A 57,671-nucleotide genomic window follows, 5' to 3' on the forward strand; every position below is an offset into this window, starting at 1 on the left:
TGCTCTTGGTTTAAAGTTACCTCCTTTATTAGTTGCATTTCATTACTGTAAAGAACAACCTTAGTTACATTTGGAGTCAATGCCCACTTTAGCTTTATACTATTAGTCGTTGGAAAATAATTAGTAAAAATCTGTTCTGGTGGCGTTTCAAAATAAATCTGATTATAACCTGATTCCATACCGGATGATTCATCTATACTTTTCATTCTAACTGAATATTTAGTTGTTCCATCTAGTCCAGTAAACATTTCCCGATATTCAACCTTAGTTAGATTATTGGAATCAGCAAAAGGAGTCAAATTAGCTGCCGAAAACTCTACCGTTTTTACAATTTCCTTAAATTCCAAACTGTCTTTACTGAATTCGAAGACATATTTAGTTGCCGAAATGGATTTGGTAAACTTAAGTTCAACTGAAGTAGACTGAAGTTTAGAGACCTCGAATATTAATGACTTGAAAAGCCTGTCGTGTCCCGGCTCAACCTCCCAATCATTATAATCTTTTTCACAACTCACCATAAAACAGGAGAGTATTGATACCACAAAAATTAATATACTGTTTTTCATTTAAATTTAGTTTAAAAGTTTAGTAGCCATAAGAATTTGTAAGGAAACCTTTTGACTCAAATACATCTTCATAATAGATAGCAAAATATTGTCTGTAATTACAGTTCTTATTCCCCATAGTATATTGGGCAAGATTAGCCTGAATCTCACCACCATTTGTCATAGAGCTAAGAAAACTAGAATAATCGTAAGCCTTATTAATTCCGGTAGCTGCCAATAATACTTTTGTAGGATTATCCAAATAAGTCCTACTGGTTCCACTGGTTGGTTTTACGATACTCTTTGTAAACCAGGAGGCCGACTGATACTCCGTTCCAGGACTGGCTCCCAGATTAGTATAAAAATTGATGGATTTTTGATCAATAAACTCAGCATCTTTGAACTTATAATAAATCGTTTGTGGGAAATCTGAAGGCTGATAAGTTTTGTCAAAAATGGTTACAGGCACTTTATTATCCAACATTAAGCAAAGTGTTTTCTTCATCGCTTCTATTTTTTCATATAACAATCCCCAACGACACAAATCACCTTTACGAATGGATTCGCAACCAAATTCCCAAGCGCGTTCATTAACAATGGCATTGAAAAAATTAGCATCATATTCTTTAATTTTTGGAGAACCAGCACCAAAAGCACGTTCTCTTACTTTTTCTAAGGCCTGACGAGGAGACATTCCTGCTGCAGTATTTACCGCATCCGGACTAGTCAACTGACTCTGAGCTTCGGCAAACATTAAATAAATATCTGAATAGCGCATCAAAATCCAGTTTACACCTGTAGCTATACGGGAATTGGCTGTTTTATGCAATGCCAAATAAGAAGGTGCCATCCAGTAAATACGCCATTTTGCGAAACTAACATTTAAAGCATCTGTTTTCATAGTTTCTTTATTGGCACTACCATAACTTGTCCATGTTAAAGTAACATCACGACGTAAATCATCACGATCGAAAGAATAAAAATAATAAGCCTGAGAAGCCACATAACTTCCTCCAAATCCTCTTGAACCATATTTTGTATTACCTGCTACTTCATAACCCATCAAAGAACCAATATCCCCATTATTTCCTAAACCAAAAGCAACTTCAAAAAGATTCTCGTTGTAGGTATTCTGTTGTAAACTACATACGGTTTTCCATATATTTTCATAACTAGGATCCAAGGCATGCGGATGTGCCGAGCTTCCTAAAATTTCAGCCGTTTGCTGAGCCGCTATTTGATAATAATCTCTCCAGTTTTTAACTCTCCCCACATAATAACCGTTTTCTTCCTGTATCGTTGGATGATGCTCAACATCGGCATCAGGAAATAAATTACCGTCACGCAAAGACCATCCTCCGGCATAAAGAGCAACCTTTGCCAAAAGCCCTTTTGCGAAAGCTTTAGAAATACGTTCTGAAGTCGAATACTCCGCATTAGATTTTAACCATGGCAAATAATCTACAGCCTCAGTCAAATCTTCTACTAAACCAGCATAGATGGTATCTCTATCGGTTTTTCCCATATAAACATTAGAAAGATCTGATTTAGATGCTTCTCTCTTAAATGGTACATCGCCCCAGTATTTCACTAATTCAAAATAAGCCATTGCTCTAAGAGTTAAAGCTTCTCCTAATAGCGGTTTCATCTCAGCAGCTCTGGTCTCAAATATTGGTGAATTCCTAATTCCATCCACAGCTGTAGAGGCTAATTCAGCAAACTCATACAGCGTTTGCCATTTGGTAGTCTGATTATAAGGATCATCATAAAAATTACCGGCACCAGAATCACTACTGGTAGAATTATAACCTGTGGTCGAGAAACCCGAATTAGTCTCAATATCCGAAACTCCCTGCCAGTTTACTGATAACTTTTGTCCATAAATATAGGTATCGGTCATCTTTCCGTAAACTCCCATAATGGCGGCTTTAGCCATTGATGGTGTTTTAAAAACGGTTTCAGAACTTAATTTAGAAGGCGAAGTTGTTTCCAAAAAATCATCACTACAGGAGAATAATCCCAAAGCAACAACAATGAAAGAATAGTATATTATTTTTTTCATAATCTTTTTAATTAAAATGTTACGTTAGCTCCAAATAAAACTGTTCTGGCTTTTGGATAAGCTGACCAATCTAATCCTGGTGTCAATGGAGAACTATTTGTACTTACTTCGGGATCTTGTCCTGAATATTTTGTCCAAACTTTTAAATTATTTCCAGATACATAGCAGCGGATTTTTTGAATGAATCTTCCTTTAGCAATACTTTCTGGAAGTGTGTAACCTAATGTTAAATTACCAAGTCTTAAAAAAGAACCATCTTCAATTGCCCAATCAGTTATTATTGTTGAATTAGATAATGGATGCCATATTTGGGCATTTTGATTAATCTCTTGTAACAACTGCGGATTAGCATCGGCACCAAACATGATATTGTTGCCTGTAACCGGATCAATAGTTGTAAAACGATTTTCTAAGCTCATAATAGAACTTGCATTGTTGTAACGCTTTGAACCACTGAAAGTAGTATTATCAATTTTATTGGCATTGTAAATATCATTGCCATAAGACCAGTTGAACATTGCCGACAAATCAAAACCTTTATACGAAGTATTGATTGAAAAACCTCCTGTATGTTTTGGCTGTGCTCTACCAATAACTTTACGATCTTCATCAGGATTGATAACTGTACCTGTACCGCTTAATTTTTTAAGTTTCATATGTCCCGGTCCAAAATAATTCCCTGAAGTTGTGATTACTTTAGAAGCATCTACTACTCCCGGATTCAAAATCCATTTCTTTTGAGTGTTATCATATGTAAAATCGTCAAAACTATAAAACCCATCCGAAACATAACCATACATTAACCCAACAGGTTGTCCTACTCTGGCTCTATAATCATCACGTCCTACATTAGGAGCCCAATTTGTAGCAGCAATCATTTCATTAGAACCGTCTAAACTTTTTACTATATTTTTATTAAATGCTATATTAAAATTAGCTGACAATTTAAATTGATCGGAGTCAACGATATCTCCTGACAAAGTGAACTCTAACCCTTTATTAGATGTGCTACCTATATTTTGGTATTGCGAAGTATATCCTGAGTTAGAAGGTAATGCCACTGCAAGAATTAAATCCTTAGTATCGATTTGATAAGCATCAATACTCAAATTTAATCTTTGATTAAAAAATCCTAAATCAAGACCTAAGTTAGTTGAAACCGTAGTTTCCCATGTCAAGTTTTCGTTTTTTAAAGTTGTCGAAGGTTTTAAAGTACTCTGAGCATTATTGCCTATATAAATCAATCTGTTAGCTGATGATTCAAAAGTATAATCTTGTCTCCAATAAGATCCCACACGGGCATTACCTACTTCACCATAACTTAAACGAAACTTAGCATTGGATAACCAGTCTTTGGTTTTTTCCATAAATTTCTCTTCCGATAATCGCCATGCAAAAGCAGCTCCCGGAAAGAAACCCCATCTGTTTTTTGGCGAAAAAACATTTTTACCATCTAGTCTTGAAGTAGCACTAAAAATATACTTATTGAATAATGTATAATTAATACGTCCAAAATAAGAAGCCGTTCTGCTAGGCTCGTTAATCGTAGTATAAGTTGGCAATGGAGTTCCATAATTCCACATGGCTAATACGTCTTTAGCATTGAAATCATCAGGGAAAAATTTTGACTGTATTAATGTTTCACTAGTGTGTGAATCACGGGCTTCCTGTCCCAATAAAACATTCAATCGATGATTCGAATTACTAAAACTTCCATCATAACTTATCGTATTTTGCATAGACCAGTCAACCCCTTTTACATCCTGACGTCTAGCAACTGGCTGACCTCCATTGGAACTGGCCTCACCTGTATTTTTCAACCAAATATTATCAGTAAAATTTCTATTTACTGCATAACTACCCTGAGAAACAATAGTAATTCCTTTAAAAGGCTTAAAAGTTAATCCTCCATTCATGGTAAGATTAAGATTATTTTGCTCTTTATATTCGTTTGAAATATTATAAATAGGATCATTAAGACTACTTAGAGCCTCAGCAGAAGTTATGTTGTCACTAGTACCCAGGAGAGCACCCGGATCCAGATAAGTTAAACTTCTAACTGGCGCATATTTAATTCCATCTCTTAATTTACTTCCACTAGAAACACTAGGTCCGGTAATGATTGTATTTGAAAATCTGGAGTTAATATCTAAACGAAATTTTGAACTAATCTCTTTATTTAATTTAAAACTCAGATAGTCTCTTTTGTAAGAAGAGTTTATCATTATAAAATCTTCAAAATCATGCGTATAATTAATCTTATATTGTAATTTCTGATCCCCTCCGGTCAAACCTAAATCAGTATGGGTTTGAAATCCGGTATTACCATATAATTTTTCCTGCCAGTCGAATCCTTTTTTTGATTTGTAAATATCACGATCACTCCACAAACCGTAAGCAGAATAAAAACTTGTACCAGAAACACTTGATCCCGGATCAATCTCTTTTTGAAAATATACATATTCATAAGGAGATAAAACATCCGTTAAATTATAAGTCTTTTTTAAACCTGTATAAGCATTTGCAGTAATCTCAACTTTTCCTTTTTTTCCTGACTTGGTTGTTATAAGCACTACCCCATTAGCTCCCTGAGAACCGTAGATAGCTGCTGATGACGCATCCTTAAGTACATCGATAGTTTCAATGTCGCCAGGAGGAATATCATTAATATTGTTCACCTGAAAGCCATCTACTATATACAAAGGGGAATTATCCTGAGTAATCGAACTTCCTCCTCTTACACGAACATTAATTCGGGCATCTGGAGCTCCTTCGGTAATCGTAACGTTTACTCCGGCTAATCTACCTGCTATAGCCTGTAAAGCATTGGTAGCCGGAATATCCTTTAAATCCTTCATGTTTACTGAAGCAACGGAACCTGTTAAATCTTTTCGTTTTGCTGTTCCGTATCCAATAACCACTACCTCTTCAAGTTTGCTAGAGATTTCCTGCATGAGTACATTAACTATTTTTTTTCCGGAAACAGGAACCTCCTGAGTTTCCATTCCGATATAGCTAAAAACTAAAACAGCATTTGAAGAAACATCAGGAAGTACAAAATTCCCATCCATATCTGTAATTGTGCTTTTTTTAGTTCCTTTAACAAGAATAGACACCCCCGGAATTCCAAGTCCTTTATCATCCACGACCTTTCCTGAAATTTTTGCTTGTTGGGGCTGAAGGACTAAAACGGTTTTCTTTTTTTTTAAACTTACCGAAATAGCATTATTCAATACGGTCTTCGTTTTTCCATAAACAATAGGTGAAAATGAAAAAGCTACCATAACTAATAAAGCTAAATGCCTTTTTTCTATCAAAGCATTACTTAAGCCAAAGTTTTTCCTTGACAACTTATTATTCATAATTTTTTGGTTTAGTTAGTTAATTAATTGCTTTTGTGTTTTTGAGGTAAGAATAATTTTTAATCATTCCGATGTTGCTTACCTCTCTAAATTTTTTTTTAAATGTTTTTACATAGTTAATTGGTTAGAAGTTTGACAAAAAAAATGCAGCATTCAATTTTAGATTGATTAAAATGTGTTTCTAATAAAAAATCTTGTTTTTAGCGCATAATATTAAGTCAAAAGTAAATTTTGTCATTTAGGAGAATAGGGAGAAAATACAAATTGAAGGGGGTCATATTACCATAAATCTATATTTTACGGTAGTTTGAACTTAATTTAGTTTTAAAAAAGTAAAGAAAACTAAATAGAATAAAGTGCTACTCTAATTTTAAAGCGCATTGATGCTTGAATATGTTGTTTTGTGAAAAAAAAAGTGGTTATCAAAAAATAAACCACCACAAAGCAGGAGTATTATAGAAAAAAAATAGCTTTTGAAATGAAACAGTATATTTAAAAGAATACTGATTATGTATTCAATATAATCCAATAATCCCAAAAATTAAAGAGAGCTACTTATATACTGTATTATACCGGGAAATTTTGTATTATACAACAACTATAATTGTTGTGAAGCTGAGCATTGCAAAATAATACTCATTAGATAATATAATTGATTTTAGCTAAAAAACTACTTCCCTAAAAATCCCATTTCCTTCATCCAGTCTTCACATAAATTTGTCCAAAGTTCCGTTGAACCGGGATTGTTTCTTAAAGCAATTGAATGTCCTCCCTGTGGAAAAATGTGCAAAGCCGATTTGACATTTGAATTCAAAAGCGATTGGTAATATTGAAGACTATTTAACGGATTAATTACAGCATCATTAGCAGCACAAGTTACAAAGGCAGGAGGAGTATCTGTGGAAACATTCAACTCTGCCGAAAAAAGAGTTTCTAAATCAGCCGAAGCATTTTTACCCAGCAGCGCATCATAACTTCCTTTATGTGCATTTTGCTTCATGCTCAGAGCTCCCGAAATCAGGATTTGAAAATTAGGATTAAAAGCTATTGCATCTAAAGCATCATTTATTTGCGAATAGTCTTTTTTGATAGTTGCTAAATTTGCCGCCAGACCACCGCCTGCAGAACATCCCATTACGCCAATTTTATTTTTATCTATTCCCCATTTTTCAGCATTATCACGAACAATTTTTATGGCTCGTTGTGCATCCATTAATGGTCCAAAAGTGGGGGCTTTCAAATCAGGCGAAGTAGGCAACCTATGCATCACTACAAAAGCATTCACTCCAAAGGTATTGAACCATTTTGCCAATTGGATTCCGGCAATATTATAAGTTAACTTTTGATAGCCTCCTGGCGGAAAAATTAAAACAGCAGCACCCGTATTTTCTTCTTTTGAAGTAAAAAAAGAATACATTCCCGGTGTACTCACCTGAGTTACCCTTTCGCGTTCTTCAATATGTTCTAACTTCATTCCCTTAGAATTAGGCATTTTCCCTTCGGGCCAAAGTGCTTTATAATCCTGTGCTAATACAGCAGTAGTTGTCAATACTAGCAACAAAATCAATATGATATACTTTTTATTCATAATCACATTTTCGCTATTTAATCTCTTTGATTGGTTCTTTTAATAAAGATAGAAAATTACTTCCTTGAATAACTTCACTATTTTTAGTCTCTAAAAAAACATCAGTATTTATTCTTTGAAAACAATTATTCAGCAAAGCATTTTTACATTCTGTTACTTTTATTACTGATTGATTTTCCAGAGGTTTCTTCGACCTTATATCATTAAAAAGTAAGCCATCACATTTATAAAACTCCAAAGATGCCCCTTTTTGTGTACTAATATCCACATTATTAAAGCTCAGATTTGTTGCAATTGCTGCACTAAAACCTTCCTTTGCCTCCATGTTGATATTCGTAAAAGACAGCTCATTTATTGGCATTTCTTCGATACCGTTTATTACCCCGGCCTTATTTATATTAATTCCCGAAACATCACTTATATGAATATTTCGAAATATAGGAGTGCGTTCAGAAACTGGTTCTGCTTTAGACGATCTGTCATAAAACAAATCGAAAGTAAATGCATTTCGACTAATATTTCGCATTACGATATTTGAAACTCTAATATTTTCCACAACTCCGCCTCTTCCTCTCGATGATTTCATACGAATACCAGCATCGGTTCCATCAAAAACACAATTAGAAATAACTACATTTTTTACCCCGCCGGACATCTCACTTCCTACAACCACACCACCATGACCGGCAAGCATTACACAATTAGTGATAGTTATATTTTCACATGGTTTACCATAGCTTCTGCCCTGAAAATCACGCCCGGATTTTATGGTAATACAATCATCTCCAACACTAATAAAACAATCCGAAATTCTAACATTACTACAAGATGATGGATTAATTCCGTCAGTATTTGGACCATGCGGATTAGTTGACGGATTAAAAATAGTCACACCATGAACAACAACATCATTACAGCCTACAGGATTGATTGTCCAAAAAGGAGAATTTTGGATACGAACACCTTCAATTTTAATTTTATTGCATTCTAAAAACTGGATAAATGGTGGACGGAAAAATTGATTTTTAAGCCCCGCTTCATAATAAGGTTCAACTTTCAAATCTTTATTCTCTTTAGTCCACAGTTTCTGAAGTTCAGTAGGATTTTCTATTTGTCCTTTTTCTTTGACTTCAGCTGATATCTTTTTTATCTCATTCCACCAGGCAAATCCATTACCATCCAAAGTACCTTCTCCTTTTATACTAATATTTTCTGCCTTATACGCATTGAGCAATGGAGCAAACGTATTCATAAAAATCCCTTCATAGCGCACATTTTGAAAAGGTACATAATCATTAAAATCAGACGAAAACTTTAAAGTCGCACCAGCTTCTAAATAAATAGTAATATTACTTTTTAAAGTAATTGCTCCAGTGAGATAGGTTCCCGAAGAGAAGTAGAGTATTCCTCCTCCCTCTTTAGCTGCCAAATCAATAGTTTGATTTATCAGTTTAGTACATTTTGTTTTACCTGTATTGTCTGCTCCTAATATTTTAATATCGTAATTTTTACTATATCCCAAAAAGGAAAAAAATATAAGAAATACAGTACAAACATTTTTGATAGATCTTTTTTTCATTATTTGCTTTTTTAATGCCTTTATATTTTTACAGATGAACTCCAGATTACTTTTTAGACAATTAAAGTTTGCTCGAATCTAGTTTCCATTCACTTTCCATTTTAAAAATTTTATCCAATTCAAATTCAGAAACTTGGCTTTTCTTTAGGTTATGCGACCATTTTACCCGTTTTGAAACATCGGCACCGGGTCCTGTATTTCCAAACTCAGCATAAAAGCAGTCTTTTCCTTTTCGGGTTTGTCCCAATTATGCCAGCCTTCCGGCAGAATATGTTTTCCCATAAAACATCTTATGAAAACTACATTGGCATATTCCCTCCATGGTCTTCCCAGAAAGACTTTCTTAACACCCGGTTCTGCCGTCAACACGCAATCCAAAAAAACAAATCCAAACTGATTCTCTTTGGGAGTATTGGCTGCCGTTATATACGAATCTGTATTACTATGAATTTCACATTGATCAAAAACTGCAGTAGCTGATCCAAAAATATAATCGGTAGTTCCTGCAATGAAACATTTTTTAAAATACTGACGTCTATTATTTCCCGCAGCATACAAAGTATCCTGATTAGCTAATAATCGACATCGGGAAGCTACAAAATAATCGCCCTCGACATGAAGCGCAACCGCCTGACCTACTCTTCCCGCTGAATTTTCGATAGTCAAATTTTCAATTTTGATATGATCTCCTAAAATCTTTAGCGTATAACTATTGAAAGTTCCTATATTCTCCTGACCCGCATAATTATTATAGCTTATAATTGTCTTGTCTTCACTCTCACCAATGAGACTTATATTAGCATGAAAAGAATCGATTAAAACTTTCTCATTATAAACTCCATTTTTAATAAATATCTTTTTTTCATCAGCAGAAAAAGCGCCACAGGCAGTAACCGCCTCTTGAATAGACTTAAAGTCTCCCGAACCATCCAAGGCAACAAGAAAATCTATTTTATTTGCAAAAACTGAATTTACAGGAAGAAGTACTATCCCTGCAATGAATATAAAAAAACAAACCAATCTCATTTTATCATTACATTAAAAAAAGAAAGAATAATAAATTTTATTATCCTTTCTTCTATTACAACCAAACTAAATTAAAAAAAACTATAATTACCAGTTATAGCCTTCAACTTTTTACTAACCATGCAAACATAGCTTCTTCTAAAAATAACAAGGTGTGTTTTTTACAATACTACAAGGGTATAATTACAATTATATGAGTTATTACTAATCTTTTACAAATAAACAAAAGCTTTATTTAAAGATCATTACAACTATTTAATAAAAGTAAAATTTTTATCAATATTTATCAGTTTAAAATTTTTCATTGGTTGGTTTTTAAATATAAATTCATAATTTATTTTTTTGTGGTTTCGGTTATTTTCCAACTCATTGGGATTGAATTGAATTTGTTTTTAATCATCCCATTTTGATATGCAATCAATAGGAATTACATATCACTTAATCTTTTTTTGTTTCCCCATAGGCTTTTAATTTGATTATAGAATTCAATTCTCTTTATTTATCTACAATCAAAAATACCTACATAAATTCTCCCTGAATACTAATTATCAACCATTCTGCATAAACTATCACTCATTTTTAAATTTATTTCATTAAAAACATAGTTAAATTTTACAATTTATTTTTCCACTGTAAAACACTCAATTAAAACCATTTACAACAGAAATAAATTCACCAATAATTATAAAAAACAAAGCCAAGATTGCGCTTAAGAAAAACGCAATCTTGGCATAAACCGTTGGTAAAATTGTTATTTGATGAATTATCAAATTGGACTTAAAGAAATTTATAAAGTCTTCGACAGACTCAAACTGATATATGAGTTTACAAACACAAAAGCCTGTAAAACTCTTATTTTAGAGAATTTTACAGGCTTAAAAATAATCTTAGAATTTATTCAATAAAAATAAACCCGAATTATTTAGAGTATAACAAAGTTCCAAAACCTAAATCATCATATCCTCCACTATTAGGATTCAAATCTCCGCTTCCACCTTCGGGATAGCCAACATCTTTAGCTGTTTTTATGTAACGAGCTTTAATCCCTTTTCCTATTGTGTAATGATTGTAAATTCTTTCCCAAACAGGTCTGATACCTCCTCTGCCTGCATCATCGGCAGCTGTTGTATGAGTAACATTTGCACAGTTAGTATAAGTTTTAAAAGGTACACTTAATCTCGCAGCATTATACTTAGCAACATATTCAGCACCTTTCAATATCATATTGTCATTATAGCCATAGATATCTAAACCTTGATTTTCTGCCATTTGAGCAATAGAACCGAGCAAACCTATTACCATCAAAGTATGCCCTTGATCACGACCACTTTCTTGAATTTGCCCCAAATCAATATCGTCATTAGCCGATTTTGGATGAATATGATTGATAGCTTTTAACAATTGTCCATTTCCTACCCCTTTCATCAAATAATTAATAACGTAAGTGTACATTGAGACATCATCATTCAATACTGCTATAGACATCATAGAAGCCAAATTACACAAATCCCAGTTAGCCCAATAATGCGTGCTGCAAGCGTTCCAATGCGTATCTAAAAAAGCTTTATTTACCGGATAAAATACATCCAACATCCACTTTTTAAATTTAGCCAAATCGGTAGCATTCCATCCTGAATAGTCACGCATGATTTCAGCTGCATTTGCAAACTGATATCCATAAATTCCGGCACCTAATGCTTTATTAGAATCTCCGCTGATAGAAGTACAAGTAGCAGCCCAAGCATTCAAAATTTGAATCGATTTATTGGCATAAGCTACATCTCCTGTAATTTTCCAACGAATTGCTGTTAAATAAGCGGCATGAGCATCTTCCATTGCTGTTGAATAATTATCTGCTAATGGTTCTTCTCTAGAACCTCCTCCTCTAATAAGAGTTACCACCGGTCCTTTCATCACATAAGTAGCTGAAGCATGGCTATTAGAAATCATTTTATTATACCCTGAAATCCATGGATCTACCTGATTATCAACCTTTGTTTTCATTCTGTCAAAATCGGCTTGAGAATGTAATAATCCCGGATGGGCAAAAACTTTATTTGAAGGCACTGTAATATCCTCAATTACAGAAACTTCCTCTACCTTCTTTTCTGGTAATCCGTATTCATAAGTGCAGGCAATAAAAGACAAAGAACTTATTATTGCGATTGCTATTTTTGTATTTATCATTTTTTATATTTTTAGAAGTGTTTTCATTTTCTAATAATAGACCAAGAATAGAGATACTCTTCTTGGCCTATAAATTACTTATCGTTACAAACCAAGGAATGTCTGAAGTTCTGCTTTATTTTTAAATGTACGTATCCAGTCTACTTCATAACCCGTTTCAGCACCTACTATATCAGCTATTTTAAACTGTCTTATTGTTAATTCGGTCTCTGTTAAATAATCCGCAGACAAATCATAATAAATAACATTTTGAGCAACAAAATCTGTTTTGTATTTATTGTTACCTACATTAATTCCTCCGGTAACGGCAGGATCAAGAATAATATTACCTACACCAGGTTTTACAGCTCCTGTTCCTGAAAAAGCAATTTTCATGGCAATGATAGGATAAGCAGGAGACTGAACCCATTTTGTTTTTGCAGTTCCTCCCGGAGAAGGGAAAATACCATTAATAATATAGTATAAATCGGCACGACGTTTACTAGCGGTAGTTCCTAATTGTGCAGGATCAAAAGTTACTTTTAGCTTTCCTTCTTCAATTTTAGATGTTGCATTTTGGGCTGGTAGCCATTGTACATCTGTTGGGTCGTCAAATTCAAAAATATACTTCCCTTTTGGAGGTGCTATTACTTTAAGTTCAGGACCGGTAATAATTTGATTTTCTAACCATACCCTTACTTTTCCTGTAACTGCACCTTTAGGAATTAATACTGCTATTTGTGTATTAGAAACAGAAACTACAGTTCCTGTAAAAGCATCTTTAACTATTCCGTCAGAGAATTTAACACTAACTTTTGATGCATCAGTACCAAAACCCTGTCCAGTAATCACCATTTGATCACCTACATTTACAGAAGTGGGTGAAACAGAAGCAATAGTAGCACCTACTAAATATTCGAAATCGGCAGTTGTGGCTGTATTTGTCCAAACTTTAACTGTAATAGGCCCTGTTCCTGCATTTTGAGGTACTCTAACAGTAACCGAAGTATCTGAATAAGTTAAAATTTCATCAGCAAGAACACCATTAAAATAGATTTTTGCAGCTTGAGAATATTCTCCAAAATTAGTACCTGTTAGAGTAACAATATTTCCAGAAGTTCCTACTGAAGGCGAAACAGAAGTTATTGTTACAGACGGATAAGTAACCAGAGGTTCTCCTGTAAAATCTTTTTCCTGATCACTACAAGAAGCCATTAGTACCATGCTAAATAATACTATTACAGCTTTTATTTTATTTTTTATAATATGATTCATATTAGTATAAGTTTAAAAGTTACTAATTAATAACCTGGATTTTGCAACAACTTAGTATTTAACTGTTGTTGTGTTGTTGACAAAGGAAATAAATAATGTTTTCGTTGAAAATTTCTATTTGCTGCCGGATCCAGTAACAAAGCGTTTAAATTTCCTTTTCCTGTAGCAACCGAAAGCTCTCCATAAGGATAAGAAGCAGGTTTATAAATAGCCGAGTTACCCTGATAGTCTGTTCCTTGAATAACCGATCCTAAAATTGGTTCATTTAATACTTGCTCTGCTATACCCCAACGTTTTAAATCATCATAACGACTATTTTCTCCAAACAATTCAATGGCTCTTTCTCTTCTAATTTCGTCTAACATATTTAAACCATTAGCAGCCACAAAAGCGTTAGTCAAAGCTGGAAGCCCCGCTCTTTGTCTAATTAAATTAATGGACTCATTTAATTGTGCATCTGTAATGCTTCCGTTTAACTCATATAAGGCTTCGGCATACATCAAATAAACTTCTGCTAATCTAATTTGAGGATAATCTGCTGATTCTGTATTAGCAGCTCTGTAAGTACCATATTTATAGGCTCTAAATTTTCTATTAGCATAACCAGAACCACTATCTCCACCCGGTCCGAATAATTTTATAGCTCCTGAAACCGGAATTGCATCGGTAGCTAAATCAACAAAATAAGATGTTAATCTGTAATCACGATTTTTATACTCATCCCCTACTTTTACATATCCTTGAAACAAAGGCGATTTATCAACTGGTAAACCGTCAGTACATAAAAACATATCCATAAACTTTCTGGAAGGAGCTAATCTTGAACCTACAGTATGACTTAAGTTTGTTCCTGCTTGTAATAACCCAAAATCGTATTTATTATAAAGAATAAACTCCTTGTTTGTTGATTTATCCAGACCTGCCGGATTAGAACCCGCATCTTCAAGATTAAATAAATAATACATACTAAAGTTATTTAGCTGTGAATTATAGTTCCATAATTGGTAGCCACCATTACTCATTACATCTTTAGTCAATGCAATTACTTCTTCTAAATAAGCAGTGGTGTTTGCTGCAGCTCCTTCACTACCTGCACCTGTTGTAATTCCATCTCCATCAGTAGTAGTACCTACATATTTTTCCCAAGTAGCCTCATATAATAGTACTCTGGCTTTAAAAGCCTCAGCTGCCCATTTGCTAAGATGTCCTTTATCTGCTCCAGAAATATTTTGTTCCAATGGTAAATCAGGAATCGCTTCTGATAAATCTTTTAAAATTTGGTTCATCACTTCATAACGACTGTTGCGTTTTCCGTATAACACCTCATCATTAATATCTACTACAGTAGTTACAATAGGTACTCCACCGTATCTTTTTAACAAAAAGAAATGATGCCATGCTCTAAAGAATTTTGCTGCTGCTACATACTGTGCAATAGCAGCTTTATCTCCTTGATATTTATCTGCAGCATTTAATAATATATTATTGGCTCTAATATATTTATATGGATTTCTCCAATAAATATCAGATACAGCTTCTACTGTGTTTCCTCTTCCTTCTTCCTGACTTAAAGAGGTCAAATCAGTACCAAAATCCATAAAATTGTATATATTACTACCATCAACAGATCTCCAACTTACCATTTTATTATAAAAATCATTGGAGGCAGCCTTAAAGTTTGCAGGTGTTTTAAAATAAGAAGCTTCCGTTTGTGCATCAAGAGGTTCTAAATCTAAGTAATCACTCTGACAGCTTGTAAATAATAATACTGAAGACAGTACTAATGTTGTTACTATATTTTTCATACTAGTCGTTTTAATAATTAAAAGGAAACATTTAATCCTAAAGAAAAGGTTCTTGTAAATGGATAGATATTATTTGAACTATCTCCAAATTCAGGATCGTATCCATCTTTAACTTTTGAAAATTCAAACAAATCATTTCCTGAAAAATAAACTCTAAACTTATCTAAACCAAAATTGCCAATTTTTAAATCATTTAAAGTATAACCTACTATTAACGATTTCAATCTGATATATTGATTGTCTTGCAAAGCAAAATCATTATTTTGCCAGTTCCAAGCTGCTCTTGTTGTATTAGCTGTCATTCTTGGATAAGCTGCATCAATATTGGTTGGTGTCCAGGTTTTTCCAATAAAAGCAGTTGTTTGACTACCATACAATGTATTGAATGGATAAGATAAGAAACCGGTTCTAAGCACATTTTGCTCTAAAACTCCCTGAAAAAAAGTTGAAATATCAAAATTACGATAGTTAGCACTCAGGTTAATACCATATACATAATGTGCTGCGGTGTCCCCCATAAATTTAACATCTTTAGCATCAATTATTCCGTCATTGTTCGAATCTACTCTCTTAGTATCTCCCGGACGTAAAACATTTAACCCTGACGGAAGTGCACCATTTTCATTAGTAGCTGCATAATAAGCATCTACTTCATCCTGTGTTTGGAAAAGTTGGCCTGTTTGATACAAGAAAATTGAATTCAAAGGATGACCTACCACACCGCTCCCATTAACTCCGGGATTAATAGCAGTTGCATTTTCTTTTTTAAGCAAAATATTTCTAGTATCTCCCATATTAGCCGAAACGCTGTATTTTAATTTACCTATTTCACCTCTATATCCTAAAGTAAACTCCCATCCCTTAGTTTCAAGCTCCCCAGCATTAGTTTTGGGCGCAGTACCTCCTAAAACATCAGGATAAATTATATCGGTCAACATACCTACATTCTTTTTAGTAAAAAAATCATAAGTACCAAATAACCTTCTATCAAAGAAACTAAAATCAGCACCATAGGTTTTCATTACAACGCGTTCCCATGAATTTTGATTAGACGTAATTCTATTAACCCAGCTTGCCGCCTGTTGCGCTGCTGTAGTTCCAAAAATAGCACTACCATTACTTATATTAGAAATATAATCATAAGTTGGAATTCCTACCTGTGATCCCATTTCTCCATAAGTATATCTTAATTTTAAATTACTTAATGGCTTGAATTTTTTTAGAAAACTTTCTTCACTAATAACCCATCCTGCTTGTATTCCTCCGAAATTATTCCACTTGTTCCCTGGTCCAAATTGTGAAGAACCATCTCGTCTTCCGCTTATCTCCAATAAATACTTATTTTTATACGAATAGTTAAATCTCGCTAAATAAGAATACAATCCTTTATGACCTCTACCTCCTGTTGCTTCAACCTTATTTTCAATAGATCCCATGTTAATATCATACACTCCATTATCAATGAAACCTAATCTATAACCATACAATCTGGTGTCTTCTGTTTTTTCAGCAGTCATTCCTAAAAGAGCTGAGAAATTATGATCATTGAATTCTTTTTCATAATTTAAAAATCCACCATAATTTTGATAAGTAATTTGTTTATTTTCCTGTCTTATTGAAGAAACTGAATTAACCGATTCAGGAGCTAAATCACCGTACCAGCTATATTGCGGAACTGTTATAACGTAATTAAGATTATTGAAAAAATCTTTATTATAAGCAACCTTAGTTTGAAAAGTTAAACCATCATATAGTTTAAAAGTAGCGGCTAAATTCATCATGATTTGATCTCTGGTCGTATTATCTCTACCACCATCAACTGTAGCAGCAACGTGATTTCTATTTCCTGCTATATTAAAGTTAGCATACCATTGTCCATAAGGATTTCTCGATGGGAAAAATGGTGGATCTTGTGATACCGAACCATCTAAGCCAGAAGAAGGTGAAGAAAGATCATATTTTAAATAAGACATATTGGTTTCTAATTTAAGCCAGCTGTTCACCGTATAATCATAATTCAATCGCACATTATACTGTTGCTTTCCATCATAAGCGGTTTGAAGTGCACCCAAATCTTCCGAGTATCCATAAGAAACTCTATAATTTGTTTTATCAGTACCACCTGAAATACTTCCGGTATGAAATGTTGAAACTGATTTACCAAACATCTCATCATATCTTGGAGAGTTAGAGATGTAAACATTACCCCAGAATTGTGTTGGATATATTCCTGCATAGCCCGTCTTCATTAACTCTAAATTTTCTTTAGACTGCCACCCCCAGTAATTAGCATTTACACCATCTTGTTCTGCAGCTTCAAGCCATACTGTTGCATATTGTTGCATAGTAGGAGTTTGTGGTCTAATCCCTAATGTATTTATTCTAGTAGTTGTTGAAACGTCTATTTTCATTTTTCCAGATTTCCCTTTCTTAGTAGTCACCATAATAACTCCATTGGATGCTCGTGATCCGTAAAGCGCAGCTGATGCATCTTTTAATACAGTAACCGATTGTATATCATCAGGATTCATATTATAAAAAGCTTCATTATTGATTGCTGGATTTCCATCAATCACAATAAGTGGAGAACCACCATTAATAGAAGTAGCTCCTCTTATTTGCAAATTAAGACCTTCCCTTCCTGGTCTGGATGAATTTCTTGTCACTACAAGTCCCGGAGTTTGTCCTTGTAAAGCCAAAGCCGGATTTGTAACAGCTCTATCCTGAAATGATTTAGCAGTAACAGTTTCAATAGAACCCGTGGAGGTCAGTTTCTTTTGAGTTCCATAAGCCACAACCACCACTTCTTCTAAAGATTTAGAATCTGAAATCATTACTACATTAAATACCGTTTTTCCAGCTACCGAAATTTCTTGATTTTGAAACCCCAGATAACTGAATACCAAAATGGATTTATCAGACGGAACACTAATAGAGAAATTTCCATCAATATCAGTCATAACTCCTTGTGTACTTCCTTTAACAACTACATTTACACCCGGAAGCCCCATATTATCTTCGGCAGAAGTTACTTTTCCTTTTATTGTTATTTGTTGTTCAGCTTCTTTTAGTACAGCTTTTTTTGAAGCGTTGAATACCCCATCATTTGCAGCAAACGATTGGGAAGAAACGCAAACAAGAAAAGACATCACCAAAGAAGGTCTAAGTCTGTTCCATAATTCGGTTTTATTCAAAACATTTATTCTCATAATGAATTTGTTTTTGTTGTTAATTAATTTAGTTAGTTAGTTTTTTTGTTTTCGTTATATTCTATGTTAAGTATAGATTGATAATAAAATTTGTGTTTTTTTAATTTCACATTTAATAGTTTTTTAGGTTAATAATTTAGATGGTCATAATTTTAAATTGGTTTTATTATTACATCACGAAATAATACTGATACAATATTAAATATTAAAGAACAACACGACTATAACACATCGTTCAAAGAGTATAATTTATAGACCATTTTAATATAATCCCCCGAAAACCTTAACAAACACAAAAATTAACACACTGAAAATCAAACAAAAAACACAAAAACACTTACTATCGTTTATACTTTTATTAAGTTTTTTTTATAGTTTACAATCTAGCTTATTTTCAGAACATAGAAGCTCCATAATTAGACAAAATCATGATAATTGAAATAAAAAAAGCCCAATTTTAATTAAAAAATTGAGCTCTCTTTTTATCATTTTATGTAAACACCCCTACTCTTCTGTCTTCTCTTTTTGATCCTGAATATACTGAGTAGGGGTAACTTTAAAAACTTCCTTAAAGGTTTTTGTAAAATAGGCTGTGGAATTAAAACCACAATTATATGCTATTTCTTTAATTGACAAATTATTGGTCAATAATAATTCGGAGGCATATTTTAATCGAATAGTCCGAATAAAATTACTTGGATTTTGTCCGGTCAGGGAACTGATTTTTCTGTAAAACTGAGATCTTCCCATTCCCATATTACCTATTAAATCATCCAACGTAAAATCGATATTGCTTACATTATCAATCACAATTTTTGTTGCCTTGTCTAAAAACTGTTCGTCCAATGAATTAATTGTAACATCTGATGAAGGAACAATTCCTCCAATGGCTGCAAAACGCTCTCTGGAACGTTTTCGGGCTTCTAATAAATTATTTACTCTGGCTCTCAAAACCGACATATTAAACGGTTTTGAAATATAACCATCAGCCCCCGTTTGATAGCCTTGTACTACATCTTCATCTAAATTTCTGGCTGTTAATAACAAAATTGGAATATGACTGATTTCGAAATCCGTTTTTACCTGATGACACAATTCAAAACCATCCATCTTTGGCATCATTACATCGCTTATAATAATATCGGGAAAATATTTTCTGATTTTTTCCAATCCTTCTACTCCATTAGCCGCTTCTTTTACCTGATACAAATCGCTTAATTCCGTTTTAAGATGATTGCGAAGTACCTTATTATCTTCAACTAAAAGAACTACCGGCTTACTGGCTTTTTCATTCTCTACGGTAGCCTTAACCGGATTCGTATTTTCATCGGCAATAGCAATTTCATATTCAGTCGATTGTAACGCATTCATTTCCTTGCCCTGTACATTCAATACTGCATTTTTTTGCTGTTTAATATCTATTTTTAAATCTGCCGGAATCACTATATTGAAAGTAGTTCCTTGTTTGTACTTGCTTTCAACCGTAATAGCTCCTTTATGCAATTCGACCAAACTTTTGGTATAATTTAACCCAATACCTGTTCCTGTTTTAGAAGAATCAGCATGAAAAAAACGTTGAAACACCTCTTTTAACTGTTTCTTTTTAAAACCAATACCCGTATCGGTAATTTTTATCTGAATCATTTTCTCGGTAATAATTGGACTAAAAAACAACCATTTATAACGCTTTCTATCAACAGTAACCTCCGACAACGAAAGCGTGACCACCCCCTCATTATCGGTAAATTTTATAGCATTAGACAATAGATTTGCCAGCATTTTTTCTATTTTATCCGGATCAAACTTTCCATAATATTCCTTTAGTTTAGAATCAAATACAAAGCTAATATTCTTACTTTTAGCCAAATCTTCAAACAAAAAGAACGTATCCTTACATAATTTAACAATATCTAAATTGGTAATTTCTAAATGAGATTTACCCAAATCCATTTTTCTTAAATCCAAAAGCTGATCTACCAAATATAATAATCGCTTACTGCTTTTTTGAATAATTACAGCCGATTTTTTTACTTCCTCAGCATCGTTAAAATGAGACAAAATTTTCTCGACAGGATTTAAAATTAAAGTAAGTGGAGTTCTGAATTCGTGAGAAACATTAATAAAGAAACGAAGTTTCATTTGGTCTAATTCATGTTCCTTCTCTTCGTTTATCTTATTGGTATAATAATCGAGTCCAAACCATATTAAAACGCCCAAAATAATAACATACAAAACATAAGCCCACCATGTTTTCCAAAAAGGAGGTAGCACCCGAACCAAAATACTTGTTTTCTCGGCATTTTTCCATTGTCCGTCTATTGAAGCCATGACTTCAAAAGTATAGTTACCCGGAGCCAGATTAGCATAATTAGCGACTCTGTTATTATCTACACTAATATATTCCTTATCCAAACCATCCATCTTATAAGCATACTTAACACGCTCCGGATTTTGATAATTTAAAGCCACAAAACCAAATGAAATATAACCTTCATTATGCTTTAACTCAATTTCTTTAAGATTTGACACTGACTCATCAAAAAGTATGCGGTCATTTAAAGCATCGCCTGCATTGATTCGCTTATTAAAAATTTTAAGTTCGGTGATAATTGGCTTCACTCTATCTGAATTCAACGAAATGTCATTTGGATAAAAAATATTGAATCCGTTAATTCCACCTACAATGATTCTCCCGTCATAGGTTTTTGCTATCGATTTACTCTGAAATTCTAATCCCTGTAATCCGTCATGAACATTAAAATTCTTGATATTCTGTGTTTTCGGATTCAATAATGACAAACCACTTTTGGTACTAATCCAAATATTCTTGTTGTTGTCTTCCTGTAGTCCAACCACTAAGTTATTAGGAAGTCCGTTTTTAGAAGAATAAGCCTGTTTGAGTTGTAGATTAATATCTAACTGATACAATCCCATATCACTCCCTATCCAGATATTTCCTTTGTAATCTTCGGTAATATGATTGATACGATTTCCTTGAATATTTTTAATCTTTATTTCCTCGAAATTGATGCTTTTTGGAATCTTCGAACTTAACGAATTTAATTTCACATAACAAAGTCCGAGCGATGTCCCCACCCACAATCGGTTTTTAGAATCTACAAAAAGAGAGAAAACAAAATTACTGATCAGGCTCTTTGGATTATTGACATTATTTTTAAACTGGTAAAACTTTTCGGTTTCAACATCAAATAAATTCAAGCCTGCTGTTGATGTTCCTAACCATAAGCGTTTTTGACTGTCTTTAGCAGCACACCAAACCGTATTTTGCCCAATAGAAAAAGGATTTCTCGGGTCGTTTTCATATCTTTTCGTTTGAGATGAATTAGTATTAAATCGATTCAATCCTCTATCCCAGGTACATACCCACAAATCACTATTATCTCCTTCTAACAGATACAAAATCTTATTAGAACTTAAAGAATTAGAATTTCCCGGAATTGCCTTGAAATGTTTAAAACTCCCATTTTTATCATCAAAAAGATTCAAACCTCCTCCATCAGTTCCTATCCAGATTCTTCTCTTACTGTCTTCAATTACTGACTGAGCTATTTTTGTACTTAAACTTTTTCCGCCATTAGCTCTGTAAAAGTGATGCCCGAATGAAGATTTAGATAACGCCAGTTTATTAATTCCTTTATTATAACTGGCAATCCAATAAATTCCATCCTTATCTTCCAATACTTTTGAAGGTTGGTTATTAGGTAAAGAAAAAGGATCGTCCTGGTTTTGTACAAGATGCTGTATCAATCCCTTATTTTTATCTAATAAATAGATTCCGCTTCCATCGGTCGCTGCCCATACCGTTCCTTTTTTATCCTGATACAAATGAAAAACAGGAATACTTTGATTAACAGGAGCGATTTTTTTAACTGTTTTTTTGTAAACATTAAACAGATAGAGATGTGCCAAATCATTTCCTATCCAAAAATTTCCTTCTTTATCCAACAAAATCTGTTTTGGCAAATGATTTAAATATTGATTAGCTTCAAAAACTATTTTAATTCGATTAAAACTATCGGTCTTGGAATTGTATTGATGCAAATTATTTCCTCCTGTTCCTATCCAAATCGTTCCTTTTTTATCCTGAATAAGATTAGTTACATTATTATTATCTATAGATTTTATATTCTTAGAATTAGTTATATAACGAGTATATTTTAAGGTACTGAAATCCGGAGCATTAACAGAAGCCAAATCCAGTTTCAATAATCCATTCTTTGTTCCCACCCATAGAATATTATTCTTTTTATCAAATAAAAGACTGTTTATTTCTTCCCTTAGATTTAATCCTTCGGTCTTTTTCTTGTATAGATTGATTCGGTAAAACTTTTGTGATTTTTTATCAAAAACATTCAATCCATTACTTGTCCCTACCCATAAATATCCCTTACTATCTTCGGTAATCGCATTAATACGATTATTACTAATGGAATGAACATCGTTTATAACAGGACGGTAAATCTCAAATTCGTAACCATTGTATTTATCCAGTCCATCAATAGTTCCAAACCACAAAAACCCCTCACTATCCTGAAATATTTCGACACTGGTGCTACTGGAAAGCCCTTTATTGGTGTCAAAATTTTCGAATTTTAAATTAGAATATTGTGCAAAACTTAAATGACTGGCCAAAAAAAACACCACCCAAATAATGATTGATTTTTTCATTAATCTGGTTTTAGATTTTATTTAAAGATAATTTATAGAAGAGCTCAAATTTATAAATTAAAAAGGAAATATTTTTCTACACTATAATTAATTTATATCTATAAGAATATTAAATCATATTACCAATCTTGATCCCCGACATTGAAGAGTATTAACATAATAAAAATATCTGCATTACAATGATTCCCTATGCAAGCCTGAATTTGGAATTCTTTTTTGGAAGTTTTAAAAAAACTCATAACCACCTGTTTTATTTCGTGCCTACAGTAATTTATTTTTTGGAAATTCAAGTTCAAAAAAATAAATTCGCTAAGAATAAAAAAAGGAAATCTCTAAACAATGAGATTTCCTTTAAGAACTAAATTCAAAAATATAACTTCTAATTTATTCCGCCACCTAAAGCTTTGTATAATAACACTTGTGATTCGGCATTTTTTAATTGAATATCAACAAAATCCAATTCGGCCTGTAATTTATTTTTTTGCGCATTGATGATTTCCAGATAATTAGCATAACCACTTAAATACAAATCGTTTGAGACATTTACAGCTATTTCAAGATGCTTAATTTCATTCGATTTGAATTTTAAAACATCTACAAAAGATTCCGTTCTATGCAGTAACGCACTCAATTCATTGTATGCTGTTGTAATCGTATTTTGATATTGCAACAACGAAATTTGCTGCTTTTTATTCGAAACAAAAAACTCTTGTTTGATTTGTCCTTTGTTAAAAACAGGAGCTGTTAATCCGCCGAGTAATTGCCAGGCAAAAGAACCGCTATCAAAAAAGGTTGAAAATGAAAACGAATTCAATCCGGCATAACCGCCCAGATTTAGAGTTGGGAAAAACGCAGCTCTTGCAGCTTTGGCATCAGCATTTGAAGCCAATAATTCGTGATAGGCTTCTGAAACATCCGGTCTTTTATGAATAATAGAATCCGCACTTACTTTTTGATTTAAAACTGCCAAATGACCTGATAAAAAGTCATTACTCCTGTCGATTTTTCCTCCATATTCACCTAAAAGATTCAACAAAGCTTTTTCGGTTTGATCAATGCTTAAATTAAGCTGTTCCGATTCTGCCAAAATATTATTGTTTTGGGCATTAAACTGCTGAACTGCTAATTCAGTAGCTTTACCAACCGATCTTTGCGAAGAAATAATATCCAATGCTTTTTTCTGCGTCTTTAAGTTTTTTTGGTAAATCACTGCTTGTTTGTCAAAAGCAATCAGTTTATAATACAAATCAGCAATATCGCTTAACAATCTCGTTTGCAACAATCGCATTCCTTCCTGTGAAGCAAAGAATCGCTGCAAAGCTGCCTTTTTGCGATTACTCAGTTTTCCCCAAATATCAGCTTCCCAAGAAACTTTTCCTCCTAAAAACACATTGGGCGTTACATCAGTATTAATTCTCTGTCTTTCTGAGATATTCTGAGAAAAATTGGTATCAAAATTCCCAACCCCATCCATGGTGTATTTTCCATAGCGGGTTCCGGAAACATCAGCCTGAATGTCTAAAGATGGTAAAAGCGCCAGCTTAGCTACTTTTAAATGTGAATTAGCAATTAAAATACGTTCCTGCATAATTAAATAATCCGGATTTTGAGCAATGGCTTTATCTAACAGTGCTTCTAATTTTGGATCTTTAAAATAGGTTTCCGTTTTTAATGGAATAAAATTTTGCAAACTATCGCTTGCTTTTTTTCTTTTCAAATCAAAATTTTCAGGCAGTTGTTTTGCTGTTAAATTTTGGTTGACTTTAGGAGCAGAACAGGCTGTAAACAGCACTATTCCTCCTAATATAATATATTTATTAATTGTGTTTTTCATTTTAAATTTATTTTTTCGTTGCTTTTTCTAATTTGGCAAACAGGATATAAAGACCCGGAATAATCACAAGTCCAAAAATGGTTCCTATAAGCATTCCTCCAGCCGCTGCAGTTCCAATGGAGCGGTTACCAACAGCTCCCGCACCAGAAGCAATACAAAGCGGTATTAATCCGGATATAAAAGCAAACGAAGTCATCAAAATAGGTCTAAAACGAAGTCGGGCACCTTCAATTGCCGCTTCGGTAATGTCTCTTCCTAATTTATTTTGAGCCATAGCAAATTCGACAATCAAAATGGCATTTTTGGCGAGCAGACCAATGAGCATGACTAGTGCCACCTGAGCGTAAATATTATTATCTAAACCAACTGCTAAAAGTGCCAAATAAGATCCAAAAACTCCAACAGGAAGACTTAATAATACCGGGAACGGAAGCAACAAACTTTCGTACTGCGCCGCCAATAATAAATACACAAACAAAATACACAACGCAAAAATGTATATGGTTTGGTTTCCAGACAGGATTTCTTCACGCGTCATTCCTGACCATTCGAGTTCAAAACGGCTTGGAAGTTTTTCAGCAGCGATTTTTTCGACCGCTGCAATCGCTTCACCTGAGCTAAAACCTGCGGCAGCTTCACCATTGATCATTGCCGACATGTACATATTATAACGTGTTAAAACCTCTGGACCATACACTCTTTCGAGTCTCATAAAAGTCGAAAACGGAACCATTTCGCCAGCATCATTCTTCAAATACATATCCAAAATACTTTCCGGATTTTGACGAAACTGTGGACTAGCCTGAACCATAACTTTATACATTTGAGAAAAACGAATAAAATTGGTTGCATAAAAAGATCCCAACATAGTCTGTAAAGTGGACATTGCATTATCTACTGAAATTCCTTTTTTAGCAGCTAAATCATAATCGATATGAATTAAATACTGAGGGAAAGTAGCATCAAAACTGGTGAATGAGTTCTGGATTTCAGGCGAGGTATTTAGCTCCTTAATGAAGTTTTTGGTTACCTCATCAGTATTGTTTATACTTCCTCCGGATTTATCTAATAATCGAAGTTCAAAACCACTGGTGTTACCAAAACCAGGAACCGTTGGCGGAGCAAAAATTTCTATCTGAGCATCGGAAATTCCTTTTGTCTTCTCGGTCAATTGCGCAATGAAATCAGTAACTGAAATATTGCGTTCTTTCCAGTCTTTTAGGTTAATCATTCCCATTCCATACGAAGCACCTGCAATTTCAGTTACAATACTATATCCGGCAAGGGTTGTTACGTTATCAACACCTTTTATTTCTTTGGCAATTCTGGTAACTTCGTCTAATGCTTTTTCGGTACGTTCTACCGTTGCACCTTGTGGCGTTGTTACACTCACATAAACCATTCCCTGATCTTCTGAAGGAATAAATCCTGACGGTAAAAATTTACTTGTTCCCCAGGTTAACAAGCAAAAAAGAACTAACAAACCAAGAGTAATCGAGGTTCGATCAGCAAACTTCATCAATACTTTGATGTATTTGGAAGTAATCTTATCAAACCAATTATTAAAGCGGTGAAAGAAACGATCCAACATTGATTTTTTCTCTTTATTTGGATCATGTGCTTTTAGCATAATAGCACACAAAGCTGGTGTAAGCGTCAACGCATTAACACCTGAAATCACAATACTTATTGCCATGGTCAATGAAAATTGCCTGTAGAAAACCCCAACAGGACCACTCAGGAAAGCCACAGGAATAAACACCGCAGCCATCACAATCGTAATCGCAATAACAGCTCCGGTAATTTCTTTCATTGCACTAATGGTCGCAGGCAGTGGTTCCATGTGTTCTTCGGAGATTTTTACATGGACGGCTTCGACAACAACAATTGCGTTATCTACCACAATTCCTATCGAAAGTACCAATGCAAAAAGCGTCAATAAGTTGATTGAGAATCCCATCATCGACATAAAAGTAAACGAACCTATAAGCGCCACAGGAACTGCTAATACCGGAATTAAGGTAGAACGCCAGTCTTGCAAGAAAAGAAAAACTACAAAAGCTACCAGAATAAAAGCTTCAATTAAAGTTCTTAAAACCTCATCTATCGAAGCATCTAAAAAACGGGAAACATCATAAGCAATATTATAGTCCATTCCCGGTGGGAAAGAAGTTCCTTTTAATTCCGCCATTTTTTCTTTAACGCTGGCAATTACTTCAGATGCATTCGAGCCCGGACGTTGTTTCAGCATGATGGATGCCGAAGGTTTTCCATCAGTTTTAGAAACCATTCCGTAACTCATGGCACCAAATTCAATTTTCGAAATATCTTTCAATCTTAAAATAGTTCCATCAGTATTAGCTCTTAACGGAATTTCTTCATATTGACTTGGTTCAAAAAATTTTCCGCCATATTTAATAACATATTGCAATTGACTATCTAATTGTCCTGAACCTTCACCTACTTTTCCCGGCGCAGCAGAAATATTTTGTTTTTGAAGTGAACTAATGACTTCATTTGCCGAAATATTATATGAAAGCATCTTTTGCGGATCCAGCCAGACACGCATCGAATATTCTTTTTGCCCCATAATTTCGGCACGTCCAACACCATCAATACGTTTTAATTCCTGAAGAATATTAATATCGGTAAAATTGAAAATAAACTGTTCGTCCTGAGTTTTATCTGTACTTGTTATATTCAAATACATCAACATACTGTTGACCTCTTTTTCGGTCGTAACTCCGGCACGAATTACCTCTTCGGGAAGTTCGTCAAGTATCGTAGTAACTCTGTTTTGAACGTTTACCGCAGCTAAATCAGGATCAGTTCCTACTTCGAAGAAAACCTGAATTAACGTCAAACCATCATTTGAAGTAACCGTTGACATATATGTCATTCCAGGAACTCCATTGATGGCTCTTTCTAACGGGAGAGCAACAGCATTAGCAGAAACCTCTGCGTTGGCTCCTGTATATTTTGCTGTAACAGTTACAGACGGTGGTACAATATCGGGGAATTGTGTTATGGGAAGCTGGAACAACGCCAACAATCCTAAAAGTACTATCATAACCGAGATGATTAATGATAATATCTTTCTTTTGATAAACATTTCTATCATTTTCTTTTCTTTTAAGAATGTATAATTGAATTACAGGTTTGCAACTTTCGTTTCTTTAATATTGATTTTGTCGCCGTCGCGTAAGGACTGAATACCTTCCTGAACAATTAAATCATTATTTTTCAAACCTTTATTCAATATATATACATCATCAAGAGTACTTCCGATAGTGATGTTAGTCATTTTTACAATGCCTTCTTTATCCACCAGAAATACAAATTGTTTGTCCTGAATAGAAAAAACAGCTTTTTGGGGAATGACAATTGCATTATTTTTTGGCTCTGAAATTATTAGTTTTCCAGAAGTTCCGTGTTTGATAAAACCTTGTGGGTTGTGAAATTTAGCTTTGTATTGAATAGAACCTGTTTGTCTGTCTATATCTCCATCGGCAGTTCTAAGTTCTCCTTTTTGATTGTAAACAACACCATTTGGTAAAACTAATTCGATATCACCTTTCGCATTCAGGCTCTTGTTTGTTATCATTTGGAAATAGGTGTTCTCAGGAATTGAGAAATAGGCATATACATCATCCAGTTGAGAAACCGTTGTTAAAAGCGAACCATTTTCGACTAAACTTCCTTCTTTAAACGGAATACGATCTACTGTGCCGTCAAATGGCGCACGAATTGTCGTAAAACCTATTTGTTGATCAATCGCTTTTTTCTCGGCAGCAGCGTGAGCAACTTTGGCAGCCGCCGCTTCATATTTTGCTTTAGCCAATTCTAATTCGTTATTGGCAATTACTTTTTTATTAAAAAGAGTTTGAGCTTGTTCTCGCTCAACAGTGGCTATTCTTAAATCGGCCATAGCACTTTTGTAAACAGCTTGTGCTTTTAGCAATTGTATTTGAAGTTCTACATCACTTATTTTAAATAACAGTTGGCCTTTTTTTACTTTTTGTCCTTCACTTACATATACTTTTTCCAACAATCCCGGAATTCGAACATGAATTTCGACATTATTTTTGGCATGTACATCGGCAACAAATCGGTTGGAGACAATGGTATCTTTTAATGTAACTTTATATACTGGTACCGTTTTTATACTATTGATTTTTGTTTTGTTTTTATCTCCACACGAGACTAAAACGAATAATGATAAAATAGACAGAAAAAATGATTTTTTAAAATTGCTCATAATTAATTTATTATAATTTATATAGACAGATAGCTCCCGAATGTATAGAATACAGGGAGTTTACAAATAAGTTAAAAGGATAAAATGAAAAATTGCGTTTACTCCATTTTCAGGAAGCAACGAATAAATTGAATATTTTTATAAAAGAAATTATCTTAGTGATATACAAAGATATTGCAACCGAAAAACATCGGTGCATTATAAAAACAAAGAAGTTATTTTAAAACTAGAACAATTGATATAAATGAAGATGGATGTGTTGCTGAATTTGATAGAGACTTGCAGCACTAAAAATGATGTTTTCCTTTAAAAACTTAAGTCCAACAAAATTTGTGTAATAAATATTTTTTAAGACACGTGTTTTTGAATCTTCAACACGTGTTTTTGCCTTCTTTTTAAGAATAAAATGCATCTTTATGTCACAAGACATCGATACTGAAGATGATTCAACCTGAGAAACATCCGAATCTAAAAAAATATCTTTTGTTAGGCAATTATTGGATTCAGAAGAATATTTATACAATTCTACACCACCACAAAAAGTGAGCAGTGACAAAATAATGATATAGATAAACTTAATAGATTTCATAAATTTAAAGAATCAAACTTTTCTTTTTAGTCTCTCAAAAAAATATAGATTTATAAATATTTTGACGCCAAATATAGCCATTTGAGAAGTTAATGTTTCTTAATTTTTCTTTAAAAAAAGACATTTCTAAGAAGCTTAATGATAAAATAACCAGTCTGTAAAATTTAGTATTTCTATCTAATCAGATAATCATTTTATTTAGTTTAATGAAGACTAACAAATCCTCGAAACAGGATTTGCCTTAAATGATATAAAAAGAAGTTTAAATCAATTTATTTAAGAACCAGACAAAAAAAATAGGCTGCCTTTTCGGACAGCCTATTTGTTAATATTAAAAGAGTTTACACTAAACGTGTATCGCTCTGTTTTCAGTTGCTGCTAATGCTGCTTCTTTTACCGCTTCCGCAAATGTAGGGTGAGCGTGTGACATTCTTGAAATATCTTCAGCAGAAGCTTTGTATTCCATTGCAACTACAGCTTCTGCGATTAAATCAGCAGTTCTGGCACCAATCATGTGAACTCCAAGAACTTCATCTGTTTTAGCATCAGCAAGGATTTTTACAAAACCATCTAAATCAGCACTTGCTCTTGCACGTCCTAATGCTTTAAATGGGAAACTTCCTGATTTATAAGCTACTCCAGCCGCTTTTAATTGCTCTTCTGTTTGTCCAACAGCTGCAACTTCCGGCCAAGTATAAACCACTCCCGGAATTAAGTTATAATCGATATGTGGTTTTTGACCCGCTAATATTTCAGCAACCATCGTTCCTTCTTCTTCTGCTTTATGAGCTAACATTGCACCACGTACTACATCACCAATAGCATAAATATTAGAAGCAGAAGTTTGTAAATGATCGTTTACTTCAACCTGACCTCTTTCAGAGATTTTAACTCCAGCAGCTTCAGCGTTCAATCCATCTGTGTAAGGACGACGACCCACAGACACTAATGAATAATCTCCTTCTAAAGTAATTACTTCACCTTTTGCATTTTCTGCTTTCACAGTAACTACATCACCAGCTCTTTCAACTGATTGTACTTTGTGAGAAGTATAGAATTTCATTCCTTGTTTTTTCAATACTTTTGTCAACTCTTTAGACAAAGCACCGTCCATTCCCGGAATAATTCTGTCCATGAATTCCACTACAGAAACCTGAGCTCCTAAACGTAAATACACCTGACCTAATTCGATACCAATAACCCCACCACCAATAATTACAAGGTGTTTAGGCACTTCAGTTAAACTTAAAGCCTCAGTAGAAGTGATGATTCTTTCTTTATCAATTTTAATAAATGGTAAAGAAGATGGTTTAGAACCAGTAGCAATAATTGTATGTTTAGCTTCAATAGTTTCAGAAGTTCCGTCAGCTTTTGCAACAGCCACATGAGTTGCATCAACAAAAGAACCTAAACCATTAAAAACAGTAATATTATTTTTATCCATCAGGTAGTTGATTCCACCGGAAGTTTGATCTACAACTGCTTTTTTACGGGCAATCATTTTCTCTAAATTAACTTTTACTTCTCCGGAAACCTCGATTCCGTGATCAGCAAAATGAGCAATTTCAGCATAATGGTGAGAAGAAGACAACAAGGCTTTTGAAGGAATACATCCTACATTAAGACAAGTTCCTCCCAATGTGGAATATTTTTCGATAATAGCTGTTTTGAAGCCTAGTTGCGCACAACGAATCGCTGATACATATCCTCCAGGTCCAGAACCTATAACGACTACGTCAAATGAATTCATAGTATATTGTTTTTTATTATTTTTTAAATTCTCGAAGAGCAAAAATAGGGAATTCTGTTTTGTTTAAAGTTTAAAAAATGAGATATTTTGTTAGGTTTTTGTAATGCTTTTTATGGTTTTAAACCAAAATACAAATTATTTTAAAACTATAAAGTCAGCTAAAACAGTTATAAAAGATAAAATCCTATTGTAAAATGTTGAATTTATAATCCAAACGCATTTCTTTAGTGAATCAAAATCTTTTTTGCATAACTTCGTTTTTTTAACCAATTATTTGTAATTCCAAAAAAATGACCCATAAAGAAGAAGAGTTCAAACGAACCATAGGCGTAATCGGTTTATCAGCTAATATTATGAATGTAATCATTGGTGCCGGAATTTTTGCTCTTCCTGCCATTGTTGCAGCATCCATGGGAGCTTCAAGCATTATTGCTTATGTTTTTTGCGGAATTTTAATGGCACTTATCATGCTCTGTTTTGCCGAAGCAGCCAGTAAGGTAACCCAAACAGGCGGAGTTTACTCCTATATCGAAACTGCTTTTGGTCCTTATGCCGGTTTCCTGGCGGGAATTTTTACCGTTGGCGGTACGCTTCTTGCTGATGCTGCCGTTTCTAACGCTTTGGTAAATGTATTGAGTTCGACGCATCCTGTTTTTCAGGAAGAATGGATGCGAATACTATGCTTAACTACTGTTTTTTTGGGTCTGGCATCTATTAATGTTATTGGTGTAAAACAAGGTATTGGTTTGGTAAAAATTAACACCGTTGCTAAGTTAATTCCGTTATTATTACTCGTTATTTTTGGATGGGAAGCGGTTGCTGTCAACAATCTCACTATCGAAAGTTTTCCCGATATTCAGCAACTGGGCAAAACTTCTCTGGTTTTATTTTTTGCATTTCAGGGTTGCGAATCCGGAATTGTGGTTTCGGGAGAAGTTATTAATCCTAAACGTACTATTCCCAAAGCAATTTTTATTAGTATTTCGGCAATCGTAGTACTCTATATGCTAATCCAAACCGTGGCTCAGGGAGTTCTAGGAAACCAATTACCACAATTTACCGCTACTCCACTTGCCGCAACCGCCAACGTGATTTTTGGACCAATCGGTTTTGTGATTCTAACTGTTGGAGCTGGGATATCGATGTTCGGATTTTTAAGCGGTGATATATTAAACAATCCCAGAACATTGTACGCACTGGCTCGTGACAAAGTAATTCCAATAAATGCCTTAGCCAAAATCCATCCATCATTTGCAACTCCCTATCTATCCATTATTGTTTATGCTTTACTTGGATTTTTAATTGCAGTAACCGGAAGTTTTGAAAGTTTAGTAGTAATTGCAAGCAGTTCAGTATTAATAGTTTATTTAGGAGTGGTGTTTTCGGTAATAAAATTGCGCTATTCCCGAGAAACAAAAGCAGACGAATTTACAATTCCGGGCGGATTAACAGTTCCAATTCTTTCCATCGTTATTATTCTTTATTTTTTATCCAATTTGGCTCAAAATGAGATCATTGGAACACTGATTGCAATTGGAATTTTATCGGTCATTTATGCTTTAATCCGTTTTTCGAAGAAAAAAATAAGCTAGATTAATTTATTCCCTAACACGAATTACACCAATTTACACAAAACACAATTCGTTTTAATTTCACCAATCTGTCATAGGCTGATAAAATTGGTGCAATTTGTATTCAATCATTTTCTAGCTATAGTATCCTGCCTGCCATGCAGGATGAAGATTAGCTTATAATTTTCATATCTTCGTTTCTTCCAAAAATTTAAAGTCTTTAATAAACTAAATAGTAAAAAGGCATTCTTTTTGTGAACAGCAAGCTTTATTAACCTTTATCAAAAAAAATGAAAAAAATCTGTTTATTGATTATTGCCTTATTGGCAATTGTACCACAAACATTTTCGCAAAAAAACAACAAAAATGTTTTCCCTGACGGAACTAAAATGTCCGACTGGTTTTTAGATGCTACAAAAATAAACCCCAGTGATTTAGGTAAATTTTATACCGTAACCGATTATGGCACCCTAAACGACAGTACAATTGTACAAACTAAAGCCATCCAAAAAACAATTGATGAAGCGTATCGTAACGGTGGTGGAGTTGTAGTAATCCCAAAAGGAACTTTCATGAGCGGGGCTTTGTTTTTTCATCCTAACACCCATTTACATGTTTCAGAAGGAGCTATTTTAAAAGGTTCTGATAATATTATTGATTACCCTATAATGCCTTCCAGAATAGAAGGACAAAGTATTGAATATTTTCCTGCCTTAGTTAATGCTTATGGTAACAATGGTTTTACTATTACTGGTAAAGGGGCTATTGATGGAAATGGTTTGAAATACTGGGAAGCTTTTTGGCAAAGAAGAAAAGAAAATCCGAACTGCACCAATCTTGAGGTTTCCAGACCCCGTTTAGTATTTATCTGGAAGTGCGACAATGTTCAGGTACAGGACGTAAAATTGCGTAACTCCGGATTCTGGACCAGCCACTACTATCAGTGCAATAATGTAAAAGTGCTTGATGTACGCATCACTTCTCCTCATGCACCTGTAAAAGCGCCAAGTACAGATGCTATCGATATTGACATTTGCAAAAACATGTTAATTAAAGGTTGCTATATGGCTGTAAATGATGATGCTATTGCATTAAAAGGCGGAAAAGGTCCATGGGCTGACAAAGATGCCAGCAATGGAGGAAACGAAAATATTATTATTGAAAACTGTGACTTCGGATTCTGTCACGGGGCATTAACAAGCGGTAGTGAAGCTATTCATAACAAAAACATCTTAGTGCGCAACTGTACTGTTAATAATGCAATACGTCTTTTGTGGCTTAAAATGCGTCCAGACACACCTCAAAGATACGAGTACATTACTGTTGAAAACATTACTGGTTATGCTAAAAGTATGATTTATGTAAAACCCTGGACTCAGTTTTTTGATTTAAAAGGAAGAAAAGATGTTCCGCTATCGTATTGTGATAATATTATCATGAGAAATATAGACATCAAATGTGATGTTTTTTACGATATGAAAATTACAGAATATGATAAGTTAACCAACTTTACTTTTGAAAATTTAAAAGTAGAAGCTAAAAATGATGACATAGATAAAAGTATCATTAAAGGTTTAAAACTTAAAAACGTAGTTGTTAATAATAAAGTAATTAAATAATTACTGTAACATAGCTATTCAAATCACCAAAGGGTATAATTTAAATCATTATGCCCTTTGCTTTTTTAAAACCATTTAATAAATTATGAAACTACTCTCCTATTTTTCATTATTTCTTTTGCTTTTGACCGCTAAAACTAACGCTCAAAACACTCCGGCTCCGATAAAACTGGTTCAAATTATGCTAACCGCCGATTATCCCGATTGGAATTACAAACTCAATGAAGAAGCTACAATAAAAGTTAGCGTACTTAAGTATGGTTCGCCAGTTGAGAATGTAGAAATCGAATACCAATACGGTCCGGAAAAATTAAATCCGGAAAAAAAAGGAATACTTGCATTAGCAAATGGTGTTGGCGAAATCAACATTGGAACAATGAATATTCCCGGTTTTCGTCAATTAAGAGTACAGACAAAAATTGATGGTTATGTGTATAAAAATGAAATTAATGTGGGTTTTGCTCCTTTTGAAATCAAACCCACAGTCAATTTACCAAAGGATTTTGATGCTTTTTGGGAAAAGGCAAAAGCCGAAAACAGCAAAATCCCGATGGATGCTGTAGTTAATCACAAACCGGAATTATCTACTGCAAATGTCGATGTTTATTTGGTTCGCTTACAAAACTATAAATTAGGTCAATACTTTTATGGGTATTTGAGTAAACCTAAAGACGATAAAAAACATCCCGTTTTATTCAATCCACCGGGTGCGGGAGTAAAAAAAATAGTTCCTGTAACTACTTATGCCGAAAAAGGTTTTATCAGTTTCACAACCGAAATTCATGGTGTTTCCCCTGAAATTAACGATGCTGATTTTGAATCCACAAGAGCAAAACTAAAAGATTATTGGGCTATTCATTTAGATGACAAAAACAATTATTATTATAAAAAAGTGTATTTAGATGGTGTTCGCGCTATTGATTTTTTAACCAGTCTTCCAGAATTTGATCAAAAAAATATAGTAGTTACCGGTGGAAGTCAGGGTGGTGCATTAACTATTGTGGCTGCCGGAATTGACAAAAGAGTGACTTATATTGCTTCATTTTATCCTGCTTTAAGCGATAATACAGGTTATTTAAACAACAGATCGGCCGGATGGCCTTTTATGTTTAGTGATAAATACCAAAACAATACCCCTGAAAAAATAAAAACAATGGAATATTATGATGTGGTAAATTTTGCCCGAAAAATTAGTATTCCCGGTTTTTATTCTACCGGATATAATGACAATACCTGCTCTCCTACTTCTACTCTTTCGGCGTTTAATTCTATAAAAGCACCTAAAGAAATTGTAATTACTCCTATTTCGGCGCATTGGAGATTTGCTGAAACAGATGACAAATCAATCCAATGGTTACAAGAAAAATGCGGAATTGAATAACAAAACCCTTCTTAAAAATAGTATCATGAAAAAGAAAACAAATTATATAGTATTGCTAGTATTAATGAGCTTTTTTTATGCAAATGCCCAGCAAAAAGATTCTATTACATCTTATATTTCGACAATTAAATCGAATATCTATAAAGATTACAAAGGCATGTACCGAAAAGGTGGCGGTTCATTAGTTTATCCATTTCTAACACCCGGGAGCAATCAATATGATAATGTATTGTGGGATTGGGATTCCTGGTTAAGTAACATTGCACTTCGACAAATCCTAATGGATATTGGAAGTGAAAAAGACAAACAAGAAGCTTTAAAATACGAACAAGGCTGTGTCCTTAATTTTTTGCATTATGGAGATTGGGACGGTTATTTGCCAATAGTTATTTGGGAAGATTCAAAACCACGTGATATCAAACCGGAAAACATCTATGATGTCAATATGCACAAACCTGTTTTGGCGCAACATGCTGCATTTATAACCCAAAACAACAACGGCAATGCTGCATGGATTAAGGAAAAATTCTATCACCTTCAGGCATTTGTCAATAATTATAAATCACACCATCAAAATAAAGCAACAGGTCTTTATTATTGGCAAAACGATGTAGCCATTGGAGTCGATAATGATCCAAGCACTTTTTTTCGACCAAATAAAAGCTCGGCCTCTATATACCTTAACTGTTTAATGTACAAAGAACTTCAATCGATGGTTTATCTGGCCAATCTATTAAACCTTTCAAATGTAGCTAAAGAATTCGCTTTGGATGCTGAAAATTTAAAAACTGCTCTTCAAAATAATTGTTGGGACGAAAGAGATGGATTTTTTTACAGCGTAGATTTAAACTTGCGTCCGGTTGCAAATGTTGAAGATAAAACTTTAGGACGTTCTTTTATCATTCATAGTGGTTATCCAAGGGATTATGATGGTTTAATTCAGCGCATTGGTGTTTGGAGTGGCTTTTTAGCACTTTGGTCAGGTATTGCTACTCCGGAACAAGCCGATCGTATTGTTAAAGAACACTATTTGAATACAAAAACTTTCAACGCTCCTGCCGGTGTAAGAACTCTTTCTAAAATGGAAAAAATGTACAGTTTAAGATCCAGCGCTAATCCTTCTAATTGGAGAGGTCCCATTTGGGGAATTTCAAACTATATGGTTTTTAAAGGATTAGTTAAATATGGCTATACTAAAGAAGCAACAGAATTAGCTAAAAAAACAATTCGTCTGTTTGGAAATGATTTTCAAAAAAATGGAGCCTTACATGAATATTACGAACCGGAATCAGGAGAACCAATTTTGAATAAAGGCTTTCAAAACTGGAACTACCTTGTTATAAACATGATAGCGTGGTTAGAAAACAAAAAAGTTGTTGAGGAATTTTAAAAAAAAGAATAAGATAGGAAGCTAATTCTTTTTTCTATATTTCATCCAAAATTGTTTTACTACTTTTGCAGTTCCAAAAACTACGACTATGTCCACAGCAAAAAAAGACTATAAAAAAATTACAACAAAGTCTCTAATTGATATGAAAGCACAAGGAGAAAAAATCTCCATGTTAACTGCATACGATTTTACAATGGCTAAAATTGTTGATTCTGCCGGAATTGATGTAATATTGGTGGGAGATTCAGCTTCTAATGTAATGGCGGGACACGAAACCACTTTGCCTATTACCTTAGACCAAATGATTTATCACGCTTCTTCAGTAGTAAGAGGAGCTGACAGAGCATTAGTCGTAGTCGATTTGCCTTTTGGAAGCTACCAATCGGATCCAAAAGAAGCCTTGCGCTCAGCCATTAGAATCATGAAAGAAAGCGGTGGTCATGCTGTGAAATTAGAAGGAGGAAAAGAAATTAAAGAATCTATCAAAAAAATATTAAATGCAGGAATTCCTGTAATGGGACATTTAGGTTTAACACCGCAATCTATTTATAAATTTGGAACTTACACCGTAAGAGCCAAAGAAGAACAAGAAGCATTAAAATTAATTGAAGATGCCAAACTGTTAGAAAAACTAGGTTGTTTCTCTTTAGTGTTAGAAAAAATCCCGGCAAAATTAGCCCAACAAATAGCCGAAAGTATTTCTATTCCTGTAATAGGTATTGGTGCCGGATCAGGCGTTGATGGCCAGGTATTGGTTATACACGATATGCTGGGAATGAACAACGAATTCAGTCCTAGATTCTTACGCCGATATATGAATCTTTACGAAGGAATGACCTCTGCCATTAGTCAATATGTTGATGATGTAAAATCGAAAGATTTTCCAAACGAAAAAGAACAATATTAGTGATTGACAACTCATTCCAAATCCCTTCTTACTAAATCAACAATAGATTAAATGCTCCAAACACCACATACTTTTATAGTTATTCCTTGTTATAACGAAGAAAATGCAATCTCTAGTGAGTATTCTCATTTTTTAGAAAATTATCCTGATGCCTCAATTTGCTTTGTAAATGACGGTTCGACTGATAATACGCTTGCCATCTTAGAAGGATTAAAACAAAAACACCCTACGCAAATTGAGTTACTTCCATTAATCAAAAATGTTGGAAAAGCTGAAGCCGTAAGACAAGGTATCCAACATTGCATCGAAAATTTTAATTTCGAAAATATTGGTTATCTGGATGCTGATTTAGCAACAACTCTGGAAGAATTTATGGTTGTTAAAAACAATTTAGAAAACGAAATCGTTTTTTGTTTTGGTTCCCGAATCCGAAAAATAGGTTCGACTATCGAAAGAGAAAACAGTCGATTTCTTATCGGTCGAATTATTGCCACCTTTATTTCAAACATTTTAGATATCAAAGTATATGATACTCAATGTGGCTGTAAAGTTTTTACAAAAGAGATAGCACCACTTATATTTGAAAAAGAATTCATTTCAAAATGGTTATTTGATGTAGAATTGTTTTTTAGAATGCTCAATCATTTTGGAAAAGAAAATGCCCTGCAAAAAATGAAAGAAATCCCGCTTAAATCCTGGATTGAAAAAGGAAATTCAAAAGTCAAGCCTACTTATTTTTTCAAACTGTGGCTTGATCTATACAACATCAAAAAAAGATACACTAAATAATAATCAAAGATATGTTGAAAACGTTCTTAGAGAAATTCAAATCGAATAATTACATTCTTTTCTTTTCGGTAATTGTATTAATCCTTTTTAGATTATTACTCACAGCAAGCATTCCGTTGTTAGACAAAACAGAGGCTCGTTATGCCGAAATTGCCCGAATTATGTGGGAAACGAATCAATGGATTGTTCCCGAAACCGATTATGGTGTTCCTTTTTGGGCTAAACCACCTTTGTCAACCTGGACATCTGCAATTGGTTTTCTCATCTTTGGTGTTAGTGCATTTGCTGCTCGTTTTCCTTCTTTACTCATCAATGTGCTGATTATTATTTTATGTGGAAAATTAGTAGAGAAAAAAGGAGCTTCTTTTTATCTTCCCGGCTTTATCTTATTGACTATGCCCGAATTTTTAATTCATACCGGAGTAGTTTCTACTGATACCACTTTATTGTTTTGCGTTACCTTAATGATGATTTCGTTTTGGAAAGCTATTAATAGCGAAAAAAGAAACTATTGGAATTACCTCTTTTTTATAGGATTAGGTTTGGGATTTCTAGCCAAAGGACCGCTAATTATGGTATTGACATTCCCTCCGCTTTTTGTATGGTGTTGCCTGGACTGGAATCGATTCAAATTGCTTTTTTCAAAATTTGCAATTTTTATTGGAATACTTATCACGGCAATCATTGCAATTCCCTGGTACTATTTTGCCGAACAGCAATCGCCTGGATTTTTAAATTATTTTATTGTAGGCGAACATTACAAACGCTTTGTAGAATCAGGCTGGAAAGGTGATTTGTACGGAAAACCTAAAACACAGCCTATTGGGATGATTTGGGCATTTATGCTCGCATTTGGATTTCCATGGGTACAAATTGTGTTTTACAAACTTTGGAAAAACAGAAAAAATATTCTTCACAATAGCTGGATCAGCTTTTTAGTACTTTGGTTGCTATGGACACCTGTTTTCTTTACTATGTCCAAAAATATTTTACATACTTATATGTTGCCTGTAACGGTACCAATTATGTTATTAATGGTTCATTATTGGGAAGATTTCAAGAGTAAAAAAGTGCTTTTCCGTCTAGGATTATTTTTCCCGGCAGTAATTTTTGTGTTTTACTTTGGTTTTGTAGCAACTGGAAATTTAGATTACAAAATGAACTCCGATAAGTACATGCTGGAGCGTTTAGACATTCAAAATCAAAATATTCCTTTGTATTATTGGCATGAAAAAAATTATTCCGGACAATTTTATTCGAATGGAAAAGCGCAATTGGTTAAAAACGAACAAGAATTAGACTCGGTTTCTAAAATTCATCCTAAGTTTTTCTTAGTAACATTAAAAAAAGCGCAACATAGTATTCCGGAAAAACAGCTAAGTAAAATGATTTTAAAAGATGAAAATTACAAAACTGCTATTTTTATATCTAAATAAACCGGATTAATGAAAGAGCTTTCTACTAAAAACAACCTTCAGGTTTTGCATGAAGACAATCATATTATTGTTGTCAATAAACGTGTGGGTGATATTGTTCAGGGCGATAAAACAGGCGATAAACCACTAAGCGAAGTTGTAAAAGAATACATTAAAGACAAATACAACAAACCCGGCGAGGTTTTCCTTGGCGTGGTGCATCGTTTGGATCGTCCCACAACCGGAATTGTGGTTTTTGCCAGAACCAGCAAGGCTTTAACCCGATTGAATGATTTATTTAAAAACAGAGAAACTCAAAAAACTTATTGGGCGGTTGTAAAAAATAAACCTTCGCAAAACGAAGCAAAACTACTTCATTACATCAAAAGAAACGAAAAAAACAATACTTCTAAGGCACATATTAAAGAAGTTCCCGATAGCAAAATGGCGAGTTTAGATTACCGAGTAATCAAAGAACTCAATAATTATTTTGCATTGGAAATCAATTTACACACAGGAAGACATCACCAAATCAGAGCCCAATTAGCCGCAATAGGAAGTCCTATAAAAGGCGATTTAAAATATGGATTTGATCGCAGTAATCCTAATGGAGGTATTCATTTGCACGCCCGAAAATTAGTTTTTGTACATCCTGTTTCTAAAGAAACACTTACTATTGTTGCAACTGTTCCAAATGACGTTATTTGGAACGCAGTATAAATTGTGCTGTAATTCCGTTTCAAAAAAATAAAAAACCGTAGCTTTATAGCTTAATTATTGGCATTAGAACAACTATGAAATCAAATAAAGACCGCATTCAAAACTTAAAAAACAATGGTTATTCCTTAGAATTTGAAACTGTTTTTAATCTTGCTTTTGAAAATTATAAAAAAATTGCACTGTATGCCGGTTTATTAATTTTGGTTTTCTCAGTCTTTTTTATAATTGCTGCCCTGATTATTATTGCATTTACCTACGGATTGGATAATTTTCAGCAATTAATAACCCCTGAAAACTTAGATTCAAAAAAACTATCCGATGATTTTTTACTGACTTACATAGGTGGTGCTACTTTGTTGAGTTGTTTTATTAGTCCCTTTTTTGCAGGACTGATTAAGATGGCGCATTTTGCTCAAATAGATGAGGAATTTCATGTAGCTGATGTTTTTGAATTCTATCGTTTTTCTTATTTCAAAGAGCTTTTTTTAGCCACTTTAATCATCTCAATTCTAAGCATGGGTTTTTCTTCGATGCTTGATGCAACCGGGATTCCTATGTTAGGATTCATGGCTTCTTTAACGGTTTCAGTGCTAAACCTACTTACAATTCCGTTAATTATTTTCAGTAAATTCAACGCTATAGAAGCCATAACAACAAGTGTTAATTTGGTTTTAAAACAACCACTACTGTTATTTGCTTTAATGGTTATTGTTTATTTGGCTATCCTGACCGGAATTTTCTTTTTCTTCATTGGATTTTTCTTCACCCTGCCTTTTATGTACTCCATGTATTATGCTATTTACAGCTGCATTATCGGATTTGAAGAATAAAAAACTTTCTCTTAATCTTTTTCAATAAAAGCGGTACTTTATCTTTTTATTATTGTTATTTTTAGCAAAATTTCCATAACTATTTGTTAAAACATTACGATTTTAATTGTTCAAATATGATACAATACTATACTTTTTTATACAATCAGCTTACAGAAAGTATTGCTGTAAGTCTTAGTAAAAATTTATCGACAATTAGAATGTTTGACATAATGAATCAATTGCCCATTGATAAAAATCTATACCGAACAGTGGTTCCGTTTATATTTTTTATCATTTTTTTATTGATTTATAAGTTTCATAAAATTAAATATGCCTTAGGAAATAAATTCATAAAAGATTTTACGCCTCAAAATGCTGAAAACAAAGAATGCCAACTTCATTTCCTGTTTTTAGGACTAATCGTTTTAATATTAGAACTAACCTTTGAGTTTTTTAAATTAAGACCTAAAAGTATGCTGATTACTAATGTAAGCATCTCATTATTATTAATGACTATTGCTTATTTAAGTACCCAATTTGAGTTCATATTCCGCAACATAAAAAAGATATTCCGTATCGTTTTCTTTCTTGGATTTCTTAAAGTTGCTTCTAATTTAATCTACTCAAGTAACGATAATATTCCGTTTATAAGTTTTTTACTATTTGTTTTTTTCTCATACAACATCTTAAAACCCTTAAAACTATACGTCCTTTTTGTATTATTTACCTTTAGCTATCTCATTGGTATTTCAATACTAAATCTGGCACCTCTGGACAACATTACAGTTGTTTTCAATTATACCTTAGTTGTAGTTTGTATCAATTTTATTCGCCACATGTCAATTCAGGATGTGAACGAAAAATTTCAATTCAACAACCAAATTATAAATAAAGGAAATTCGCTAACGATGGCAAAAAACAGAAAAAACGAAATTGTTTTTTGCAGCGAAAATGTAGCATCTGTATTGGGGTACAGCGTTAAGGAAATTATGGGTTATGGTTATTATAACTTAACCGATAATCCCGAAATAACTTCCAAAGAATCTTTTGAGAGTCAAATAAACGATAAAGTTTTTGTTAGGAAATTAAAATGCAAAAACGGACAATACAAATTCATCCAATGGAAAAACAAGCAATTCTCTGACGATTTAATTATAGGAATTGGTCAGGATATTACCAATGAAATTCATATTCAAAATCAATATAAAAATTTAGTCGAAAATGCACCCGATTTTATTTATGAAATTGATCTTGAAGGCAAAATTGTTTTTGCCAACAATTATACTTTAAAAACCTTAGGATACGAAGAAAACGAAGTAATAAACGAGCCTTATTCTCGCTTTATTCGCAAAGATTATCTTAGTCTCATTGACACTTTTTACAAGAACCAGCCAGAGAGTAACACTGAATTTCCTGTACTGGAAATCCCTGTTTTAAGAAAAAACGAAGAAACAGTATGGATTGCTCAAAAACTCATGATTAGTCAGGATGATTTAGGAAAAATTAAAGGTTATTCAAGTATTGCCCGGGATATTACTTTTATCAAAAACATCGATATTGAAAAACAAAAAAGAGAAGAAAAAAATAAAAAATACAACGAGAATTTAAAACAATTTACTGCTAAGAGTTATTCAACCGAAGAAACCTTAGAAAGCAAATTAAGACTAATACTCGAAAATACCGCAAAAACTATCGAAGCCAACCGAATTAGCTATTGGGAATATTTAGACGACAAAATCAAATGCCTTCAATTTTATGATTTAAAATCAAATGAATTTGCTAATGGTGGCGAATTATTAAAAAAGGATTTTCCTAAATATTTTAATTCCATCGAAAACAAAACTCCATTAGTGGCAACAGATGTTAGCACCAATCCGTTAACAAAAGAATTGTATGCTAATTATCTGAAAAAAAACGATATTTATTCGATGATAGACACTCCGGTTTTTATCAACGGAGAACTAATCGGTATTTTATGTATCGAAGTGACCGATGCTATCAAACAATGGGATAATGAAGATATTAATTTTGCCAGAGCCATTGCCGATAGTATCACCATAGCATTTGAATCAAAAAGAAGACTCGAAGTAGAACAAAAACTGACTTACAAAAGTGATTTGCTTTCGGCAATGAATTTATGTACCGAACGATTCCTGAAGGTTAAAAACATCGATGCTATTTTTACCGATTTACTTATTATCATTGGAAAATCAACCAAATCCTATCGCAGTTTTTACTACCAGCACAACTACGAAAATCAAACCATTAGCCAAAAATACCGTTGGACAAGCGGTAACGAATTTTTGAACGAAACAAATCCCGCTTATCAAAATTTACCCTATGCTTTTTTTGGTGGTTTCAATCCTGATATCATCGAAAACAGAGCCTATCATGTTGTTACTTCAGCAATAGAAAACCCCGGATTAAAACAAAAACTACAGGCCTTAGACGCAGTTTCCTTAATGTTGTTTCCGGTTTTTGTTAAAAACAAATTACATGGTGTACTGGGATTGAATGATTTGAATGAAGATCGCGTTTGGGCTGAAGACGAAGTTCAAATTTTGCAAACTTTAACAATGAATATTGGATCTTCGATAGAAAGAATTGAAAATGAAATTACTATTAATGAAAGCGAAGAAAAATTTAGATTATTAGCCAATAATATTCCGGGAACTGTCTATTTATCTGAAAATGATGAGGATTATACTAAGATCTATCTAAACGACGAAATTGAAAAACTAACAGGTTATCCTAAAGAAGATTTTCTTGAAAAAAGAATCATTTATAAAAATTTAATCCATCCCGACGATTTAGAAAAAACACTTTTAAAATCAAGTGCCAAACTAGCAAAACTGGAAGCTTTTCATTTAACTTATCGCATCATCAACAGCAAAGGCGAGATTGTCTGGGTAGATGAATTTGTAGATACTGTTGTTAAAAACGGTGAAATTAAATATATCGAAGGCATCATGCTCGATATCAGCAAACGAAAAGAAGCCGAAAAAGCAATTAAAGCTAAAGAATATGCCGAAACAGCTAATAAAGCCAAATCGGAATTTTTAGCTAATATGAGCCATGAAATCAGAACGCCTCTCAATGGAATCATCGGTTTTACCGATTTACTGATGAAAACAAAACTGGATCATATTCAGGAAAAACACATGATTACAGTCAATCAATCGGCACTTACCTTGCTGGAAATTGTCAATGATATATTGGATTTTTCAAAAATAGAAGCCGGTAAACTGGAATTACACATTGAAAAACAGAAAATAAAAGAATTACTAACTCAGGTTATCGATCTGATTCAATTTGAAGCCAATCAGAAAAAACTAAAATTAGAATTAAATATTGCACAGGATGTTCCTGATTATTTCTGGATAGACATCGTTAGAGTCAAACAAGTATTAATGAATTTACTATCTAATGCTGTAAAGTTTACCGAAAAAGGCTCTGTAAAATTAGACATCAGTGTAGAAGAAAAAATAAACGATAACCAAACTAAAATTCGCTTTGCAGTTATTGATACAGGAATAGGAATTTTAGAACAAAATCAGAAAAAAATATTCAAAGCCTTCTCACAGGAAGATAGCTCAACAACCAAAAAATTTGGAGGTACAGGTTTAGGATTGACTATTTCAAACAAACTATTGAACTTAATGGATAGTCGCCTAAAATTAAAAAGTGAAATAGGAAAAGGAAGTTGTTTTTATTTTGATTTGGATTTAAAAACAAACAATCAAAAATTAGAAATAAAAACAGCCGAACAATTAACAGTCAATGTCGAAAATTTCAATTTTTTCAAAGAAAATCCTATCTTTAAAGATGCTAAAATTCTGCTTGTTGAAGACAATAAAATCAACATGCTTTTGTTAAAAACCATTATCAAAAATACCATTCCCGAAGCTAAAATTTTTGAAGCAGCAAATGGTCTTGAGGCAATCACACAATTTGAAACCATTTTACCCGACATTATTTTTATGGATATTCAAATGCCAATAATGAATGGTTATGAAGCCACCGAAGAAATTAGAAAACTTACATCAGGAAAAAATGTTCCTATTATTGCCATAACCGCCGGAGCCGAAAAAGAAGAAAAAAGTAAATGCCTCGAAATAGATATGAATGACTATATTTCGAAACCAATTGTAAAAGGAGTCGTCGAAAAAACACTCGCTAAATGGATTAAATAATCTTAAAAAAATACTCAGCTATGAAATGGAAAGGCAGAAGACAAAGCGATAATGTAGAAGACCGAAGAGGAATGTCTTCTGGAGGAAAAACCATTGTGGGTGGAGGAATTCTTGGAATCATCATTTTACTACTCAATGTTTTTGGTGGAGAAAATGCCCAAATGATTACTCCTGTTTTAGAACAACTCAATCAAGGACAAAGTCAACAACCTACAGAACAACGGGACTTAACCGCCAAAGAACTCGAAGAACAAGCCTTTGTAAAAACCCTGCTGGCTGACAATGAAGATGTTTGGACTAAAATATTCGAAGAAAACAATTTAACTTACAAGAAACCTAATGTAGTCTTATTCAGTGGTGGAGTGCAAACTGCCTGTGGAAGTGCGACTTCCGATTCCGGTCCTTTTTATTGCCCTGCCGACCAAAAAATCTATATGGATTTAAGCTTTTTTGAAGAACTTAAAACCCGATTTGGAGCTCAGGGAGGCGATTTTGCGACCGCTTACGTCATTGCTCACGAAATTGGACATCATGTTCAAACATTATTAGGCACTTCGGCTAAAATGAGACAAATGCAACAGGGAAAAAGCAAGGCTGAAGCCAATAAATTATCCGTTGCCTTAGAACTTCAAGCCGATTTTTATGCCGGAGTTTGGACACATTACAACCAACAAATGAACAATATGCTCGAAAAGGGCGATATTGACGAAGCACTAAGCGCAGCCCATGCCGTAGGAGACGATGCTATTCAAACCAAAATACAAGGTCATATTGTACCTGAATCTTTCACTCATGGCACTTCGGAGCAACGCAAATATTGGTTCTTGAAAGGGTATCAATCAGGAGATATTAAACAGGGAAATACTTTTAAGTAAAATAGATACTACCCCCCAATAGCAATCATAGATCGATTGTCTTGATTTAAAACAGGATTATCAACATCTTCAATAGTTGTCATTCCTGCTCTTACTTTCTTTTTATTTTTAATTGCTGAGGCAATGATATTTTCAATGGTTTTCCCATTTCTGTAAGGAGTCAATAAATCGGTTTCTGAGTTTGAAAAGAGGCAATTCTTGATTTTTCCATTTGCCGTAAGGCGAATTCTATTGCAACCATCACAAAACGGATTCGTAATCGAACTAATGATTCCGAAGCTTCCTAAATAGTTTTTTATCTTAAATTCCCGGGCAGTGAAATTTTTTTCGTCTTGTAGTTTCTCCAAATTAGATTCCGAAAAATGAGCGGAAAGTTGATCTAAAATTTCCGTTTGAGAAACCATTTTACTTCTATCCCACTGGTTTCCTGCAAAAGGCATGAATTCGATAAAACGAATCGAAATAGGTAAAAACTCCGTTAGATTAATAAAATCAATGATTTCGTTATCATTAAAACCTTTAATCAAAACCACATTTACTTTTACCTTAAAATCATTATTAAGCAGCAAATGTAAATTATCAATTACTTTCTCAAACTGATTACGAAGCGTAATGGTGTTGAATTTAGTAGCAACTAAAGTATCCAGACTCAAATTGATTTTTTTGACTTTAAATTGCTTTAAAACTTCAATATGTCTGTCAATTAAAATTCCATTTGTAGTTATCGAAATTTCGGTTTCTAATTGAGATAATTTTTCTATGATTTCAGGAAAATCTTTTCGCAACAGCGGTTCTCCTCCTGTTAATCTTATTTTGTCAACTCCATTATTTACAAATGTTTGGGCGATAGCAAAAACCTCATCGGCAGTCATCAACTCTTTTTTAGGAGTCAACACGATTCCCTCTGCCGGCATGCAATACGTACAACGTAAATTGCATTTCTCAATTAAAGAAATGCGTAAATAGTTGTGTTTACGACCAAAATCATCCGTCAATATGGTGTTATTTGGTATCATGATTACTCCCTTTTAGGATGTGAAAAACATGCAAAACATGTGGAAAAACAGCATCCATAGATTCTTTCGCCCCATTAACCGAACCCGGCAAAGCCAAAACTAAGCTATCACCGATAGTTCCCGCCACTGAACGCGAAAGCATCGCATACGGCATTCTGTCTTGTCCATAATTGCGAATAGCTTCCTCAATTCCTGGAATTCTATTTTCCAATAATGGTTCTAAGGCTTCCGGTGTAACATCTCTTGGCGAAAGCCCTGTTCCCCCGGTAAAAATTACCAATTGGTTGTCCTGAACGTATTTTTTAGTTCTGTCCTGGATAAAATCAACCTCATCAGGAATAATTTCGTAATGAGTCGTTTCTACACCATAAGATTCCAGTTTTTCAACTATAACTTTTCCGGAACGATCTTCTTTATCTCCTGCAAAAATAGAATCGGAACAAACAAAAACAGCTGCTGTTAAAACATCACGGAATTTGTTTTTATAAGATGATTTTCCGCCTTTTTTCTCCACTAATTTAATAGTCGAAATTTCGATGTTTTTATCAATGGGTTTCAACATATCATACATCGTCAACGCCACAATAGACGCGCCATGCATGGCTTCGACCTCAACACCCGTTTTATAAACGGTTTTCACCGTAAAAAGAATATCAATCGTTAAATCCTTAATTTCATAAGCCACCGCCGTATATTCAATCGGCAACGGATGACAATCAGGAATAGATAAATGCGTATTTTTTACAGCAAATAAACCAGCGGTTTTAGCCATTTCAAGCACATTGCCTTTGGGAACTAAATTTTTCTCAATAGCTTCAATCGTTTCCGGCAAACTTACTTTTACAGTTGCCATGGCAGTTGCCGAACGTAAAGTACTTATTTTATGGGTAATATCAACCATTATTATTTATTTTGCTTCCAAACGAAATCTTCGTTCTCAAATATTTCTTTGCCAAAGATAGGTACTTCGGTTTTAATCCAGTTTACAATAGCTTCAGTAGCTTCATAAACCTGTGTTCTATGTCCTGCCGAAACAAAGACAAACAAACAAATTTCACCAGCTTTAACCACGCCTAAACTGTGGTAAATGTGCATGCAAACCAAGTCAAATTCGGCGAAAGCCTTCTCTCTAACTGCTGTTAAAGCTTCGTTTGCCATTTCTTCATAAGCAGTATACTCTATCGCTTTTACTACATTTTCTTCATGAATATCGGCACGAACCTGCCCTAAAAAAATATTGTGCGCCCCAATCGTGTGCTTCCCTTGATGTTTAGCTATCGAATCGGCTATGAATTCAGGAGAAATTGCTCCTTCTATAAAAACTTTTTTACTCATATTGATATTTTATAAACTGTCCGCTAAACTAAATAAATAGCACACAGATGAAACTGATTTAACAGATTTTTTTTAAAACATATAAGTCATATAAGTTTTATTTTATGTCTTATTTTTAGTTCAACTATTTTCATAAATAAGGCCATATAAGGCAAAACGATTTTTTATGTGACAATAAATTATTCTTACTACTTATATGTTCTTATTTTAAAGCTATAACTAAAAACTTAATTTTAGAACAAAAACTTATATGACTTATATGGTAAAAAATGTTATTTCTAAATAGAAACAGCATTGCTGGCAATCACTTCTTCTAATTTTAAAGCACCGCCTGCAATACTTTGTACTTTTAAAAAGGGATGTTTTTTAAGTATCTCAACTGCTTTTTTACTTCTCATTCCCGATTGGCAATACACCAATATCGTTTTATTCGAATCCAATTGATCTAAATTCTCTTCTAAATCAGAAAGTGGAATTTGGATTGAGTTAGGTAAACTTATTTTTGGTAATTCCTCTTCATTTCTAACATCCAGAAAAAGAACATCAGGATTTTCCATTTGTTCCAAAGCTTCCTTAGCTGTTATTTCTAAAACTGTATTTTCGACGACATTGTGTTTTTTTTCGAAATCCAATCGGCTTATTGAAGTTGTATTGGTTTTCACCAAATCAAATTTTTGCTGGTCGTTATTAAGCATATTGTAAACCAACAATTCTCCCGAAAGTACATTGCCAATTCCTAAAACCATTTTCAAAACTTCATTGGCCTGAAACATTCCAATAATTCCCACCGAAATCCCCATTACTCCTGAATCAACGCAATTTTTACTGTTTGAGGATTCATCCGGAAAAAGGCATCGGTATGTAGGTCCGTTTTGATAATTAAATACCGAAACTTGCCCTTGGAATTTATAAATAGAGCCATAAACAAAAGGCTTATTGGTTACAACACAGGCATCGTTAATCAAATATTTGGTTTGCAAATTATCGGTTGCATCAACCATAATGTCATAATATTCGAATAATGGAATGGCATTTTTAGCATTCAAAGTTTCCGTAATGGCATTAACTTGTATCGAAGGATTCAAAGACAAAGCCATTTCTTTAGCTTCCAGTGCTTTTGATTTTCCTATTGCATCACTTTTATAGATTACCTGACGCTGTAGGTTACTGATTTCAATGGAATCATCGTCAATAATTCCTATTTCCCCGATTCCGGCTGCTGCCAAATACGGCAAAATTGCCGCACCCAAACCACCGGCACCAATAATCAATACCTTAGCTTGACCTAGTTTTTCCTGGCCTTTTTCGCCAACTTCAGGAAGTATAATTTGTCGATTGTATCGCATAATTGCTACCAATTAAGAAATTGTTTTTTTTTTTAACCTCCGGCAAATGGAGGCAACAAAGCAACAACATCATTAGTCATTAACATGTAACTGTTTTTGTCTTGTACCAGTTTTTGATTGACCGCAATACTATAAGAAAGCGAAGCCAAATCGTATTTTTGTTCTAATTCATCTACTAATTCCTGTAAAGATAGATTAGAAATAGGAAGATTTTCTCCTTGTACCTTTGTTTTCTCGGCTACAGCACCAAAATATTTTACACTTAGCATTATTCGATTACATTTAGATTTTGAAAAATAAATTCGTCTTCAGTATAAGCCGCTTTAGTAAAAACAGACAATTCAGAAGTATGATTCACCACCTCACCTATCACAATAATTGCCGGCGAAGCCAATTTGTGTTCAGCTACTAATTTACTGATAGAACTTACCGTTCCTATTACTTTTTTCTGCGTATCCTTAGTTCCGTTTTGAATGATAGCCACTGGTAAATCATCGGTTCTATTGTTTTGATAAATAGATACAATTTCGTCCAGCTTATTCATTCCCATCAAAATCACCACAGTAGCAGATGATTGTGCTGCCAAACTAACGTCTGTAGATAATTTGTGTGCCGAAGTGGTTCCTGTAATCACCCAAAAACTCTCCGAAATTCCGCGTTGTGTTAAACTGATTCCATTTGAAGCCGGAACTCCTAAAGCCGAAGATATTCCCGGAACGATAGCCGTTTGTAAACCATGTTTTTGAGCAAATTCAATTTCTTCACTTCCTCTACCAAAAACAAACGGATCTCCTCCTTTTAATCGCACCACATGACCGTGTTTTTGAGCCATAACCACAATCAATTCGTTTATTTGATCCTGAGTATAGGCGTGACAACCAAAACGCTTCCCTACAAAAACAATCTCTGTTCCTGCAGCAGCATATTGCAATAAGTCTTCATTCACAAGTGCATCATAAAGCACTACATCAGCATCTCCTAAAGCTTTGATGGCTTTTATGGTAATTAATTCCACATCGCCAGGACCAGCCCCTACAATTGTCAACTTTGGTGTGTTAGCATTTCTCATATTCTTCAGTATAAATTGGTATTCAGTTCATTTAATTCAGCAAGCGAGTTGATATTTCTAAATTCCTTGCTTTTCTCTCCCGCAACTTCAATTATTTGGTGATTCACTTTTTCTAACAAGCGCATCATTTTTAAATCATTTTCTTCTATCGCCTTTTTCAAAATCGGAATTATTTTTTTCGAATAAATTCCTATCAAAGGATGGATTTTATTGGCATCTGAAAAAACAGAAACGTCAAAATCCGTTGTATGTTTTGTTATTAATTCCGATAATAATTCGGTCGAAATTAAAGGAATATCACAACTTAATATCAAATTGATTTCAGACTCTGAATGAACCAAAGCCGAATAAATTCCGCCAATAGGCCCTTTGTCTAATTCAATATCTTTAATTTTTTTATAGGGCAAATAATCGTAATCGGATGTATTTGTCACTAATTGTATTTCATTACTAATGGGCAAAAACGCTTCGATAATATGCTCTATAAACGGCGTTCCCTGAAAAAGCACCAATCCTTTCTCCGACTGCATTCGGCTACTTTTGCCTCCACAAAGAATTGATACAGTTACTTTTTTCATTTTTCTTTCAATTAAAAGGCAAAACTACAACTTCCTGATTCGCCTTAACATGAGTAATATCATGTGGTACAACAATAAAACTATTTGCAATCGAAAAAGTATTCAACATCGCCGAGCTTTGACTATCTAAAACAGTCACCTTTTCATCTTCATACAAGGCTTTTAAAAACAAGGTCTTTCCAGATGTATTATTAAAAGCAGCACTTATTTTTCTCTTCATTTCCGGTAAATGTATCGCTTCAAATCCCATCATTTTTTTCAAAGCCGGAAAAGCATATACATAAAAGCAAGTCAGTGACGAAGCCGGATTTCCCGGTAAAGCAAAGACAATTTTATTTTCTTTTCGTCCAAAAAACAAAGGCTTACCCGGTTTTTGATTTATCTTATAAAACAACTCAGTCACTCCGTTTTTCAACAAGGCTTCTTTGACATAATCATAATCCCCAACAGAAATTCCACCCGAAATCAGCACTACATCAAAATGAGCAAGACAGCTTTCTACCGCTTTAATCGTTTTTTTCAGACTATCTTTTACCTTAAAAACAGCCGTTTTCTTAATCCCGATTGTTTGCAAAGCCGCTTCTATCATTAGCGAATTACTTTCGTAAATCTTTCCTTTCGGCAATTTATTTCCGGCTGACACTAATTCATTTCCGGTAACTAAAATAGCCACTTTCGGTTTTTGGTACACTTTGATTTTTGTGATTCCCAAACAGGCTAAAAATCCAATAGCCGCAGGAGTAATCACCGTATTAGCATCAAAAACCAATTCGCCTTTTTTAATTTGTTCGCCTTTTTCACGAACATTAGCACAAGCCAAAGGCATTTTTTCTATCTGAAGTAAATTGTCCGTTCTTGTTGTATGTTCCTGCATCACCACGGTATCAGTATCATCCGGAACAAAAGCACCTGTAAAAATACGAACCGCTTGGTTTTCCTGAATTTTATCGTCCAGAAAATCTCCAGCCTGCGAAGTATTTACTACTTCAAACTGTGTCAAATCACTATGCGTAAAAGCATATCCGTCCATCGCCGACTGACGGAAAGGAGGCATATTTATTGGAGAATAAACCGATTCTGCCAAAACATATCCCAGTGATTTACTCACTTTAATTTTTGTGATTGGCATTTTACAGCTATTCTCAGCTATTATATTTAAAGCTTCGGCTACTTGAATCATAAAAAAATCATTTTTAAAAATAAGTATAAATACTTATACAAATATACGTATTTTTAGTTATTGCTGTTATAAATTAATACTTTTAGAGAGCGAAATGTCATAAATAGAATTAACTCTCTATTAATTGCGAAAAAACAAATTTTTAATTGCTTTTTGTTACAAATCTTTAAAGTGGTTTTTCACAAAAGCAGATTAAATTTAGAATTTCGCGTGCTAAACCAGCTTAAAAACTACTCATTAGGCAAAACCAAACTGGATGTAATTTGCTCTAAAACCTCAAAAGCAGTTTCTGCCATTTTGTTTCCTTTGGTATCCAAAAGCGGATTGATTTCGCAAAATTCGATACAAATAACTTTTCGGGAAGCAATAACCTGATTGATAATTGCAATCACTTCATACTGATCAAATCCTTTAGAAACAGGCGTTCCGGTTCCATTCGAAATTAAATCACAATCCAATGAATCCACATCAAACGAAATATAAATCATATCGCAATTAGCCAATTGCGACAATGCTTTTTCAACACAAAGTTCCAAACCTTTATAACGGACTTCCTCTACTCTGAAATTTTTGATTTCAAATTCCGCCATTTGCTTGTCTTCAGCCTCTTCAGTATCACGAACACCAAAATAAATCAGATGCTCCGGATCAATCTTAGCCGCTTCAATCCCAATGTGTTTCATTTCCTCCCAATGTTGCTGGGTTTCAGGAATAACTTCATTGATTTGGCACTTTAAATTATCAATTCCTAAAGCTGCCGCCAATGGCATTCCGTGAATATTTCCCGATGGAGAAGTATAAGGCGAATGCAAATCGGCATGGGCATCAATCCAAATCACTCCTAAGGTTTCATGAGGATAAACCGCTTTAATTCCGCTTATAGTCCCCAATGCCGACGAATGATCTCCGGATAAAACTATTGGTAAAAAATTCGCTTCCAGATTTCGTTTTATCGTATAAGAAACACGGGTACATTGTTCCAAAACAAACTCGATTCTTTTAGCAAAAGTGTTACGGTTTTTATCATAAATACTTTCGTTGTGTGTTTTTACGTCTTCAAAAGTAAACTGATTAAAATACTCGCTTCCGTGATTAATAGCTGCAATTTCCAAGGCATCAACCCCTAAATCAGCACCACGGGTTCCTCCACCAATATCCGAGCGATTCTTTATTAACTTAACAACCCGATCCATAACGTTTTTATTTAAAATCGTTTAATGCTTTTTCGATAATAGAAAGACAATCCTGAATTTGCTCTTCGGTGATTACTAATGGTGGTGCTAAACGTATTTTGTTTCCATGAGTCGGTTTAGCCAACAAACCATAATCCCTGAATTTCAAACAAATTTCCCAGGCTAAATCGGATTCTTCATCACAATCAATCACAATAGCGTTCAACAATCCTTTCCCTCTTACTAAGGAAATCAAAGGATTTCTGGAAGCAATGGTATTCAATCCGTCTCTTAGAATAATTCCTAAACGCTCTGCATTTTCGGCTAATTTTTCGTCTTTTATTACATCAAGCGCAGCAATAGCTACAGCTGCCGCTACAGGATTTCCGCCAAAAGTAGAACCGTGTTGTCCCGGTTTAATCACATTCATAATGCCATTATTAGCCAAAACCGCCGAAACAGGATAAACACCTCCCGAGATTGCTTTTCCTAAAATCAAAATATCGGGTTGCACATTTTCATGGTTTACAGCCAATAATTTTCCGGTACGCGCAATTCCGGTTTGCACTTCATCAGCAATAAATAATACATTGTGCTTTTCGCATAATGCTTTGGCTTTCGCCAAATAACCTTCGCTGGGAACATAAACTCCAGCTTCACCTTGAATAGGTTCAACCAGGAATCCTGCGATATTTTTAGATGATTCCAGTACTTTTTCTAAAGCATCCAGATTATCATACTCAATTTTTATAAAACCATCGGTAAAAGGACCAAAACTTTTGCGGGCCGTTTCGTCATTAGAAAACGAAATAATGGTAGTAGTTCGTCCGTGGAAATTATTTTTGCAAACAATAATTTGCGCTTGATTTTCATGAATTTTCTTTACTTCATAGGCCCATTTTCTACACAGTTTCAAAGCGGTTTCCACTGCTTCGGCACCTGTATTCATTGGCAATACTTTGTCAAAACCAAAATATTTGGTCACATATTCTTCATAAAAACCCAATTGGTCATTATAAAAAGCGCGGGAAGTCAGCGTTAATTTTTGCGCTTGATTCACCATTGCTCCCACAATTTTAGGATGACAATGTCCTTGATTTACCGCTGAATATGCCGATAAAAAATCATAATATTTCTTTCCGTCAACATCCCAAACAAATACTCCTTCTCCTCTTTCCAGAACTACTGGCAATGGATGGTAATTATGAGCTCCATAATGATCTTCTTTACTAATTAAGACTTCTGATTTCGAAGAGAGTATTTGTTGTATTTGTTCCATGATTTTTATATTATAAACTAATTCTACAAAAATACGCATATTTTGCCGCCTATCAAAACCTTAGTCAAAGAGTTCAAACACCAATAAAAGAAGACAATTGCCCTGTTTTTAAGCCAATAGAAAAGAAGTTTTGCTAAGTACTATTTTAATACACTTTTTATTATATGACTGTCCGCTTAGCGGACTAAATAAAAAAATAGGCCACGGATGACACTGATTGAACAGATAAAAACAGATTTTTCATAGCTCTTTGTAAATTACAATCTGCGATAATCCGTTAAAATCAGTTACATCTGTGTGCCATTCTAAATAATTGGTAAAAGAAACGGATAGTAATATTTTATTAAATTAATTTTCAGATATTTGTAAATATGCCCTTATTTAATTGTTATCATTTATAAAATGAAAAAAATAATTTACTTCCTTGCCTTTAGCTGTATCGCATCTTGTCAAAGTACTAAAGAAACAGCTACTAAAAGTCTGTTTTCCCCAACGAAATATAGTAACTCCATTACTGCTGAAGAATTAAAAACTCATCTTTATATTGTAGCCAGCGATTCGATGCAAGGTCGTGAAACGGGTTCTATTGGTCAAAAAAAAGCTGGCAAATACCTCATTAGTCAATATCAAAAAGACAAAATTCCTTTTCCTAAAGGAGCTCAAAATTATTACCAGCACGTCCCGGAAGCTTTTTTGAATGCTAAACGCAGTCAAAAATTACCGGATTCTGAAAATATTTGGGCATACATTGAAGGAACTGAAAAACCAGATGAAGTCATTGTAATCTCTGCACATTATGATCATGTAGGTACAAAAAATGATGCTATTTTTAACGGTGCCGATGATGATGCTTCCGGAACTGTAGCTTTGCTCGAAATAGCTCAGGCTTTTAAATTAGCCAAAAAAGAAGGTCACAGTCCTAAACGTTCTATCTTATTCCTGCACGTTACAGCCGAAGAACATGGTTTACATGGTTCCCGCTATTATACCGAAAATCCTTTGTTTCCTTTAAAAAACACGGTTGCCAATATTAATATTGACATGATTGGACGTCGTGACGACATCCATCCCAACACCAACAATTACGTTTATTTAATTGGAGCTGACCGACTTTCAACTGAATTGCATCAGATTTGTACTGAGGTAAACGAAAAATACGTTAATCTGGATTTAGATTTCAGATTCAATGCACGTAATGATCCTAACAATTTCTATGGACGCTCCGATCATTATAATTTTGCTAAAAACGGCATTCCATCCGTTTTTATTTTTAATGGTGTACACGCT

The 57,671-nt window shown here is 33.9% G+C and carries 37 protein-coding genes and 1 pseudogene (2 of these 38 cut by a window edge); 12 read left to right on the forward strand and 26 right to left on the reverse strand.

Annotated elements, in window-relative coordinates; genetic code table 11:
- The 16 genes and pseudogenes from FDM27_RS13580 to lpdA form a co-directional block, all read right to left on the reverse strand.
- Positions 1-566 carry the beginning of a DUF5123 domain-containing protein gene (locus FDM27_RS13580; protein ID WP_140487266.1) on the reverse strand. 1,027 nt of this gene lie to the left of the window's left edge, so only the first 566 of its 1,593 coding nucleotides appear in the window; its start codon is at positions 564-566; the stop codon falls past the left edge of the window.
- A 19-nt stretch (positions 567-585) separates the two neighbouring features.
- Positions 586-2,607 (reverse strand): RagB/SusD family nutrient uptake outer membrane protein, encoded by a 2,022-nt coding sequence (locus tag FDM27_RS13585; RefSeq protein WP_140487268.1) that lies wholly within the window; start codon positions 2,605-2,607, stop codon positions 586-588.
- An 11-nt stretch (positions 2,608-2,618) separates the two neighbouring features.
- Complete coding sequence (locus tag FDM27_RS13590) at positions 2,619-5,969, reverse strand: SusC/RagA family TonB-linked outer membrane protein (RefSeq protein ID WP_219846418.1); 3,351 nt, start codon at positions 5,967-5,969, stop codon at positions 2,619-2,621.
- A gap of 670 nt (positions 5,970-6,639) precedes the next feature.
- Positions 6,640-7,557: an alpha/beta hydrolase gene (locus FDM27_RS13595; protein ID WP_140487270.1), complete on the reverse strand. Its 918-nt coding sequence runs from the start codon at positions 7,555-7,557 to the stop codon at positions 6,640-6,642.
- A 13-nt stretch (positions 7,558-7,570) separates the two neighbouring features.
- Positions 7,571-9,136, reverse strand: a complete 1,566-nt coding sequence (locus FDM27_RS13600) for a glycoside hydrolase family 28 protein (protein WP_140487272.1) — start codon at positions 9,134-9,136, stop codon at positions 7,571-7,573.
- A gap of 61 nt (positions 9,137-9,197) precedes the next feature.
- Positions 9,198-10,162: pseudogene (locus FDM27_RS13605) on the reverse strand (pectinesterase family protein).
- Between the two features lie 918 nt (positions 10,163-11,080).
- Positions 11,081-12,349: an alginate lyase family protein gene (locus tag FDM27_RS13610; RefSeq protein WP_140487274.1), complete on the reverse strand. Its 1,269-nt coding sequence runs from the start codon at positions 12,347-12,349 to the stop codon at positions 11,081-11,083.
- Between the two features lie 84 nt (positions 12,350-12,433).
- A complete protein-coding gene (locus FDM27_RS13615; RefSeq protein WP_071185546.1) occupies positions 12,434-13,603 on the reverse strand; it encodes an IPT/TIG domain-containing protein in 1,170 nt (389 codons plus the stop codon).
- Between the two features lie 26 nt (positions 13,604-13,629).
- Positions 13,630-15,408, reverse strand: coding sequence for a RagB/SusD family nutrient uptake outer membrane protein (locus tag FDM27_RS13620; protein WP_140487276.1), 1,779 nt, complete (start codon positions 15,406-15,408; stop codon positions 13,630-13,632).
- Positions 15,409-15,425: 17 nt separating this feature from the next.
- Positions 15,426-18,617 (reverse strand): SusC/RagA family TonB-linked outer membrane protein, encoded by a 3,192-nt coding sequence (locus tag FDM27_RS13625; protein ID WP_140487278.1) that lies wholly within the window; start codon positions 18,615-18,617, stop codon positions 15,426-15,428.
- A gap of 504 nt (positions 18,618-19,121) precedes the next feature.
- Positions 19,122-23,306, reverse strand: coding sequence for a two-component regulator propeller domain-containing protein (locus tag FDM27_RS13630; protein WP_140487281.1), 4,185 nt, complete (start codon positions 23,304-23,306; stop codon positions 19,122-19,124).
- 379 nt (positions 23,307-23,685) lie between these two features.
- Positions 23,686-25,140 (reverse strand): TolC family protein, encoded by a 1,455-nt coding sequence (locus FDM27_RS13635; protein ID WP_140487283.1) that lies wholly within the window; start codon positions 25,138-25,140, stop codon positions 23,686-23,688.
- A 7-nt stretch (positions 25,141-25,147) separates the two neighbouring features.
- Complete coding sequence (locus FDM27_RS13640; RefSeq protein ID WP_140487285.1) at positions 25,148-28,261, reverse strand: efflux RND transporter permease subunit; 3,114 nt, start codon at positions 28,259-28,261, stop codon at positions 25,148-25,150.
- Between the two features lie 30 nt (positions 28,262-28,291).
- Positions 28,292-29,398: an efflux RND transporter periplasmic adaptor subunit gene (locus FDM27_RS13645; protein WP_071185540.1), complete on the reverse strand. Its 1,107-nt coding sequence runs from the start codon at positions 29,396-29,398 to the stop codon at positions 28,292-28,294.
- Positions 29,399-29,624: 226 nt separating this feature from the next.
- Positions 29,625-29,987 (reverse strand): hypothetical protein, encoded by a 363-nt coding sequence (locus tag FDM27_RS13650; RefSeq protein WP_071185539.1) that lies wholly within the window; start codon positions 29,985-29,987, stop codon positions 29,625-29,627.
- A gap of 346 nt (positions 29,988-30,333) precedes the next feature.
- Positions 30,334-31,737 carry a dihydrolipoyl dehydrogenase gene (gene lpdA / locus FDM27_RS13655; protein ID WP_140487287.1) on the reverse strand — a complete coding sequence of 468 codons (1,404 nt, stop codon included), beginning with the start codon at positions 31,735-31,737 and terminating at the stop codon, positions 30,334-30,336.
- A gap of 290 nt (positions 31,738-32,027) precedes the next feature.
- Between lpdA and FDM27_RS13660 the strand changes: the two genes are divergently transcribed.
- From FDM27_RS13660 to FDM27_RS13710, 11 genes are all read left to right on the forward strand, one after another.
- Positions 32,028-33,329 (forward strand): APC family permease, encoded by a 1,302-nt coding sequence (locus tag FDM27_RS13660; RefSeq protein ID WP_140487289.1) that lies wholly within the window; start codon positions 32,028-32,030, stop codon positions 33,327-33,329.
- Between the two features lie 269 nt (positions 33,330-33,598).
- On the forward strand, positions 33,599-34,927 hold the full coding sequence (locus FDM27_RS13665; protein WP_140487291.1) for a glycoside hydrolase family 28 protein: 1,329 nt from the start codon (positions 33,599-33,601) through the stop codon (positions 34,925-34,927).
- 85 nt (positions 34,928-35,012) lie between these two features.
- The gene (locus FDM27_RS13670) at positions 35,013-36,308 is read left to right on the forward strand and encodes an acetylxylan esterase (protein WP_140487294.1); all 1,296 of its coding nucleotides are present in this window, start codon (positions 35,013-35,015) and stop codon (positions 36,306-36,308) included.
- A 25-nt stretch (positions 36,309-36,333) separates the two neighbouring features.
- On the forward strand, positions 36,334-37,698 hold the full coding sequence (locus tag FDM27_RS13675) for an MGH1-like glycoside hydrolase domain-containing protein (protein WP_140487296.1): 1,365 nt from the start codon (positions 36,334-36,336) through the stop codon (positions 37,696-37,698).
- An 88-nt stretch (positions 37,699-37,786) separates the two neighbouring features.
- Entirely contained in the window at positions 37,787-38,605 is an 819-nt protein-coding gene (panB, locus tag FDM27_RS13680; RefSeq protein WP_071185534.1) for a 3-methyl-2-oxobutanoate hydroxymethyltransferase, read from the forward strand.
- A 51-nt stretch (positions 38,606-38,656) separates the two neighbouring features.
- On the forward strand, positions 38,657-39,394 hold the full coding sequence (locus FDM27_RS13685; RefSeq protein ID WP_140487298.1) for a glycosyltransferase: 738 nt from the start codon (positions 38,657-38,659) through the stop codon (positions 39,392-39,394).
- A gap of 11 nt (positions 39,395-39,405) precedes the next feature.
- Positions 39,406-40,830: an ArnT family glycosyltransferase gene (locus tag FDM27_RS13690; protein WP_140487300.1), complete on the forward strand. Its 1,425-nt coding sequence runs from the start codon at positions 39,406-39,408 to the stop codon at positions 40,828-40,830.
- 9 nt (positions 40,831-40,839) lie between these two features.
- Positions 40,840-41,529 carry an RluA family pseudouridine synthase gene (locus FDM27_RS13695; RefSeq protein WP_140487303.1) on the forward strand — a complete coding sequence of 230 codons (690 nt, stop codon included), beginning with the start codon at positions 40,840-40,842 and terminating at the stop codon, positions 41,527-41,529.
- A 74-nt stretch (positions 41,530-41,603) separates the two neighbouring features.
- Complete coding sequence (locus tag FDM27_RS13700) at positions 41,604-42,359, forward strand: hypothetical protein (RefSeq protein WP_140487305.1); 756 nt, start codon at positions 41,604-41,606, stop codon at positions 42,357-42,359.
- Between the two features lie 116 nt (positions 42,360-42,475).
- The gene (locus FDM27_RS13705; protein WP_140487307.1) at positions 42,476-46,534 is read left to right on the forward strand and encodes a PAS domain S-box protein; all 4,059 of its coding nucleotides are present in this window, start codon (positions 42,476-42,478) and stop codon (positions 46,532-46,534) included.
- Positions 46,535-46,554: 20 nt separating this feature from the next.
- Complete coding sequence (locus FDM27_RS13710) at positions 46,555-47,409, forward strand: neutral zinc metallopeptidase (protein WP_140487309.1); 855 nt, start codon at positions 46,555-46,557, stop codon at positions 47,407-47,409.
- An 8-nt stretch (positions 47,410-47,417) separates the two neighbouring features.
- Here the strand turns inward: FDM27_RS13710 and moaA are convergent, their stop codons facing one another.
- The 10 genes from moaA to rocD all read right to left on the reverse strand — a co-directional run bounded on the left by moaA (position 47,418) and on the right by rocD (position 56,384).
- The gene (moaA, locus tag FDM27_RS13715; RefSeq protein ID WP_140487311.1) at positions 47,418-48,425 is read right to left on the reverse strand and encodes a GTP 3',8-cyclase MoaA; all 1,008 of its coding nucleotides are present in this window, start codon (positions 48,423-48,425) and stop codon (positions 47,418-47,420) included.
- The gene (moaCB, locus tag FDM27_RS13720; protein WP_140487313.1) at positions 48,412-49,326 is read right to left on the reverse strand and encodes a bifunctional molybdenum cofactor biosynthesis protein MoaC/MoaB; all 915 of its coding nucleotides are present in this window, start codon (positions 49,324-49,326) and stop codon (positions 48,412-48,414) included. The genes moaA and moaCB overlap by 14 nt, the downstream gene beginning before the upstream one ends.
- Before the next feature lie 2 nt (positions 49,327-49,328).
- A complete protein-coding gene (locus FDM27_RS13725) occupies positions 49,329-49,760 on the reverse strand; it encodes a molybdenum cofactor biosynthesis protein MoaE (RefSeq protein WP_140487316.1) in 432 nt (143 codons plus the stop codon).
- Between the two features lie 278 nt (positions 49,761-50,038).
- A complete protein-coding gene (locus FDM27_RS13730) occupies positions 50,039-51,106 on the reverse strand; it encodes a HesA/MoeB/ThiF family protein (protein ID WP_140487318.1) in 1,068 nt (355 codons plus the stop codon).
- A 32-nt stretch (positions 51,107-51,138) separates the two neighbouring features.
- On the reverse strand, positions 51,139-51,375 hold the full coding sequence (locus FDM27_RS13735; protein WP_128194483.1) for a MoaD/ThiS family protein: 237 nt from the start codon (positions 51,373-51,375) through the stop codon (positions 51,139-51,141).
- The gene (cobA, locus tag FDM27_RS13740; RefSeq protein WP_140487320.1) at positions 51,375-52,175 is read right to left on the reverse strand and encodes a uroporphyrinogen-III C-methyltransferase; all 801 of its coding nucleotides are present in this window, start codon (positions 52,173-52,175) and stop codon (positions 51,375-51,377) included. Before cobA ends, FDM27_RS13735 begins: the two co-directional genes overlap by 1 nt.
- A 5-nt stretch (positions 52,176-52,180) precedes the next feature.
- The gene (locus FDM27_RS13745; protein ID WP_140487322.1) at positions 52,181-52,753 is read right to left on the reverse strand and encodes a molybdenum cofactor guanylyltransferase; all 573 of its coding nucleotides are present in this window, start codon (positions 52,751-52,753) and stop codon (positions 52,181-52,183) included.
- A gap of 7 nt (positions 52,754-52,760) precedes the next feature.
- Complete coding sequence (gene glp, locus FDM27_RS13750; protein ID WP_140487325.1) at positions 52,761-53,933, reverse strand: gephyrin-like molybdotransferase Glp; 1,173 nt, start codon at positions 53,931-53,933, stop codon at positions 52,761-52,763.
- A 230-nt stretch (positions 53,934-54,163) separates the two neighbouring features.
- On the reverse strand, positions 54,164-55,126 hold the full coding sequence (locus tag FDM27_RS13755) for an arginase (RefSeq protein ID WP_140487327.1): 963 nt from the start codon (positions 55,124-55,126) through the stop codon (positions 54,164-54,166).
- A 7-nt stretch (positions 55,127-55,133) separates the two neighbouring features.
- Positions 55,134-56,384: an ornithine--oxo-acid transaminase gene (gene rocD, locus FDM27_RS13760; RefSeq protein ID WP_140487330.1), complete on the reverse strand. Its 1,251-nt coding sequence runs from the start codon at positions 56,382-56,384 to the stop codon at positions 55,134-55,136.
- Positions 56,385-56,786: 402 nt separating this feature from the next.
- Here rocD and FDM27_RS13765 point away from each other — a divergent pair, with 402 nt between their 5' ends.
- Positions 56,787-57,671, forward strand: the 5' portion of a protein-coding gene (locus FDM27_RS13765; RefSeq protein ID WP_140487332.1) for a M28 family metallopeptidase. Its footprint extends 132 nt past the window's final position; 885 of the gene's 1,017 nt are visible here — the first part of the coding sequence; it begins with the start codon at positions 56,787-56,789; its stop codon lies beyond the right edge, outside the window.

The organism is Flavobacterium sp. GSA192 (genome assembly GCF_006386525.1).
Lineage (GTDB): Bacteria > Bacteroidota > Bacteroidia > Flavobacteriales > Flavobacteriaceae > Flavobacterium > Flavobacterium commune.

Coding starts and splice junctions, on each gene's coding strand:
- FDM27_RS13585 (WP_140487268.1), bottom strand. CDS start 2,607: ATGAAAAAAATAATATACTATTCTTTCATTGTTGTTGCTTTGGGATTA.
- FDM27_RS13590 (WP_219846418.1), bottom strand. CDS start 5,969: ATGAATAATAAGTTGTCAAGGAAAAACTTTGGCTTAAGTAATGCTTTG.
- FDM27_RS13595 (WP_140487270.1), bottom strand. CDS start 7,557: ATGAATAAAAAGTATATCATATTGATTTTGTTGCTAGTATTGACAACT.
- FDM27_RS13600 (WP_140487272.1), bottom strand. CDS start 9,136: ATGAAAAAAAGATCTATCAAAAATGTTTGTACTGTATTTCTTATATTT.
- FDM27_RS13610 (WP_140487274.1), bottom strand. CDS start 12,349: ATGATAAATACAAAAATAGCAATCGCAATAATAAGTTCTTTGTCTTTT.
- FDM27_RS13615 (WP_071185546.1), bottom strand. CDS start 13,603: ATGAATCATATTATAAAAAATAAAATAAAAGCTGTAATAGTATTATTT.
- FDM27_RS13620 (WP_140487276.1), bottom strand. CDS start 15,408: ATGAAAAATATAGTAACAACATTAGTACTGTCTTCAGTATTATTATTT.
- FDM27_RS13625 (WP_140487278.1), bottom strand. CDS start 18,617: ATGAGAATAAATGTTTTGAATAAAACCGAATTATGGAACAGACTTAGA.
- FDM27_RS13630 (WP_140487281.1), bottom strand. CDS start 23,306: ATGAAAAAATCAATCATTATTTGGGTGGTGTTTTTTTTGGCCAGTCAT.
- FDM27_RS13635 (WP_140487283.1), bottom strand. CDS start 25,140: ATGAAAAACACAATTAATAAATATATTATATTAGGAGGAATAGTGCTG.
- FDM27_RS13640 (WP_140487285.1), bottom strand. CDS start 28,261: ATGATAGAAATGTTTATCAAAAGAAAGATATTATCATTAATCATCTCG.
- FDM27_RS13645 (WP_071185540.1), bottom strand. CDS start 29,398: ATGAGCAATTTTAAAAAATCATTTTTTCTGTCTATTTTATCATTATTC.
- FDM27_RS13650 (WP_071185539.1), bottom strand. CDS start 29,987: ATGAAATCTATTAAGTTTATCTATATCATTATTTTGTCACTGCTCACT.
- lpdA (WP_140487287.1), bottom strand. CDS start 31,737: ATGAATTCATTTGACGTAGTCGTTATAGGTTCTGGACCTGGAGGATAT.
- FDM27_RS13660 (WP_140487289.1), top strand. CDS start 32,028: ATGACCCATAAAGAAGAAGAGTTCAAACGAACCATAGGCGTAATCGGT.
- FDM27_RS13665 (WP_140487291.1), top strand. CDS start 33,599: ATGAAAAAAATCTGTTTATTGATTATTGCCTTATTGGCAATTGTACCA.
- FDM27_RS13670 (WP_140487294.1), top strand. CDS start 35,013: ATGAAACTACTCTCCTATTTTTCATTATTTCTTTTGCTTTTGACCGCT.
- FDM27_RS13675 (WP_140487296.1), top strand. CDS start 36,334: ATGAAAAAGAAAACAAATTATATAGTATTGCTAGTATTAATGAGCTTT.
- panB (WP_071185534.1), top strand. CDS start 37,787: ATGTCCACAGCAAAAAAAGACTATAAAAAAATTACAACAAAGTCTCTA.
- FDM27_RS13685 (WP_140487298.1), top strand. CDS start 38,657: ATGCTCCAAACACCACATACTTTTATAGTTATTCCTTGTTATAACGAA.
- FDM27_RS13690 (WP_140487300.1), top strand. CDS start 39,406: ATGTTGAAAACGTTCTTAGAGAAATTCAAATCGAATAATTACATTCTT.
- FDM27_RS13695 (WP_140487303.1), top strand. CDS start 40,840: ATGAAAGAGCTTTCTACTAAAAACAACCTTCAGGTTTTGCATGAAGAC.
- FDM27_RS13700 (WP_140487305.1), top strand. CDS start 41,604: ATGAAATCAAATAAAGACCGCATTCAAAACTTAAAAAACAATGGTTAT.
- FDM27_RS13705 (WP_140487307.1), top strand. CDS start 42,476: ATGATACAATACTATACTTTTTTATACAATCAGCTTACAGAAAGTATT.
- FDM27_RS13710 (WP_140487309.1), top strand. CDS start 46,555: ATGAAATGGAAAGGCAGAAGACAAAGCGATAATGTAGAAGACCGAAGA.
- moaA (WP_140487311.1), bottom strand. CDS start 48,425: ATGATACCAAATAACACCATATTGACGGATGATTTTGGTCGTAAACAC.
- moaCB (WP_140487313.1), bottom strand. CDS start 49,326: ATGGTTGATATTACCCATAAAATAAGTACTTTACGTTCGGCAACTGCC.
- FDM27_RS13725 (WP_140487316.1), bottom strand. CDS start 49,760: ATGAGTAAAAAAGTTTTTATAGAAGGAGCAATTTCTCCTGAATTCATA.
- FDM27_RS13730 (WP_140487318.1), bottom strand. CDS start 51,106: ATGCGATACAATCGACAAATTATACTTCCTGAAGTTGGCGAAAAAGGC.
- FDM27_RS13735 (WP_128194483.1), bottom strand. CDS start 51,375: ATGCTAAGTGTAAAATATTTTGGTGCTGTAGCCGAGAAAACAAAGGTA.
- cobA (WP_140487320.1), bottom strand. CDS start 52,175: ATGAGAAATGCTAACACACCAAAGTTGACAATTGTAGGGGCTGGTCCT.
- FDM27_RS13745 (WP_140487322.1), bottom strand. CDS start 52,753: ATGAAAAAAGTAACTGTATCAATTCTTTGTGGAGGCAAAAGTAGCCGA.
- glp (WP_140487325.1), bottom strand. CDS start 53,933: ATGATTCAAGTAGCCGAAGCTTTAAATATAATAGCTGAGAATAGCTGT.
- FDM27_RS13755 (WP_140487327.1), bottom strand. CDS start 55,126: ATGGATCGGGTTGTTAAGTTAATAAAGAATCGCTCGGATATTGGTGGA.
- rocD (WP_140487330.1), bottom strand. CDS start 56,384: ATGGAACAAATACAACAAATACTCTCTTCGAAATCAGAAGTCTTAATT.